Here is a 57,671-nt window from a genome sequence, read left to right as displayed (position 1 = left end):
TGGTAGATTAAGTTTTTGTAAGACTTTTTCAGCATGTAATGTGAGTAACTCTAGAGACTCATCACCTTTATCTGCAGTAGTAATATGTACTAATTCGACTTTTTCAAACTGATGCTGACGAATCATACCTTTAGTATCACGCCCATATGAGCCAGCTTCACTTCTAAAGCAAGGCGTATGCGCTGTATAGTATCTAGGTAAAGATTCTGTATCTAAAATTTCATCCTTTATTAGATTAGTGATTGGGACCTCTGCTGTAGGTATTAAGCTATATTCAAAATCTCCCTCAAGCTTAAAAAGATCAGCAGCAAATTTTGGTAACTGTCCAGTACCGTATAAACTATCATTATTAACTAGATATGGCACATATAATTCTTCATAACCATGTTTTTCCGTATGCATATCAAGCATAAACTGTGATAGAGCACGATGTAGTTTAGCGACCTTATTTTTCAGTACCATAAAGCGACTACCAGTAATTTTAGCTGCGGCTTTAAAATCAATCATCTTAAGGATTTCACCAATATCAGCATGATCTTTTGCTGGAGTTTCTGGGTGAAACTCACGCGGTGTTCCCCATCTTCTTATTTCTATATTATCATTCTTATCTTTGCCAACTGGTACATCATCAGCAGGAAGATTTGGCATTGATAGTAGCGTTTGATTTATAGAATCTTGTAGCTCTTTAAGCTCTTTTTCAATAATTTTGAGTTCTTCATTAATTTGATTAACTCTAGCAAAGATATCACTAGTATCTTTACCTTTAGCTTTTCTTTGACCTATTTCTTTTGAGATAGTATTGCGCTGTGATTGTAGATTTTGAGTTCTTTCTTGTAGATATTTTCTTTTTTGCTTTTGGGCTTCAAATTCAGCTATATCAAACTTATAACCTCTAGTTGCAAGCTTTTTGGCAACTTGTTGTAAATTATCCTTAATATATTTAGCATCAAGCATTTTACCTAAAATCCTTATTTTTCAAAGTTAAAAATAGTTCTGCCAGTCATTTCTTTAGGCTGGGCTATACCCATGATATTAAGTATAGTTGGAGCAATATCAGAGAGTTTACCATTTTCTAAAGCAACTTGAGCTTTTTTATGTCCAACATATACAAAAGGCACAAGGTTTGTAGTATGAGCTGTATGAGGTTTTTGTGTTTCTGGATTAACCATTATATCAGCATTACCATGATCTGCTATGATAAACATATTACCATCATGCTCAAGTATAGCATCTTTAAATCTAGCAAGACACTTATCAAGATACTCAATTGCTTGCATAGCAGCTTCGTAATTACCTGTATGACCAACCATATCCGAGTTAGCATAGTTACATACTATACAGTCATATTTACCACTGTTAATAGCAGCAACTAACTTATCAGTAACTTTTGGAGCTGACATTTCTGGCTGTAAATCATAAGTAGCCACCTTTGGTGATGGAATAAGTATTCTATCTTCCCCTTCGAATTGTTCTTCTCTACCACCATTAAAAAAGAATGTTACATGTGGATATTTTTCAGTTTCAGCTATTCTTAGTTGAGTCTTATGATTTTTCATTAATACTTCACCTAGAGTATTTACAGGTTGCTCAGGTGGAAATGCTATAGCACATTTAAGTTTAGAGTCATATTCTGTAAGTGTAGTGAAGTTTATATTAAAATGTTTTTTTCTTGGAAAATGATCAAAGTTTTCATCAATAAAAGCATGCGAAATTTCTCTGGCTCTATCTGCTCTAAAGTTCATAAAGATAACACTATCATTATCTCTAACTTTTACAAGGTATCCACCTTTTTTGATACAAGTAGGTATGACAAACTCATCAGATTGATCACGAGCATATGACTGCTCTAGTGCTTCTAATGCTGAGTCGTAGATGAACTCAGCATTAGCATTAACAATAGCATTATAAGCTTTCTCTACTCTATCCCAGCGATTATCTCTATCCATTGCATAATATCTACCACAAACACTAGCAATATACCCTAGGTTTAGATCTTGTAATAATTTATCTGCTTTTTTAATTGATTTTTCTGCAGAGCGTGGTGGAGTATCTCTACCATCTAAAAATGCGTGTAAATATACTCTTTTGATACCTTTTTGTTTGGCGATTTTTATCATCTCAAAAATATGCTCTTCATGCGAGTGAACACCACCTGGTGAGAGTAGTCCGATTAGGTGTAGGTTTGAGTCATTTTTGATGACATTGTCAATAGCTACACAGATGGCTTTATTATCACCAAAAGTTTTTTCTTCGATAGATTTATCAATTTTTGTTAACTCTTGATAGACTACTCTACCACAACCTATATTTACATGACCAACCTCAGAGTTGCCCATTTGACCTTTAGGTAAGCCTACTTCTAAACTAGAAGCATTAATAAGTGTTTTAGGAAATTCTTGCCAAATACTATCCCAAGTCGGAGTGTTTGCGTTTTTGATAGCGTTAAAATAGTCACTATCACTATAACCCCAGCCATCTAGAATTACTAAAAGAGTAGTTTTTTTCATAATTATCCTCAAAAACTTTTAACCTTTGAAATTGTTTTTTGATACGCAAGCATAATTATAGCTTTATATTTAGAGTTTGTCTGCTTTAATACAGGATTTTGCGGTGTTTTTGGGTTTATTGTATCTTAGTATTTACTAATCTTATTTATGTAAAGTTGTTTTTCTTATATAATTTATATAGCTTTTGTCCACTTTATTTATTAGGATATTTTTTTTCTATGAAAAAGAATAAGTTACCTGTACTTAATAAAACAAATACTCTAAATGCATTGATTAATACTTTTGCTGAAGAGCTAAGAAGTAAGGGTTTTGAGGGTGATATTCATTCTGACTATGCTTCAAGGATATCTTCTTCTATGGATAATAGTGTATATTTTGTCGTTCCCGATCTGGTTGTATTTCCCTATGGTAAAGATGATGTAAATAGAATTTTTGCTTTAGCAAGTAAGCAAGAATACCACGAAGTTAAATTCTCGCCTCGTGGTGGTGGAACAGGTACAGCAGGGCATTCATTATGTGCTGGGATAATTGTTGATACGAGCCGTTATATGAATAATATCCTCGAGATAGATTTTGAAAATGAGTTTGTTAAAGTTGAGCCTGGAGTTATTTTGGATCAGCTTAATAATAGTTTAGCTGATTCGGAATACTTTTTGCACCTAATCTTTCTCCAAGTAATCGAGCAACTTTAGGTGGTATGGTTAATACTGATGCTTGTGGTAAAGGTTCGAGAATTTATGGTCGTACCAGTGTGCATATCTTAGAGCTTGAATGTACTTTAGTAAATGGTCAGAAACTTACGACAAAAAAATTAGCTTAAAAGACATTAATGAAGATAGTCTAAGTAATGTTGAGAAAAATATTTATGCTACAGTTATTGAGCAGATAATTAATAAGTACGAACTAATACAACAAAAATTTCCTAAGTTAAGTCGCTATCTAACAGGATATAATTTAGCTAAAACATATGATAAGAATGATGAGACCGTTAATCTTAGTTATTTAGTTTCAGGTTCTGAAGTAACTCTTGCTTTTGTCACAGAACTAAAGCTAAAACTAACTAAAAAACCACAATACAAGGCGCTATTTGCAATCTCATACGGTATTTAATTTAGCATTACAGGCAGCGAGAGAATTACTATCTTTTGAACCTTCGGCTATTGAGACGATTGATAATAATATTGTTGAAATTGCTAAAGGTGATGAGGTTTATCATAAGATAAAATATATGTTTGAGAAGAATGGTTCAATCAATCTAGCAGCTATAAACTTTGTTGAATTTATTGCAGATACTCAGCATGATCTTGATAACAGAACATCGCGTTTAGAGAAGCAATTATTAGAGAAGCAAATAACCTTTCATCTTACAGAAAGTCAAGAAGATATGGATAATTTATGGGAATTACGTAAAAAAAGTTAGCATACTAGGTGCGATGAAAGGTGAGCGTAAGCCAATTCCTTTTATAGAGGATACAACTGTTGCTCCAGAGATACTTGCTGAATATATAAGAACTAACAGTGTTATTAGACTCCTATGATATCAAATATGGAATGTTTGGCCATGTAGATGTTGGTTGTTTACATGTTCGACCCGCGCTAGATATGAGCTCTCTAGAGGATTCACAAAAAGTCAAGCAAATAACCAAAAAAGTTAGTGAACTAGTCAAGAAGTATGGTGGTCTTCTTTGTGGTGAATATGGCCATGGCTATAGAAGTGAATATCTCAAAGATTTCTTTGGTGCTGAGCTATATGAATCTTTAGGACACATTAAAAAAGCTTTTGATCCATACAATCAATTAAATCCAGGTAAGATTACGGTTCCTAATGGTAGTAGTGATAAGCTTGTCAAAGTAGATGGACCATTTAGAGTCTATACTGATGAACAAGTTCCCAAGTCAATGCGTCAGCAATTCTCTGGAGCATACAATTGTAACGGTAATTCACAATGCTTAAACTATAATCTAGATACGGTCATATGCCCATCTGCTAAGTCCAGTAGGAACTGGTTATACTCACCAAAAGGAAGATCGGCGGTGTTACGTGAGTGGCTAAATCAGCTTTCTGCAATAGGGTACTTAACAGTTGATGAAGTTATTAATACAGGTTTTGATAAACCGGAGGACTTCCTAGATGATTTTTCTCATCAAGTTTATGACTCATTAGATAAATGTCTTGGCTGTAAGGCATGTATTACAGGTTGTCCTATAAAGGTTGATATTCCAACAATGAAATCGCAGTTTTTATATCACTATCATTCCAAGTATAAAAGACCAGGATTAGACTATTTTGTCAAATATAGTGAAGCTGTATTAAGAATTAATCTATACATGCCAAAAATCTTTAATGATATTTTTAATATTCAATTCGTCAGAGCTGGTTTAGCTAATACAGCAAGATTTGCAGATACCCCACTTATTAGCTCATTAAATTTAAGAGCACAGTTAAAACAAAGAGCTGCTCCTAAGTTTAATTTAGAAGAAATGAAAAAATTATCACCAGAGCAGAAGAAAAAACAGTTTGTATTGTTCAAGATATCTTTACATCGTTGTATGACACGCATATTGTTTTGACATTGTATGATTTCTTAACTGCTTTAGGCTTTAGAGTTTACTTTGCACCATTTAAAGTAAATGGTAAACCAGCACATGTTAAGGGATTTCTTAAATATTTTAAAAAACAAGCTTTAAAAGCCACAAAACTATATAACCAAATTGCTGCAACAAAAATAGAAATGATTGGTGTTGATCCAGCGATGACTTTAATTTATCGAGATGAGTACCAAAAAATTTGCGGAGCTCAAGTAAGATTCAAAGTTAAATTAATCCAAGAATGGCTAGTTACAAAATTAGATACTTTACCAATAATGCAAAGTATGCTTGATAAAGAGTTTAGTCTTTTATAATCATTGTACTGAAAATCGTTATCAGCTATTTCTATATTACAGTGGCAAAAGATTTTCAAACATTTTGGTGTCAAAACAAAAGTTGCAAAAGTTGGTTGCTGTGGAATGTCTGGAAGTTTTGGCCATGAAACTAAGCATATAGATATGTCAAAACATATATATAATTTAAGCTGGAAAGATAAAATTCAAGAGTGTGATATAAGGTCAGCTATTGCTACAGGTTTCTCATGTCGATGTCAAGTAAAAAGGATGGAAGGTCATACAATTAAACATCCTAAGAAATTTTAGAATTAAATCGAAAAAAACAACAAAAAGTGTTGACACTGAGATTAGGATAAGTATAATTACCAACATTCGTAGCGGGTTGTTAGCTCAGTGGTAGAGCAGCTGGCTTTTAACCAGTTGGCCACAGGTTCGAATCCTGTACAACCCACCACACTTATTTCTCATACCGTTTCATACAATATCACAAAACTAATAACAATGTTTTGAGATAGGTTCATTGTATCAAACAATATCATTTAGACTTATTAATCCTTGATAGTAGAGTACATTAAGAGTACGTACCTGTTTTCAATATACACTCATGGCTATATAGGTTTAAGCTTAATGGTAGGCCTGATAGTTTTACTATTGGTAAGTATCAAGACTTATCTATTATTGAAGCTAGAGAGTTAGCAATATTTCAGTAATATAATAACATTTCTCTCTACAAAAATAGATAAGCCCAGGATTGAAGTTTCTACATTTGCACTACTATAATTATATTACCATCTTTCATAAGTAATGCAACGCCAACTTTAAAGCCAGAAAATGGTGCGTATGCATTATTTTACATAAAAGCTTCTTTTACATGTTCAATTAGTTGCTGATCTTATTTTTGTGTCATTTTTAACTTTTTAGTAAGTTACAATCTTTTATATATCTTTTGTCTAAACAAAAAAACTATTTTCAATAGAATATTTGGTTATCATCATGATATTGCTCATACCCTCATCATATTTACTTTTATCGATATATTCAGAAGTAATTCTTTTTGCAGTACCGTGCACAGACAGCTTGCTTCTAGACCAAAAGTAGCACATACGGTAAATAATGCTGATGATTTCATTTCAAAATTAGTACATTTAGCTTACGCCATTCATCTAGAGAGTTTATGAAATGTCTTCTAATGTAGCCACTATAATTATCTTTTCTATCTTATCCAGGGTAGAAAGTGTCAGATGAGCTAGTTATGCCACAGTGGATTTTTTTATTAAGTGCCTGAGCTGAGCGATATAGAGAATTATTAAGCTTAAAGCTTGCAACTGCAAGTTATTCAAATGGAGCGTAATGATATGATGTTCCATATAATCTTACTGATGCTGTACTTAGGATTAAGTCACCAATTTTAATATTCTTTTGGATTGCCTACATTTTCCAATGTGGGTGAATTTTTTAACACTGATCATGGCAGCTCTTCTATACATGTTGCTACGAATGTCCCTACCCATACCTGTTGATATTACAATAATCATTTTGATTAGTAACTTTTGCTAGTTATGAGGTATATTCTTGGTTAGGTGCTAAGGAAATAACATCAGCATCCAACACTTTGCCAAGTATTCTTATCTTTTAGGATCTATAGATAATATAGCTATTTGAGCAATATTTATATTACCCATAGTTTTAAAAATAAAGATTATTGGTTGTTTATAAATAACTCTACTGTTAAATTTTAAATAGAATAATCCGAGTATTTTTTTATAATTACGGCAAAAAATAATTTATAAAGTATGATAAAACAACAATATGCAGATTTTGCAATTATCGAAAATTTTCTATTATGTGAAACTCCTAAGCAATGGATACAGAATGCTTTAGAGATATTGAGCTGATGCTCATAAATCATGCTCATTGTGAAATGAAAGCCGTATCTTCAGCAATGACATATATTTACAGACATACAGATAAGTATGATTTGATTACTAGGATGTCAAAAATAGCTAGAGAAGGAATTAGTCCATTTTGAACAGGTAATGCGTATTCTAAAAAAAGTGATATACAATATAGAGCTAACTGCTCCAATATATGCTAGCCAATTAATCAAAGCTACTAGAACACATAAAAAAGGACGTTTTATAGATGCTTTGATAATCTGAGCTTATATTGAGCGTATTCTTGTGAAGATTTGCAAAAATTGCACCATTTTTAGATGAGGAGTTGCAAAAGTTTTATAATGGTCTATTACAATCTGAAAAAAGACATTTTACAATATATTTTCACTTTGCCAAAAATATTCATCAGTAGATATTGGTAATCATATAGCAGGAATAGGAGAGATAAAAAAATCAGCTGATAATGAATTTCATTTTCATAGTGTGTTTGGAACTTTTAAATATTTTATTGGCTATGATTTATAGTATACATGCTGTATATTATTAGATAATCGGTAACTTCCACTTATAAATTATTGATATAATCCTTACTGTTAAACCAATTCCTATTATTAGTATCGCACTTATGTATAAATTTATATCTAAATATATAAAAATAATATTCATTGCACCAACTATTGCTGCGACAGATGCATATAATTCTGCTTTAAATGCAACAGGTATATCGTTACAGATCATATCACGCATTATCCCACCAGCAACTCCATTAAGGATAGCTATAACAATACCAACAATAATAACACTAAGGAACTGCATATGAAAAACTTGCGTGCAAATTTAATAAGCTATACTACTACCAATATATGCAAAAGCAATTAAACCAATTGAGTCAAGAATCAAAAATATCTTATAAAACTTATTAATATATTTTTGGGTAAAATAGCTATAGTTGAGAAAAATAGGCATATCACAATATAGTGCGGATGAAGTATAATAGTTACTGGTAGATTACCTAATAAAACATCTCTAACAACACCACCACCTAAAGCTGTTATAAGGGCAATTGCAACAACCCCAAAGGCATCCATATTTCTACGAGATGATGATATAACACCAGTCATACTCTCGGCAATTATGCCTAAGAGGAACATAACTGAAAAAATAAAAGGTCCTGTGATACCAATGTGATACATAGTTATTTCCAACAAGCAAAGTTGACTATATTTTAGAGATTATTTTTAGAATTTAAATGATTTTTTGATATTAATTTTGCTGAAATATTTGTAGTGTTTTTCTCTTTTAAAATATCAAATCCTTCAAGGCTACATTCCGCTGTTTTTTCAGTCTCAATATATATTAATGTTTGGTTCGGGATATGTGGATTTTCTAATACTGATTTTAGTGCTAGTGGAACAATATTTTTATTAAAAGGTGGGTCTAAAAAGATGATTAAGCGTGAATTTAGGGTATTTAGATTAGTGAGAGCTTTGATACTATCTGTTTTATATATCTCAAAATTTTCTATAGCGAGAGTTTTAAGATTTTCTTTAATTTGTAGTAGTGCTTTAAAATTAAGGTCATAAAATATTGCTTTAGTAGCACCACGCGAGATACTTTCTATTCCTAAACTTCCGCTACCAGCAAAAGCATCAATGCAAATACTATCATGGATAAATAGGCTTAACCAATTAAAGATCGTTTCTTTGAGTTGATCTGATGTTGGTCGTAAACCGTTAACATTTGGGAACTTTAACTTACGATTTTTATATTTACCAGAAATTACACGGATAGAATTTGTTTTCACTTATTCGACATCTCCGACCATTACTGTTATAACTTTATTGGTTTGGATTGCTAAGAAAGCTTGATTTATCTCTTCAGCCGTGACATTACTGATATTATCAACATAGCTGTCAAAGAAATCTAAAGGTAGATTCTTGTTTGCTATAGCTGAGAGCATATTCAGTTTAGAACTATTTTTGACACAGCTAAGTAAATGAGTGCCTTTGATATGTTTTTTAGAGTTTACTAAAGTTTTTTTATCTATAGTGGTGCTGATAAAGTCATTGTAAACATCTCTTATGGTTGTTAAAGCCAGAGAAGGATTACTAGTTTGTGCAGATATTACAAAGCTACCATAATCTGTATTAATGTTTGCCATACTAGAAATATTATAAACTAAACCAAGCTCTTCACGGACTTTATTAAAAAGTAAAGAGTTAAGATCACCACCACCAAGTATCTCATTACCAAGTTTTAATGGGAAATACAATGGATCTTCAATATCTATAAGTAGTTGATGTCCTATTAAAATTGCTGTTTGTTTACTTGAGAAACTTTTTTTTATGGTTAATGATTCATTTGTTTGTTGAGAAAATTTTTGGGTATTTTGTTGGCCTTTTACCAAAAAGTTTACTAGCTGCTTAGAGATACTTTCTGCTTGATTCTGATTTATCGCACCAACAAGACAAATATTTGCATTATTAGCACAAATATATCTATTAAAGAATTCTTCGATATTTTTAGTATGTATATTACTAATAGTTTCTTTATAACCAATAGTAGGATAACTATAGGGGTTATTGCTAAAGAGATTTTTTGAGAATTCTAACGATGCTAAGTAATTAGGTTGTTGGTTTAAATAATCAATATGTGTTAACGTTTGGATTCTTTCTCTTTCTAAAATATTAGAGTCAAAACTTGGTATTGTAAAAATCTCTTCTAATATCTTAAGAGTATTGTCAATAATGCTTCTCTCGTTAAGAAGACGTATTTTGATATTAAAAAATTCTTTAGTAGTTTCAGCGTGAATTGATATTCCGTTATCGGTAATTTTATTTATCAGCGCTTGCTCACTTGAATTTTGTGTCTTTGTTGCAAACATACCTACGACTAAATCAGCTAAACCATTTAGTCTACCATCAAAAGCTGATCCAGCTCTGAAATTAAGTTGAATATCTAACATTGGTAAGTTGTGCGATTCTTGAAAATATATGGGTGTATTATCAATATTAAATTTATCAATCATCGTTTTTTTAATCCCTTAGTAAATGTAGAGATGCAAGATTTTGTTTATCAAAATATTTATTAAGTACACGATTAACGTCACTAACTGTTACATCATAAAGTTTCTCAAGGTATTTATAGTAGTCAACATCAAGGTTGATACTAGCTAAAGAACCTATTAGGTGTGCTTGGGTTTCTAGAGAATCCATCGCAAATACTTTATCGGCTTTGATAGTTACTTTTGCTCGATTTAGCTGCTCTGTAGTAATACCTTTATTTCTAAGTTTAGTTATAATATTTTGTATTTTGTTTTGAATACTATCTAGCTCTTGACCGTGATTCGCTATAGCTGTAATTGTAAAAATTTCTTCGCCTTTTATAAAGGGTGAATACTCACTATCTAGATGACAGCATAAATTTTCTTCTCTTACTAGTTGTTGCTGCAATATTGATGCATCAGCATTACCAAGAATATTATTAAGAACTAGCAGAGCAAATGGATCATTAGCTTGATAATCTGTCGTTAAAGAGGGCGTAATATATCCTAATATTATTGCAGCAGTATCATTTGGTGATTTTTTTACTTTAAAGTGTCTATAACCAATATTAATTAAGCTAGACTCTTTTTTTGTGGCTACTAGTTGAGATTTTGGGATATTAGCAAAATAATCCTTAGCCATTGATAATGCAGAAGCTGTATTAATATCTCCAATTAAAACAATACTTGAGTTATTTGGAGCATAATTTTGTTGATACCATTTTTTGAGATTATCAAGATTATAGTTTTCAATATCCTCACGCCAGCCGATAACAGGAGCACAGCGCGAGTTTTTTTGATACGCAAGCTGCATAAATTGCTCAAAAGCATAACTAAAAGCTTTATCTTCTACGCGCAAGTTTCTTTCTTCTAAAACGACTTTTCTTTCAGGAATAAACTCATTCTCATCAAACAATAAATTAGTCATTCGCGATGATTCTATAGATAAGCTTAATTCGAGATTTTTCTTATGCCAAAATTGGTAGTATGCAGTGTAGTCAAAGCTTGTGAATGCGTTTTGAGTGCCACCATTATTTTCAACTATGCTATTTAAGTCATCTTTTGAATATTTATCGGTACCTTTAAACATCATATGCTCAAGCATGTGGGATATGCCAGTAAGTTTTTCAGGCTCATATGTTGAGCCGACTTTGTACCATATTTGTGCTAAAACTACAGGTGCTCGTATATCTTTTTTTATATAGATATCTAAATTATTATTTAGAGAATACTTTTCGATACTCATATTATTTTTATGTTTCTTTTGATTTTATAAACAAATATATTAACAATATTAGCGCTATAACAATTGGTCCTGCAGCGCCAAGTATTGGTGGTAAGTGTAAAATTAGTGCAATTGGACCAAATATTTGGTTTATGATAAAAAATGCAAAACCAAAAAATGCTCCAAGTAAAAGCTTAAGTATCAGCGTTGATGACCTTGTTGAACCAATACTAAGAGGTACTGCAAGTAGAATTAGTATCATCAAAGCTAATGGCTGAAAAACTTCTTGCCAAAACTTTAAAGATATAGAATCTTTTACTTGGCTATCTGAAAGCATATAGCTAGTAAGTTGAGAGAAGTTTAGATAATCATTATCGTTTATGGTGATAACTTTAACTACTGAAATAGGTATTGGGTTTGACCATACAGCATTAGTCATTGTCGTGACTATATCAATGTGTTTTTGACCATTTCTAGAAGGAAAGATGATTTTTCTTATATTAAAAACATTAGCTGAAGCATCATTAACATAAGTTGCACTTTCTGCATAACGAATTTCTCTAATTTTATTATCTTGTAAGATAAATTTTCTAATCCCACAAGCTTTACCTTTAGTAGGCTCTATATTGGAAATATTCATAAAACCATTAGGGGTTTTCAGCCATAGGTTATGAGTATTATATGTAACCATATTGGTATCTGCTTGTCGCTGTAAAATTGGAGCTATGTAACCACCAAAAACTATAGTTGTCACAGAGCCAATTATGCCAACTAAAACTACACCTTTAGCAATTTGAGCTGTAGAACGACCAAAGGATCTAAGTACAATTATCTCTGAATTATTTGCAAGCAGACTTAAACCCATAAGAGCACCAACCATCGCACATGCAGGTAGTAGCGTATATAATATTCCGGGAAGTTCGAATAGTGTGTTTATGATAAGCTCAAAATTACTAGCATTACCATTATTGTTACTTACTTGGGCTAAGTATGTAAAGATAAAAAATAAAATACAGAAAATTATAGTAACTACTAGAAAGCTACTAAATACAGTCTTAAAAATATAGCGATCGATGCGATTTAGTAACATTATTTTTCCTTCTTAGAAGATCCATTATCTTTTTTAATAGTTCTAATAGCAAAAATTGTAAAAAAGATGTGAGGTAGCCAAAAGCCTATCCACACGGGTATACTACCATTTGTCATAAGAGTATTAATAAACATATTTGCACATAAGTATATAGCCAATACAACTACTGCTGGTAGAAGTTTAGTATATTTATTTTGCCTTGGTCTTAATCGACAAAGAGCAAGTGCTAATAGCGAAGATACTATAACTGTTATTGAGTTATTAACACGCCCAAAAAATTCTGCCTTACATGCAGTACTGTTATCTTTATCATCAAAATTTTCTATAAGTGTGTGCATGTACAATCTATCTACTCGATCATGATTGTAATCACGATCAGAATTATCAAATATAGTATATATCGTTTTTTTAGCATTATCATAACTATATTCAGAATTTTTCGAGTTTTTAGTGTAAATATTTACATTTGTAAAATCTATGTAAGCAGCAGCTTCATCTGAGACAATTTTTGCTGTTGGCGAAGTCATAACTCTATATTCGCCATCTTGCGGAGTATCCTGATATAAAAAAACATTAGATAAGGTATTTCCTGATTTATTACCTATATAAATAACTTTCCCATCCGGAGTTTTAATTATTTTCTTATCAGTTATCGATGATAAAAGAGCTTTGGCAGATAGCGAAGCCTGATAGATATCTAGAGTTTGTTTTGAAAGCGGGTTTATATACATCACGGTTAGTAATGTTATCACGGTTAATGCAAATACGGGCTTTAGAGTAAATTTAACAATTTGCATCCATGTAATACCACCAGCAAGTGTCACAAACATTTCATTATTAGCAAAGTATTTACCAAAACAAATGACAATAGCTAAAAATATCGCAATAGGAGCAACCAAACTTACGTTTTCTGGAATTGTCAATATAATAAAACTTATTATCGACTCAATTCCTAATCCTTGCGAGTAGGCTTGTTGAAAAAGTCTAATTAGTAGATTTGCAGATACAATAGATATTATAAATAAAGTGATCGATGTAAAAGTGTTAACTATATCTTTATTGTAGTATTTTTCAAGAATCAAGGTATGCCACTATATATTTATAATAATTACGCTATTAGCAATTTTATATTTTTTATCGGTAAAAGTCAGTAGATAACATTGCTAGCTTCAAAATTTTAATGCGTTAAAATGTCTTTTTTGTTATTCTATTTAAGGAATCATTATTAATAGATCTAATGGAGCTTTAATGAAAATAGTTGTAAATAACCAATCGACATTAGCTGCTGAGCTAATGATAGTTGCTCAAGAAAACCTGCAAAAGCTAGTTGAGCAAACAAAGTGTCCAAATTCAAAAGCATTGCTTGGTAGAAATGTTTTTAAAGCAAAATCTGGTGAAGTTTTACCTTTATTGCATAGTAATAAAGTAGTTATTCTTTTAGGTTTAGGTTTAAGACACGATTTTATTGCTTCAGAGTATGATAAAATTTTTGCTAAAGCTGCAGAACAACTCAAAAAGCTATCTATTAAAGAAATTTCTGTAAATATTGATTATGTTTTTGAAAATCGAAATGCTAAGCAGTTTACTTTAGATACAGTTAGAGCTTTAATATCGGAGACTTATGTTTTTGATCAATTAAAATCTGAGAAAGAAAACTATTCGTTAGAACAAATTGAACTAGTTTACTCTGGGGATCAGGATATAGAAGACTCAGCAAAAATTGGTTCAGCTATTGCTTGTGGTCAAAACTACGCAAAAGATTTGCAAAATCTTCCAGCAAATATATGTACTACTGATTATATGCTAAATGAAGCAAGAGAGCTAACATCGAAGTATGCTACATTTAGTCTTGATTATCTAGATCAATATGCCATGGCAGAGTTAGGCATGGGATGTGCTTTAGCTGTTGGTCGCGGTTCTGATATGTCTAATTATACCGTGTGTATGGAGTATAATGGTAGTAATGAAGGAGATGCTCCAATAGTCTTGGTTGGTAAAGGCTTGGTTTTTGATAATGGTGGTATTTGTATCAAACCAGCAGCCGGTATGGACTCGATGAAAATGGATATGGGTGGTGCTGCAGCTGTTATGGGAACTATGAAAGCTCTAGCAATGCTAAATCTACCAATAAATGTTGTTGGAGTCATGGGGCTTGCTGAAAATGCGGTTGATGCGAGATCTTATCGACCTGGTGATGTGCTTAAGAGCATGAAAGGTATCACCGTGGAGGTTAGTAATACAGATGCTGAAGGTAGGCTGGTTTTATGTGATACTCTTACATATATTGGCAAATATAAGCCAAAGGCAGTGATTGATTTAGCAACATTAACCGGTGCTATGATTATCTCTTTAGGAGATGCTTTCTCTGGGATGTTTGCCAATAGTGATAAGTTAGCTAATAGTCTTGAGCAAGCAGCTAATGCTTCTAATGATTTAGTTTGGAGATTACCTTTACATAAACCTTATCTTAAAAAAATAGAAAGTAAAGTTGCTGATATAGATAATTGTGGTTGTGATAGATCTGCAGGTTCTATAGTTGCTGCGTTATTTTTATCAAAATTTACTGAAGGTTATGAATGGGCGCACCTTGATATTGCAGGTTCTGCAATGGGAGATTTTGCAAGCTGTAAAGCCTCGGGTAGACCAGTTCCATTATTAGTTCATTATCTGATATCTCAAGCAAAGTAATAAATTATTAATACTTTATTTCTAGCATATTTTTTCTTGTATGATAAAATGGTTCTGTAATTAAATTTATACTCTTTAGATTTTAATTACGGAGATCAAAAATGTTAAGAATTACTCAGCAGACAATTACTTTTGATGATGTATTGCTTTCACCTAGGTATTCAAATGTGCTTCCTCATCAAATAGATTTGAAGACAAATATAACTAGAGACATTCAGTTAAATATTCCTTTAGTATCTGCAGCTATGGATACTGTCACTGAGTCGCGCCTTGCTATTGCAATAGCTCAAGAGGGTGGTATTGGTATCATTCATAAGAATATGTCTATCCAAGCGCAGGCACAAGAAGTTAAGAAGGTAAAAAGATTTGAAAATGGAATGGTGATTGATCCAATTACCATTAAACAAGAAAGCTCAATTAAAAAGATTATGCGATTGGCTAAAGAACATAACTTCTCTGGTTTTCCTGTTGTTGATGATAATAATAAAATTGTAGGTATTGTAACAAGGCGTGATTTTAGATTTGCAAAAGATTTAGATGAACCTGTTAGCTCTATTATGACACCTAGAGAAAAACTTGTAACAGTGCCTGAAGATGCTTCTCAAGGAGCAATCAAGAAGAAACTCCATGAGCATAAAATTGAGAAGTTACTTGTGGTGAATGAGCAAGGTGAGTTAGTTGGTCTTATTACAACAAAAGATATTGAAAGATCACAAAATAAACCAAATGCTTGTAAGGATTCACTTGGTCGTTTGAGAGTTGGCGCTGCTGTAGGAACTGCTACTAATACTAAAGAGCGTGTTACAGCATTAGCGGCAGAAGGAGTCGATATTATAGTTGTAGATACAGCTCATGGACATTCACAAGGTGTACTTGATACAGTTAAGTGGGTCAAAGAGAATTATCCACATATTCAGGTTATCGGTGGTAATATTGCTACAGCAGAAGCAGCTAAAGATCTTGTCAAAGCTGGTGTTGATGCTGTTAAAGTTGGTATTGGTCCTGGTTCAATCTGTACTACAAGAATTGTTGCAGGTGTTGGTGTACCACAAATTACTGCTATAGCTAATGTTGCAGAGGGATTGAAAGGAACAGAAGTACCTGTGATAGCAGATGGTGGTATTAGATATTCCGGAGATATCGCAAAAGCTATAGTTGCTGGTGCATCTGTAGTTATGATTGGTGGACTTTTTGCGGGTACTGAAGAATCGCCAGGAGAAGTTGAGCTTTTCCAAAGTCGTTCTTATAAGTCATATCGTGGCATGGGTTCTCTTGGTGCTATGGAGAAAGGTTCCTCTGATAGATATTTTCAAAGTGAAACAGAGGCGAAAAAATTCGTTCCAGAAGGTGTTGAAGGTAGAGTACCGTACAAAGGCTTATTATCTGCAGTAATTCATCAGCTAATAGGTGGTTTAAAATCTAGCATGGGGTATACTGGTTCAAAAGATATCCAAACAATGCGAACAGAGCCAACATTTGTTCAAATTACAGGTGCTGGATTTAACGAATCGCATGTACATAATGTCACAATTACAAAAGAACCACCTAATTATCAATCTTAAAACATCTTAATTATTATTCATAATAAGTTATAATCTACTAAATTTTATTTTTGTTTAATAATTTAATGTCTGAAGCAATACTCTTTTTAAACGGTAAAGTAGATCTGTGTTTTTGTGAAAAATATATTCAAGATAATTTTGCAAAACTTGGTATATTTTGTGCTGATGGTGCTTATCAAAAAGTTAAAAGTTCATCTCAATTAAACTCAAAGATAAAAAAAGTAGTTGGAGATTTTGACTCATTTTCTATATTAGAAAGTGATTTGTTTTTAATTGATACTGATCAATATTCTACTGATTTTGAAAAATCTCTTAATTATCTAATCTCTCTTGGGTTTTCAAAAGTTTTTGTATTTGGGGCTTCTGAAGGGGAGATGGATCATTTTTTATGTAATATTAGTACCGCTAAAAAACACAAACAAAAGATAGATATTGAATTTATAGATATTTATTCAAAGTACTTCTTTATACCTAAAAATTTTGCTGTAAACGGTGTTAATGGTAAGATGTTTTCTGTTATGCCTTTTGGATATGCAGAAAATATATATTATAATGGTTTAAGGTATCCTTTAAGTGGTGAGAGCTTAAGTATAGATACTAGTACTGGTGCAAGAAATTATGCTACACAGGATATGGTTGAAATATCTTATTCAGCTGGAGATATTTTACTGTTTATATCACATGCAAAATATAAGGGTAGATTAAATGTTATTTTGTGATGGTTCTAAAAAACTTTTAAAAGAGCAAAATGTAAACTTGAAAAATGAATTTAGCAAAGATAATAAAAGAGTTGAAAAATTCTCTTTAAAGCATCAAAATATATACTTTGATTACTCAAAAAACCTTATTAATGATTATATTCTAAAATTGCTTTTAGAATATGCAGAAAAATCTAACCTTAAGAATAAAATTAAACAGATGTTTAGTGGTGCAAAGATTAATTCTACTGAGCATAGAGCTGTATTACATACAGCGTTGCGTGATTTATCTGCTACGCAATTGGTTGTTGATGGACAGGATATTCGTCAAGAAGTAACAAAAGAAAAACAGCGTATAAAAGAGCTTGTTGAAAAAGTAGTATCTGGTCAGTGGCGAGGTTTCTCTGGTAAAAAGATTACTGATGTTGTAAATATTGGTATTGGTGGTTCAGATCTTGGACCTAAAATGGTAGTTAGAGCATTACAACCTTATCATTGTACAGGTTTAAGAGTTCACTTTGTTTCAAATGTTGATGCTAATTCGTTATTACAAGCATTACATATTGTTGATCCCGAAACTACTTTGTTTATCATAGCTTCAAAATCATTCTCAACTGAAGAAACTTTGTTAAATTCTATTTCAGCTAGAGAGTGGTTGTTAGATCATTATGAGGATGAAAAAGTTGTAGCTAATCATTTTGTTGCAATATCTAGTAAGTTAGACAAGGTTGAAGAATTTGGTATAGATTTAGAGCATTGTTATAAAATGTGGAACTGGGTTGGCGGTCGCTATTCATTATGGTCATCAATCGGTATGTCGATAGCTTTTGCTATAGGCTATGATAATTTTGAGAAACTGCTAGCGGGAGCGTACTCTGTAGACAAACATTTTAAAGAAACCGAATTTGACAAAAATATTCCAGTGATTATGGCATTATTAGCAAGTTATTATAGTTGTGCTTATAATAGTCAGTCACAAGCCTTACTTCCTTATGATGAAAGACTTTGTTATTTTGTTGATTATCTCCAGCAAGCCGATATGGAAAGTAATGGTAAATATGTCAATCTTGCTGGAGAAACTATCAATTATCAAACCGGAGTTGTACTTTGGGGTGGTGTTGGTACTAATGGTCAGCATGCTTTTCACCAGCTTTTACATCAAGGGAATGTTTTTATACCAGTTGATTTTATTGCTGTTGCAACTAATCATCATAATTATGATAACCATCAGCAAGCTTTACTTGCTAACTGTTTTGCACAGTCACAAGCACTAATGTTTGGACAATCATATGATATGGTTTATAATGAGCTGTTAAAATCTGGTTTAAATGAAGTTCAAGCAAAAGAGCTTGCTGCTCATAAGGTTATTCCAGGTAACAGACCAAGTACAACAATTTTACTTGATGAGCTAAGTCCATATAGCCTTGGTGCATTGATTGCTTTATATGAGCATAAAATATTTGTTCAAGGTGTGTTGTGGTATATCAATAGCTATGATCAGTGGGGAGTTGAGCTTGGTAAGAAACTTGGTAAGAATGTATTAAAAGCTATGAATGATGATTCATCTGTTGAGTATCAAAATTTAGATGAATCAACTAGACAGCTAATAGCGAAGGTAACAAGTAAATAAATGATTATAAGTAAAAATAAAGGCTTCTCATTAGTTGAGACTATGGTTGTTATTGCTATCATGACTATCCTTATGATGGCTGCAATAAGCTCGTTTACTTTTTACTATAAGACATTTGCTGAAACACGCTTAACTAATTTACAAAAGTTAATAGAATATGGTGTCATTAAAGCTCGTACTGATAGAAAAACTGTTATTGTATGTGCAGCGACACCAGATAGTTTTGATGAAACTGGAAAATTAGATGAAAATAGTTTTGCATGTGCAAACTCAACTTCATGGGGTGATGATTCTATCGTAGTTTTTGAGAGTGCAGATGGGACTGATATTTATAATGCTGAAGATACAATAATAGCGAATATGCCACAAGGACATGGCGGACATATCTATATTAATCTGGCAGGAAATCCTAGTTCTATAAGGATTAATCCAAACGGATTTATGGCAACTGGTAATGGTAATATCACATATTGTGACAAATCAAACAAATATCAGGCGGCACTAGTTACAAATCTAGTTGGTAGGGTAGTATATACTGATAGCCCTACTAAAGATGGTGGTGGATTGTATACCTGCGAATAGTTTTATGTTTTGTTATAAAAGGAGAATATAATAATGGCAAATGATAGAATACCTATGACTCCAGCAGGAGAACAAGCTTTAAGAGTTGAGTTGGAAAAGCTAAAAAAAATAGAAAGGCCAGCAATTATTGAAGCCATAGCAGAAGCTCGTGATCATGGCGATCTAAAAGAAAATGCTGAATACCATGCTGCTAGAGAAAGGCAAGGTATCATCGAAGGTAGAATTAAAGATATAGAGTCAAAATTATCTAATGCTCAAGTAATTGATATTACAAAAATTCAAGCAAATGGCATGGTGATATTTGGAGCTAAAGTTACAATTATGAATGTCGATACTGAAGAAAAGACTACCTATCAAATAGTTGGTGAAGATGAAGCTGATATAGATAATCATAAAATATCTGTAGCTGCACCATTAGCTCGTGCTCTAATAAAAAAAGAAGAAGGTGATGAGATTACTTTAGATACGCCTAAAGGTAAAATTACATACGAAATCGTAGCTGTAGAATATAAGTAACCTAAAAATCTAATCGACATTTCTTTATAAGAATTTTTATGAAAAAAATTATCATCAAGGGTGCAAAAACTCATAACCTAAAAAATATTGATGTTGAGATACCACGAGATAAGCTAACTGTTATCACAGGATTAAGCGGTTCTGGTAAATCATCATTAGCTTTTGATACTCTATATGCTGAAGGGCAAAGAAGGTATGTTGAGTCATTGTCTTCATATGCAAGACAATTTTTGTCAATGATGGATAAGCCAGATGTTGAGCATATAGAGGGTCTTTCTCCAGCTATTTCAATAGATCAAAAGACAACGTCTCATAATCCAAGATCTACAGTTGGAACTGTAACAGAGATATATGATTATCTGCGTGTGTTTTTTGCACGAGCTGGTACGCCAAAATGTCCTATACATCAAATAGAGTTAAAGGCTCAAACTATCAGCCAAATGGTTGATAAAATTTTGGAGTTTGATGAAGATTCAAGATTGATGATACTAGCACCAATTATTTCAGAAAAAAAAGGTACACACCATACTTTACTTGATAAGATACTAGCACAAGGCTATATCCGGGTACAAATAAATAGTGAGTTTTATAACCTTGATGAAGATTATCCAGAATTAGATCGTTATAAAAAACATAATATTGATGTAGTAGTTGATAGATTTAAACCAAAAAAAGGTAACGAGCAACGCATTGCTGAATCAATTGAAACAGCTTTGGATCTTGGTAATGGTATTGTCAAATTAGCAGATATGGCTAATCAAACTGATAGTTATATCTTATTTTCATCAAAACATGCTTGTCTTTTATGTGATTTTGCACTTAAAGAATTATCACCAAGAATTTTCTCTTTTAACAGTCCGTTGGGTGCTTGTAGTAGTTGTGATGGGCTGGGAGTTAAAGAGTTTTTTGATGAGAAAAAGGTCATTATAGATCAATCAATCTCACTAAAGCATGGTGCTATAGTTAAGTGGAATAAAACTAATCAATATTATTTTTCTCAATTAGAGTCTTTAACAGCGCATTACAAGTTCTCTTTAGATGAACCATTTGAGAAGCTGCCTAAGAAAATTCAAGATATAATCTTATATGGCTCTGGTTATGAAGCTATCGTAATGACTGTTGATTCTATCAGGGGAGGTAGACAAACACGCATCAAACCTTTTGAAGGTGTTATACCTCATTTTGAACGCAGATACTATGAGTCTGATTCAGATATGGTCAAAAAAGATCTATATGAACTTATAAGTAATCTTGAATGTAAGTCTTGTAATGGCACAAGAATTAATGAATATGCGCGAAATATATTTATTGCTGATAAAAATATAGCTGATGTTTGTGCTTTGCCTATTGATGAGTTATTAAAGTGGTTAGATAGCTTAGAGTTTGTTGGTCAACAACAAGTTATTGCAGAGAATTTACTCAAAGAGATTAAACTAAGAGTAGAGTTCTTAGCAAATGTTGGGTTAGAGTATTTAAACTTAACAAGACAGGCTTATACTCTCTCTGGTGGTGAGGCTCAGCGTATTCGTTTAGCAAGCCAAATAGGCACTGGTCTTGTTGGTGTGATGTATATATTAGATGAGCCATCCATTGGTCTTCATCAAAGAGATAATCAGCGTTTACTTGATGCTTTGCATAATCTTAAAAATCTAGGTAATACGGTAATCGTTGTTGAGCATGATGAAGATGCAATTCGCCGAGCAGATTATATAATCGATATGGGACCAATGGCAGGTATACATGGTGGTGAAGTAGTTGCTGCTGGTAGCTATGAAACAATACTCAAGAGTAAAAAATCTTTAACCGCAGATTATTTAAGTGGTCGTAGGAAAATTGAAGTTCCTAAAACTAGACTAAAAGCTAGTAAGAATCGTTATCTAGAAATAAATGGTGCAGTTGGTAATAATCTTCAAGGAGATAACCTTAAAATCCCTCTTGGTGCATTGACATGTGTGACAGGTGTCTCAGGATCAGGTAAATCAACGCTGATAAATAGGACATTATATCCTTTGGCATCTTGTTTGTTAAATAGAAGTACTCTAATACCAATGCAATATAGCTCACATAAAGGATTCAATCACCTTGATAAGGTTATAGATATAGATCAATCACCAATTGGTAGAACTCCACGCTCAAATCCAGCAACTTATACAGGATTATTTACATCAATACGAGAACTATTTGCAGCAACATCAGAAGCTCGATCTAGAGGATACAGTGCAGGAAGATTTAGCTTTAATGTCCGTGGTGGAAGATGTGAAGCATGTCAGGGTGATGGTGTTATAGAGGTAGAAATGCATTTTTTAGCAGATGTGTATGTTGCTTGTGATGTTTGTCAAGGTAAACGCTATAATCGTGAGACTTTAGCAGTACAATACAAAGGCAAAAATATTTACGAAGTACTAGAAATGACTGTCGAAGAGGGGCTTGAATTTTATGATGCAGTACCAAGTATCAAAAGTAAGCTTGAAGCTTTGATGAATGTTGGTCTGTCATATATTAAGCTAGGTCAAAGTGCAACAACTCTTTCTGGTGGTGAAGCTCAAAGAGTTAAATTAGCAAAAGAACTATCAAAACGCTCAACTGGTAAAACCTTATACATATTAGATGAGCCAACTACTGGTTTACATTTTTATGATATTCATCAACTTCTAAAAGTAATTATGGATTTACGTGATAAAGGTAATACTGTAGTGATTATTGAGCATAATTTAGATGTGATAAAAATGGCAGATTGGCTTGTTGATCTAGGTCCAGAAGGTGGTAGTAAAGGAGGACGGATAATTTTTGAAGGAACTCCAGAAGATAACGTTAAGTGTAAAAAATCATATACTGGTAAGTATCTCAAAGATTTGCTCTAGCTAAACTAAGATATTGGTACACTATTTAAATTATTAGATTTATAAGATACTACATAGATTAAAATCACTAAAAGCCCGATAGAGTATATAAACTGAACTGTTGCAAAAGCTGATAATGATATTTTTGAAGTAAAATTAGTGTGATTAATTCCTGAAAAAGTAGCCAAAACTATTCCAGTCCAAGAAATCGCAAATGCGTTTGTAAGTTGTATTATCAAACTATTTATGACAGTTGCTGTGCTTATATAAGTATCATTTTGTATAGAATATATATTCCAGCATTATTAATCATGGCGAACATGCCAAAATAAAAACCAAGCATACTCAGTAATATCGCAAAAACTAATAAGTTAAAGTGGATAAAAATCCAACCAATACCTAAATATGTAGTAGCCATTAGACATAGACAAATAATGAAAAACTTATAAAAGTGTAGTCTAGCTAAAACTCTTTTTACAAACTTTTTAACAAACCAAGTAGGTATCAGAAAGAACATTAAAAATAACCCCGATTCAAAAGCACAAAAACCTTGCTTAGTTTGTAAATATAGTGGAAAAATAAATGACATTCCCATTACTAAAAGTCTTGAGGTTGAACTAATTATGGTGAAATACCTAAAACAGCGATTATTAAAAATAGTTAAGTTGATAACAGCATTATCTTTCAAACGCTGAGTATGGCGTATATATACACTAAAAAGGATAACTGCAAAGATCAGTAGCAACCATTTTGTGTCAACAAGGATTTGTGTATCTATCATCAAGTCTATAAAAAATATCATTATTGCAATAGAAGTACCAATAATAATAAAACCTTTCAAATCAAATTTTTGTAATGTCAAAGAGATAATATTAGGTAGATATAGATATATCAAAGTTACAGCTATTACACCAATTGGAATATTAATAAAAAAATCATTCTCTAGCCAATATGAGTAGTAATAACTCCTCCAAATAAAGGTCCAAGTATTGGTCCTAACGCAGCAATTACAGCAACTATTGACATTGCTGTAAGTACATCATTTTTGTAGATTCTAACTATCACTAAGCGGGCGACAGGTGTGGTAAAAGCCCCAAAAGCTCCTTGAATAACTCTAAAAATAACCAAACTAGTAAGATTAGTCGATAATCTACATGCTATAGATGAGAGCATGAAACCGGTGATTGAAAGTATTAGTAGATTTTTGCTACCAATTTTATCTGATATCCACCCAGATGCTGGTTAAATAATCCCAAAGCAAGCAAATATACGGTAATTGCTATTTTTAGAGTTATTACATTGACATGTAAGTCATTTGCTATTTGTGGCAGTGCAGTATTTAGCGCAGAACCATCTATTAGTTCAATAAGCATAACTAAACCTATTGTATAGGCGACTATTTTGTTTTTGTCCATTTTTTGATTTTTATCCAATATGATTTTTGTTGAGATAAATAAAATATAGTAGGTAATATAAAGAGTATTATCATTGATATTGGGCTATAATACATAAAAGTATTATACAATTATTTGGCAAAATGACTAGCTAATAGTGAATTTTTTTACTATAGTATATTAGTTAAAAATTTATTATTAAACTTCATAAGGAAGAAAGGATTATAATAAATATATGGCACAAAATAATGATAATAAAAATAATATGATTAAAAATATTATTTTTTGGATTTTAATCATTGGTGGGATGCTACTGCTTTTCAATGGTATTAATGATACAAATGGATCATCTAAAAATATAAATTATTCTACATTTATCTCCAAGCTAAAAGATAACCAGATTAGCGTTGTAGATGTTGATGGTAGAACTATCACAGGTAAGACTAATGAAGGGGAAACTTTTGTGACATATGCACCATTACTAGATGGTAGTTTAGTTAACAAATTAGAAGATAGTAAAGCTATAGTCAAAGCAAAAGCTCCAGAAAAGCCTAATATATTTTTGGCATTTTTGCTTAACTGGTTACCAATGCTGCTAATCTTTGGCTTTTTCATTTATATGATGATCAAGGCTGGAGGCGGTAGTAAAGGTGGGCCTTTTTCTGTTGGTAAGAGTAAAGCAAAACTACTTGGTGAAGATGAGATTAAAATAACTTTAGATGATGTTGCTGGTGTTGATGAAGCTAAGGAAGAGGTTGCTGAGATAGTTGATTTCTTACGTGAGCCAAAAAAATATGAAAAGATTGGTGGTAAGATTCCTAAAGGTGTTTTAATGATAGGGCCTCCAGGTACTGGTAAGACACTCCTGGCTAGAGCTATTGCAGGTGAGGCAAAAGTACCATTTTTCTCAATTTCAGGCTCTGATTTTGTTGAGATGTTTGTTGGTGTCGGTGCATCGCGTGTTCGTGATATGTTTGAACAAGCTAAAAAGAAAGCTCCTTGTTTAGTGTTTATTGATGAAATAGATGCAGTGGGTCGTCATCGCGGTTCGGGCATGGGCGGTGGTAATGATGAGAGAGAGCAAACTCTTAACCAGATGCTTGTTGAGATGGATGGTTTTGCTGATAACGAGGGTGTAATAGTAATAGCTGCTACTAATAGACCAGATGTTTTAGATAGAGCATTACTAAGACCAGGTAGATTCGATAGACAGGTTACAGTTGGTTTGCCAACAGTAAAAGGGCGTGAAGCGATACTAAAAGTTCATATGAAAAAAATTGCTTTAGGTGAAGATGTCCGTGCTGATTGGATAGCAAGAGGTACGCCAGGATTTTCTGGAGCAGAACTTGCAAACCTTGTTAATGAAGCTGCTTTATTTGCTGCAAGAGAGTCTAAAAATAAAGTATCAATGACTGATTTTGAAAAAGCTAAAGATAAAATCTTAATGGGCTCTGAAAGAAGAAGTATGGCAATGACTGAAAAAGAGAAAAAACTTACAGCTTACCATGAAGCAGGTCATGCTATTATTGGTCGTTTAATGCCAGAGCATGATCCAGTTTATAAAGTAAGTATAATACCTAGAGGTAGAACACTTGGTGTGACAATGTATATGCCAGAAGGTGATACTGTTAGCCAGAGTAGACTAGCATTACGTGGGCGATTATGTAGTATATTTGGTGGTAGAATCGCTGAAGAGCTTATTTTTGGTTATGATCATGTAACTACTGGGGCTTCTAATGATATTCAAGTAGCTACTGATATTGCGCGTAACTATGTTGCTCGTTGGGGATTATCTGATGCAATGGGAACTATCCTATATGACGTTGAAGATGATGGACCTTTTGGAGGTAGCGTTGGCAAGTCTGTTAAACTTTCAGACTCTACTATCCGAGAATTAGATACTGAGGTGCGTAAACTAATAGCGATAAGTTATGCTAAGGCTAAGCAATTGCTAGAAAAGAATATTGATGTCCTTCATGCTATGGCTGATGCACTAATGAAATATGAAACTATAAATGCACTACAAGTTGATGATCTAATGGCTAGACGTCCAGTGCGTGAGCCAGGTGAATATGGTGATAGCTATAAACCAAAATATACAGGTAAGATTATAGCTACAGTAGTAGCACCTGTTGAAGATGAGTCAGAAGCAGCTGATGATTATAACCCTAAAGAAGATTTTTAATGATTAGCGCTTAAAAATTTTTATCTAACTATCGTGCTTAAATAAGTATGTTTGAGCGCATCACTTTTTATTCTAGATTAATTTTATTTTATTGTTATTCTAATAAAAAAACTATTTAGCTAGTTTTTGTGTTTTAAATAAAGTTTTTTATATTAAGATTAGTTAATGCTATAAAAGGTTATAAAGCTAAGATTTTTGTTTAAATTATGCTAATCTAATCTCAAAGAACTTAATAATAAAGGGAAAAGATATGTCGTTACCTACTCCTCATATAGAAATATTAAGAAAAGAAGAATTTGCAAAAACAGTGATTATGTCTGGAGATCCATTAAGAGCTAAATATATCGCTGATAACTACCTAGAAAATGTAGTCAGAGTTAATGCTGTCAGAAATATGTTTGGCTATACAGGCACCTACAAGGGTAAAAAAGTTAGTGTTATGGGATCTGGAATGGGTATGCCAAGTATGGGTATCTATGCTTATGAACTTTTTAAATATTATGATGTCAATAGTATTATTAGAGTTGGCTCAGCTGGATCATACAAAGCCGAGTTTAAAGTTTATGATGTTGTTCTTATCGAAGAAAGCTATTGTGAATCTAATTTTGTTGAAATCGTTACAGGAAGTAAAGCTCATGATGTAAGGTCTTCAGAAGAGCTTAATAAAGAGCTTATAGAATCTGCCGAAAGACAGAATATAGAGCTTAAGAAGGCAAAAGCACATTGTACTGATGTTTTTTATAGAAAAAATTCTGAAGATTACAAAAAAATAGTCAAAAAGTATAACTGTGATTTGGTTGAGATGGAGACAGCAGCTTTATTTGCTATAGCAAGTGAGTTAGGTAAAAAGGCTTCTGCAGTTGTAACTATTTCTGATAGCTTTATAACTGCTGAATCTACTACAGCTCAACAAAGAGAGCAATGTTTTACAAATATGATGGAAGTTGCTTTAGGTACAATCAAAGAAAACTAATAAAATTTCTCGGTTTTAATCTCTACAAAGCTGTTTCTTAATTTTATCTAGTGCTTGCTTACCAATTTCATTGGTTACAGGGAGTTTTGTTGATTTATTGTTCTGTATGTAATTTATAATTATATCTATTTTCTCAAGCTTAGAAAATAGCATATTTTGTTTTAGTTGTGTGACAAACTGGTCATGAAGTTCTTTAAGCTTTGATTTCAGAATTTCTTTATTACTATAGATGATTATTTTACTAGGAGAATAAAAAACTACTTGTGTATCTCTTAAATAAGGTAAGTTAAGCTTGTGTAACTCTTTGTTGGCAACCTCAATAGTTGTTTTAAGTTGGGCTGCTTTAGATATAAGTTGTTTGCTAGCATAAGTTGTATTAGTTATTTTCTTTCTCGTTGTATGTGAGTCGATACTAGCAACTTTTTCTGGGAAGATTTTTATAGTCATTTTTAATATATACTTTCTGCATTATTAAGTTGAGAATAGAATATTTCCACAGCTTTGTCTATAGTAACTACTCTCCCTTGCTTTGAGGATGCTTTGATAATATATTCTTTGAGTGCTAATTTATTAGCTGAGTTGAAGCTCAACTTTTGTTTCAAGATAATACTCATCATCATTAAATTGATTATCATAATCGCTAAGTTTTAGCATTATATCTATATTAGCTAAATCTTTTTTATTACTTGCAAAAATTTTTCAAGTGAATTATAAAAAAGCCACTATTTTGTTTATCAACATATATTTGTAAACTTCTTTTGAGATTCAAGGCTGATTATCAATTTGGCTTAGTGCGTCAATTTAGCTATTAATATTGCTATTAGGGGCCAAAATTACTAATGTTCTTATTAGTTGTATGTTTTTATTAACTTGCTGAGCTATAGCAAATCTGTAGAGTAACTTTTGTATTATTAGTAATATTTGTAAAATTAGTTGTTGTCGATATTGTAACTTGAAGCCTTTGAACCATATCAGCAAAAGCATTTTGAGTTGCTTGTTTGAGGGTTTTCGCTGCATCAAAGTCTTACAAAAAATCATCTGTGTTTGACTGATTTGAACTAAACCATGTTGGTATAACATTGTTTTGTGTATTTTTTTGTACGCTATTAGAGCAGCTAGATATTACTAGACCAAGTATTGTCGTAGTTAGTAAGTTTAAGTAGAAATATCTCATTTTGATGAGTTAGATTATAATTCTTATAATTAATACCTCTATCTTAATTTAAATTTCTTATAAACTCTATATAATGTATCATCAGAGTATTATATTTATATAAATTATATAAAAGAGTCGGTTAATTAGGGATGTTAGGTTTAGTACAGAAAATAATAGGTAGTCGTAACGAAAGATTTATAAAAAAAGTTTTTAAAACAGTTCAAAAAATCAATTCTTTAGAACCTGGGTTTGAGAAACTTAGTGATGAGCAATTAAAAGCAAAAACTCTTGAATATCGTGAAAGAATTGCAAATGGTGAAATATTAGATAACCTTTTGCCAGAAGTTTTTGCAACCGTTAGAGAAGCTGCAAGACGTACCAAAAATATGCGTCACTATGATGTTCAGCTGATAGGAGGTATAGTTCTTCATCAAGGTAAGGTTGCTGAGATGAGAACAGGTGAGGGTAAAACTCTAGTTGCTACATTACCAGCTTATTTAAATGCTTTGACTAGTAATGGTGTACATGTAATTACTGTCAACGATTATCTAGCAAAACGTGATGCTGAGCTGATGAGTGATATTTATAAGTTTTTAGGTATGTCTGTCGGTGTCATAGTTGCTGATTTAAATCATGAGCAACGCAAGCAGGCGTATGCTTGTGATATTACCTATGGTACAAACAATGAGTTTGGTTTTGATTATCTAAGAGATAATATGGCTTATAACAAAGAGCAGCAAGTCCAAAGAAGTCGTAACTATGTAATTATAGATGAAGTTGATTCGATTTTGATTGATGAGGCGAGAACACCACTTATCATATCAGGCGCATCAGATGATAGTTCTGAGATGTATAATCTTTTCAATAGATTAGTTCCTTACTTAGAGAAGCAAGAAAAAGAAGAAGTTGAAAATGAGCAAGAGCAAAAAGATTTTTATGTAGATGAGAAATCAAAAAATGCTTATTTAACTGAAAAAGGTTATACAAAAATCGAAAATATGCTCAAAAAAGAAGGCATTCTTGAAGAGGATGATAACCTTTATAGTCCTCATAATATTACAAAAATGCATTACTTAAACGCATGCCTAAGAGCACACTCATTGTATCAGCTTAATGTTGATTATATCGTGCGTGATCAAGAGGTTGTAATTATTGATGAAAGTACTGGTAGGGCAATGCCTGGACGCAGATGGTCAGACGGTTTACATCAGTCAATAGAGGCTAAAGAAGGTGTCAAAATCAATGCTGAGAATCAAACAATGGCATCTATTACTTTCCAAAATTTCTTTAAATTATATAACAAAATTGCTGGTATGACTGGTACTGCTGATACTGAGGCGTTTGAGCTTCATTCTATCTATGGGTTAGAGGTAATCATTATTCCAACTAACAAACCAATGATTAGAAAAGATCATCATGATGAGATATATGGTAGTGTTAGAGAAAAATTTGATGCTATTGTTGTTGATATTAAAGAGAGAATTTCAAAAAGTCAGCCGGTATTAGTTGGTACGGCGTCGATCGAAGCATCTGAAGTATTATCAATGCTGTTGAAGAAAAAGAAAATTAAGCATAATGTCTTAAATGCTAAGCAGCATGAGAAAGAAGCTGCTATTATTGCTATGGCAGGCTATCCAGGAGCTGTTACGATTGCAACAAATATGGCAGGGCGTGGTACAGATATTATTCTTGGTGGTAATTTAGAAGTTGAAATTGCTCAGCTAGAAGATCCTACACAAGAAGATATCGCTCAAATAAAAGCAGAATGGGCAAAGCGTAATGAGGCTGTTAAGAAAGCTGGAGGCTTGTGTATCATAGGTTCAGAAAGACATGACTCACGCAGAATTGATAACCAGTTAAGAGGTCGCGCTGCGCGTCAGGGTGATCCAGGTGAGAGTAAATTCTATCTATCTATGGATGATAATCTGTTACGAATTTTTGCTTCTCAAAGCATGGCTGAGAAAGTTAAGAAAGGTTTAAAAGGCGGTGAGTCTCTTGCTTTTGGTTTTATGTCAAAAGTAATATCTAAAGCGCAAAGTAAGGTTGAAAGTTATTATTTTTATATTCGTAAGAATTTATTAGAATACGATAATGTTGTTAATACACAGCGTAAAGTTATCTATGAGCAAAGACAAGCATTCTTAGATGCTGATGATGTAAGTGATATTTTAGCTGATATCCGTATTGATGTCGCGGAACAGTTGTTCCACGATTATGTACCAGCTGGTTCTATGTATGAGTTATGGGATCTCGAAGGTTTAGAAAAAGCTCTTAAATCTGATTTTATGATTGATGTTGATCTACAAAAGCTTTATGAAGAAGATGATAGACTAGGAGAGGAAGAGCTTAAAAAGCTTGTTCGAGGAGCAACAGAAATCGAGTTTACAAAAAAAACTAAAAATTTAGATTCAGGTGCTGTGAGACAATTTGAGAAATTCTCATTATTACAATCTCTTGATAGTCATTGGCGTGAGCATCTAAACTCTATCGATCATCTACGTAATAGTATTAACTTACGCGGTTATGCCCAGAAAGATCCTAAAAATGAATATAAGAAAGAAGCATTTGGACTTTTCTCAACTATGCTGGATAATTTTAAATATGAAGTTATATCTTCACTTACTAAGATTAGGATTGCTACAGAAGAAGAAACGCAAAGAGCTCAACAAGAATGGCAAGAGTCTATGAGTGATATTAAAGCTGAGCATGAAAGTGTCATTGATAACAATCAAATAAATGATGAAGGAAAGCAAGAAGAAGCTCCAAAAGTCCAGCAAGTTAGAAGGAAAGCTCCAAAAGTTAGAAGAAACGATCCTTGTCCTTGTGGTTCTGGGGAGAAGTATAAACAGTGTCATGGTAAGGTTGAGTAAATATTATTTTTTGATTATATCTACTAACTACTGAGAATTGATACAAATTCACCATTTTATGTAATATTTTTATTTAAAGTATCTAAATAAATCTTGTTTTTAAAGCTATTTATGGATTATAGAAATCGTTGTTTTGGAAACAAGCCAAATCAAGAGCTTTATGCTAATTACCATGATAATGAATGGGATATTCCAAAGTATGATTATAGAGAGCTTTTTGAGCTCCTTCTAATATTAGAAGGAGCTCAAGCTGGTTAAAATTGGGAAACTATTCTAAACAAAAAAGACAAGTTTATTATCACGATGCTTTTTATGATATAATTAAAGTAGCTAGTTAGGTAGGACTCAGAGCTTGAAACTCTACTAATTAATCACAGCATATAACCCTTAATAAAAAAATTTATTCAACTAGAAATAATGCTTAAGTACTCTTAGAAATTCAAAAAAGAGTTTGGTAACTTTAGTAATTATTTATGGGGTTTTGTAAACCATAAGCCTATAATAAACACATGGAAATTTCATCAGGAAGTTCCTGTTTCTACAGATATTAGTGAGAAAGTCTCTAAAGACCTTAAAAAAAGAGGAATGAGCTTTGTTGGCCCAATTATCATCTATGCTTATATGCAAGCAGTAGGACTAGTAAATGATTATTTAGTTGATTGTTGGTGTTACTCAGATTAAAAGCTTAACAATGTTTGTAGCAGTTTACTCGATATTTGTTGAAGCATTTTCAAGAATAGATTCTAAACCTGTATAGAATGGTATACATGAGAACATAGCATCTATAACTGAAGTATTTATATCATTCTCATCAAGTTCATAACTACCTACATGGCAATTACTTTTTTCACATTGTACTTTTTGCTCTTTTAGCTACAGTAATAGGAATTTTTCCATATAAACTTTGTTGATCTATTTTGCCTTCACCAACAATTCATTTTGCAATTTTTGAGATAGTTATCAAAATTGATTGTGTCTAGGATTAATTCAGCGCCGGAGACTGATTGAGAATTTATAAATGTTGCAAGAGCAAAACCAACACCTCCAGCAGCTCCAGTACTTAATAAATTATCTAAGTTTTTATTTGTAATTTTTTGGCTAAGTTTAGCAACACTGCGTATTTTATCATCTATATCTTTTAGCTGTTTATCAGCTACTCCTTTTTGTTTACCAAAAGTAAGAATCGCACCATTTATACCATAGAGTGAATTATTAACATTACAAGCAACTTTAAAACTAGCGTGTTTAAAGCGCTATTAAGTGAACTTAAATCAATAGTGGCTATTTGACTTATATTTTTAAGATAAACAGTTATTGATATGGTTTAACTTATTATCTAAAAATTTCACTCCTAAAGCTTAAAGTAAGCCAATGCCTACATCATTAGTGCCACTACCTCCAAGAGTTAAAACAAACTTTTATATATCACGATTTAAAGTATCAATTATAATTTGCCCGAAGCCATAAGTATTTGCACTTAGAGGATCTCTTAGTTGACGAGGATATAAGTTTGAGCCACAGCTTTGGGCTAATTCTATAATTGATGTATCACTATTAATCAAGTATCTAGCTTGAATAATATTGTCTAATGGGACATTTATTTGTGTAACAATTCTCTTTGTTAGAAGTAAATTTTTAGCAATAACTTCTAAAGATCCTTTTCTCCATCAGCAACAGGAATTTTGATATATTTAGCTTTAAGAAATACTTTTTTAAAACCATTTTCTATAGAGTTGTATACTTCTATAGCCGATAGAGATTCCTTAAAAGAGTCTGGCACGATTAGAATTTTCATCAGAAAATGGCCTTTAGTTACATTATTGTAGTAAAGTAATTGTATTTTATTTTAAATAATATTTCATCGTTGATTTTATATTAGTTACTAGTAGCACTTTTGTCCAAATATAAGTCTAATCTTAAGACTAATGTTTGAGATTTTAATTATTTTTGTTATAATACGTTGTCTAGTTTTATAGCTAGGTCATTGGTGATAATAACAAAAAGTCAGAAGTTTATTAATTTAGGCAGTTCTGAGGATTTAAATCTAATAAATGGAGTTTAATAAATGTACGCGATAATTAAAAATGGTGGTAAGCAATACAAGGTAAAAGAAGGTGAAGTAGTTAAGCTTGAGAAGTTTGACCTTGGTATTGGTGAGAAAGTTGAATTTAATACAGTTTTAATGGGACAAACTGTAGCAGGAGAGGTTAAAATTGGCGCTCCAACTGTTACTGGTGCTAAAGTTGTTGGTGCAGTTGTTGAGCAAGGTCGTCATAAGAAAGTTAAAATTATGAAGTTCCGTCGTCGTAAGCACAGCATGAAGCAGCAAGGCCATCGTCAGTATTTTACAGCGGTTAAAGTTTCATCTATTAGTTTATAATTTTTTAAAGAATAATTTAAGGAGTATACAATGGCTCACAAGAAAGCTGGTGGTAGTATTAGAAACGGAAGAGATTCAAATCCTAAGTATTTAGGTGTTAAAAGATATGGTGGTGAGTTTGTTAAGGCAGGTACAATCATCATACGTCAGAGAGGTACTAAAACTCATCCTGGTTTAAATGTTGGTTGTGGTAAAGACCATACATTATTTGCACTTAAAGATGGTACAGTTAAGTTTCATACGGGTGGTGCTCTAAACCGTAAGTTTGTTTCAATCGAAGAATAATAAATTAGTTTTTATAATATTTTTCTTAATAAATCGCCTATAATCTTCTAAAGCTATAAATGACTTAATGATAGTTAAATGTGCGAAGATTTACATTCAAATTATACATACTTTTAAATAAAATATACTGTTGATTTAATCAATAAAAGCTTTATGAACAAATAGGTTGGATGGGCTTGTAGGAATCTTTATTTGCCTAGTTCTTAGAGTGGATTTCGACAAGTGGTTAGTGAGCTTATCGAAGTACTTCATGCTCTTACACCATTAAATCAACTGTCTTAATAATTTTATTGACTAGTTTGTTTAATTTATAGACAACTGATAATGAAATAAATGATGCAGTCTAATGTTTACATGCAGATTAATTTTGACAAAAATAGTTTTTACAAGTATTTAAATTTATAGTCTTAACTGTTTTTTTGGAATTTAGTAGAAATAAACATACCTAGTAGGACACCAACGGTGATAATTCCAATCATGATTGTGGCTAAGGCATTTATCTCAGGTGTAGGACCATTTTTTACAGTTGAGTAAATATACATTGGTAAAGTAGGATTATCACTACCAGCTACAAATTCTGTGACGACTAAATCATCAATAGATAATGTAAATGTAAGTAACGCAGAAGTAATTAGTGCTGGTATTAGTTGTGGTAGAGTTATTTTAAAGAATGTCTCTATAGGACCAGCTCCTAAATCTAGAGCAGCTTCTTCTAGAGATATATCTACACTAGTTATGCGTGATTGCATTACTATCGTTACGTAAGCAGTACACATAGTTACATGAGCTATCACAACAGTAGTTGTACCACGCTCATGTGGCCAGCCGATTAAATGTTGTAAGGTTGAAAACATTAATAGTAAAGCAACCCCTAGAATAATGTCAGGCAATACAAGAGGTGTAGCTACAAGACCATATAAAAAATTTCTAGATTTAAAAAATTTAAATCTAGTCATGGCATAAGCAACTATTGTACCTAGTATTGTCGCTATTGCAGAGGTGATTGTAGCTATTTTAAGGCTAGTAAAAGTAGCATTAATAATGTCTTCATCATGAATAACCTCATGATACCAGTCAAAAGTAAAACCACCCCATAAGTTAATAATTTCAGAATTACTAAACGAGAAAACCACCAAAATTATTAGCGGAATATATAAAAATATCAAACCTAATATAAGCATTATCTTATTAAATAAAAATCTCTTCATCGCTTATATCCTCCTAGACAAAAGTTCTCTTTGCTTGAATGTTTTGCATCCATAGGATAGGTAAAACTAGTACAACTATTAATACTATAGATATCGCAGCAGCCATACCCCAGTTATTAGAAGTAAAAAACTCTTCCCAAATAACATTACCAATCATTAACGAATCCATACCACCCATAATTTGTGGCACAACTACTTCCCCAATACCAGGGATAAATATTAGTAAGCTGCCAGCAATTAGCCCAGGCATTGATAATGGTAATGTTATCTTAAAGAAAGAATTAATAGGCTTAGAGCCTAAATCTTCAGCTGCATCGTAGATACTAGGATCAATTTTAATTAGAATACTATATAGTGGTAATACTAAAAATGGTAAGTAGCAATAAACCATACCTAGATACATCGAAAAATCATTATATAGTAAAGCCATGCTTGGCAAACCTAAATCCATTAGAAATTGATTTAGAGTGTGGTTACCTAGTAATGTTACCCAAGCATAAGTTCTAAGCAGGAAAGAAGTCCAATATGGAATAATAATCAGAACTAAAAAGAAAATTTGCGTGTTTTTTTTGGCTTTTGATAAAGCTAATGCCACCGGATAACCGATTAAAATACACAATACTGTAGTTATAAAAGCAACTTTAAAAGATTTAAGTAGTGAAATGAATATTAAATTATAATGAATCAGCTCAATATAATTACTTAAATATAATGTAAAGTGTAGCGTTGCTTGTTTATAAGTCATTAATGAGGTAACCGGAGGAGTACCATCAGCAGGCAAAGTAAAACTAATACCTACGATAAATAAAAATGGTATAAGTAGAAAAACAACAAACCATATAAAAGGAATTAGATAAACTAAAGTATGTCTAAAGCTTTTTTCTAAGTTTTGCATTACGAGTAAAGCACCATAATATTTTGTGACTCCCAAGTAAGATATACTTCATCATCCCAAGAAGGATGGTCAGCATTTCTCTCAATATTAAAGTCAGTTGATTTGACTATACTACCATTCTGCGTCCTTACATGATAAGTAGATAATCCACCCATATAAGCAATATCCTCAACAATTCCTTTAATACAGTTTACAGGACAGTTAGGATTATATCCTTCTGGTTTTTCTTTGCTAATAACTATTTTTTCAGGGCGTAAACCTATCCATATCTCTTGATCTTCAATGGCTTCGATATTTCTTCTTAGGACAAAATTTGTGCCTGCCTGTTCAGAAGTTATCACACTACGAGTTCTACTAACTTCTTCGACACGACCTTCAAAAATTGTACTTTTACCAATAAAGTTAGCAACAAACCTACTCTTAGGGAACTCATAAATTTCTGAAGGAGTACTTACTTGCTCTAACCAACCATCTGTCATAATACCAATTCTTGTAGACATTGTCATAGCTTCTTCTTGATCATGAGTTACCATTATAAATGTACTGCCAGTTTGCTCTTGGATATCAACAAGCTCAAACTGCATTTGGTCGCGGAGATTTTTGTCTAATGCAGATAATGGTTCATCCAATAGGATTAGTTTAGGTCTTTTTGCTAAGCATCTTGCCAAAGCTACACGCTGACGCTGACCACCAGATAGTTGATAAGGTTTTCTTTTAGCAAGATGATCCATTTTAATAATTTTTAAAGCGGCATCTGTATCTTTTTCAATTTCTTCTTTTTTAAGAGACTTCTCTTGCTTTAAACCAAACATGATATTCTGTTTTACATTCATATGCGGAAATAATGCATAAGACTGAAACATCATGTTTACAGGTCTTTTGTATGGTGGAGTATTTGACATATCTACACCATCGATAATTATCTTACCATCAGTTGGTCTTTCAAATCCTGCTAGCATTCTAAGTAATGTACTTTTACCACTTCCAGATCCGCCTAGTAAAGAAAAAAATTCTTTTGGATAGACATCAAGGTTTACAGAGTCAACTGCTAAGTGACCATGATCAAACTGTTTAGATAGGTTCTTTATAGAAACCAAAGGTTTTTTTGAAAATTTTTGCATCTTTAGGTTCTATATAAGTTGGTTAAGATGTGTAATAATAAGCAATTTTTTGATAGAAAAAAAGTAAATTATTAGTATTCTTTGATATTATTAAATACTTTATTAATTTTTTTTGAAATCAAGAAGAAAATGATGGTTAGAATAGTAGTAATAATTGTTAGGCAAACAAAGATGTTTGAGTACATTTGATTTATGCCTAAAGCAGTAATATCCTCAGCTTTTAGTTTATTATCAATGGCATAATTAGAAACAGGACCTGAGATTACAATACCAATAGCAACATTTACAAACATATAGCCAGTAAAAATTCCCTGATGAACAGGTTTAATTAAATCACCAACTAAAGCATAGCTAGTAGCATTTACATGGATTTTACCTGCTGCTGCAATTAACAGTAATAGTATCGGAAAGATAACATTAACAGTACCAGTATTTTTATTAGCTAATAAGATTCCTATAGGTATCATCATAAAAGCTACTATATAGAAACCAATACCTCTAGTGATTAAGCTATCTGGAGAAAGTGTAGTAGCATTTTTTGTCTTCGCTTTGACAATATTATTAACAAGAAACCAAAAATAATTACTCCTAAACTTTCAAAAGTATTGACATTTGCTGTGGCTGCATAGTTATACTAAATAAAGACTTGTTAGTATTAAACTTAACAAAATTTTCTAATGCTGAGCTTTACATATCTTGAACAAATGCAAAAATCATACATGCCGACTTCAATAGATAGCATAAAGGCAATTATGTGTTCTCTATACTCCGGTTCTTGTTTTAAGGCGATAAAAGCTAAATATATAAATACTGAAATAAATACACATATAACAAGGTTACTACCAAATTCTACATGTCTAATTAGAAATATTGAGAAGAAAAAGCATACTAAGATTATTCCAGGGGCTACTAGATAATGTGCTTTAGACTTTGAAAATTGGTTATAGAACAATGTATCTTTATCCTCGACATTTTTAAATTTAGCAGATGTAAAATCACTGTTAGTGCTAAGCATGCAGCAGCTGTATAAAATACGATAGTATAAGTGTCATAACTCTGTATAACTCCAGCTAAGATAAAACTATCAACAAAACCTTTATTCATACAGCCATAGTATTGAAAATGCAATTCTACGGTTGTGATCTTCTGGTTTAAAGAGTTGAGTTAATATCGTATTAGACAACTGACATTAAGTCCAGCACCAGTAATAAATAGTGCCATGTCATAGATTATCAGTTATAGTTTTGGAGATGGTCATTTTGTTCCTGGACCAATATTTATTGCAAAGCCACAAGCTCAAAGCGAAGATGATGGTTTGATTTTTGTGAATGTAATCGATACGGATAAGATACTTAGTTTATATTGTCTATTTAAATGCAAAAGATTTAAGGCTAGTATATAAAGCATATTTACCAATTTTGATTCCACCTACGTTGCATGGAATTTACATAAAGTAGTAATTTTATGAAAAATATAATTTTTGATTTTGATTCGACGTTAATTAAAAAAGAGTCTTTAGAGCTAATCTTAGAGCCAATATTACAAAAATCTCCAACAAAACTAAAAGAGATAGAGTATATAACTAACGTAGGTATGCAAGGAGATATCAATTTTAGAGACTCTCTAGAAAAAAGATTAGCAATTGCTAGCCCAGCTAGACAAAGTATAAAAGAGTTTAGTGATAAATATTGCCCTAACTTACTAACAGATGGTATTAAAGAACTAGTTCAAAATCTCAAAAATAAAGGCTTTGAAATATGGGTTTTTAGTGGTGGGTTAACCGAAATTATTCAGCCATTTGCAGACTATTTAAATATACCTCGACAAAATATTTTTGCTGTTGAAATTATTTGGAATAGAGACAGTAGTTTCAAAGCGTTTGATAACTTTAATGGAGCTTGTGATTCTAAGTTAAGTGCTTTTGACAAAGCTAAAGGTTTGATTAATGGTGAGGTTATAGCAATTGGTGATGGCTATACTGATTATCAGTTATATGAAAAAGGCTATGCAGCTAAGTTTATTGCTTATATCGAGCATGTTGAGAGACAAAAAGTGACAAATTTATCTAAATATGTTGCTAGAAATGTTGCTGAGTTAGCAAGTTTAATTATATAATTTTTTACGGGACACTATAGAATGAATAAACGCCACACTCAGTACTAGTATACCAATCGAACCATTAAACCATTCAGGAAGATGCATAAATATTTTTAATAATAATGCCATTGCGAGAAAACCAATAGCATAATGAGCACCGTGCCCTAGATAGATATATTTTGCTAGAGTTTTCTTTTCAACAAATAGTATAGTCAAAGATCGCACAAACATCGCCCCAATACCTAAACCAATCATAATAATAATGATATTCGCAGTGATAGCAAATGCACCAATAACACCATCAAAACTAAAAGAAACATCTATTATTTCTAAGTAAATAAAACCGATTAAACCATTGTGAGCGACATCTATAGTACTAACCTTAGTGGTGGCAAATAATGAGTTAAGCAGACCAATGCTGTTATGAACTATTATTCCCAAGAGAAAAGCAATAGCTAAACTACCTTGATAGTTAGAGTCAGCATAGTAGATTGTGATAACTCCAATGATAATCGCAAAAAGAATGTAACCACCATCATAATTACGAATTTTTTTTGTAATTATGTTATTTTCAATAAGTGGTATCCAATAGTGTCCTTTATTTTCACTTAGAAAGAAGTTTAAGAAAACCATGAGTAAGAAACTACCACCAAAGCTACAAATATAAGGCATCGAATGCTCTAATATTTTTTGGTATTGTTGTGGGTTATCTAAAGCAAGCATAGCTACACTGGCAAAATTAATACCACTAGTCACACTTACTAGTAAGATTGGAAATATTAGACGCATCCCAAAGACAGCGATAGGTAGACCTAAATAAATAAAAATCTTTTGCCATTTTTGTGGCATTTGGCCGAGAATTTTTGCATTGATTACAGCATTATCAAAACTAAGCGATATTTCAAGTATTGCTAGGATTAATATCGAGTATATTGTCTCTAGTGACGCAGTTGGATAAATAAATACAGCGATAGCAACACCAATTAGTGTTACAAACGAAGATCCATAAAAGTATTTTAAAATTTTCAAAGTAACTTTTTTAACAGATAGATTAACATATAATAAATCTTTTAATAGAGATTTTAAGGTGATAGTATGTCAATAGCTTTGTACACACTGATTTTTCTAGCAGGATGTTTTTTACATGACGCAACTTTATGAAAAATAAAGAGTGCGCTATAAGCATAGCAGAGCGCACAGCACTTAAGTACAATTTGGATTTACTCGATGATGCTGTTTATTTGCGTAAGATAAATTTGCAATTTGAGAATAAAAGACTGGTTTTTTATCGAGTATATTCATTTGACTATAATACACAAAATTCAGATGACAGATATAGAGGTTATATAGTTATTAGAAATGGCAGGCTTGATGATGTTGTTTTAGAGTTTGAAAAAGTTGATATTGTCAAAGAAAGTACTATATCTGAGCAAGCTACTAATATTTCACCGCATCAGTCAGAAAATAATATTATAAATTTTGATGGGTAAGGAAAATTATAATGATTCATCTACACCAGTTATCAAATTTAAAAGGCAAAAATTATAGTTATAGTCCTTTTTGCTTAAAACTTGAATTATACTTAAAAGCTACAGATTTAAATTATCAAAATCATTTTAGTCTTGAGTTTAACAAGTCGCCAACAGGAAAAATGCCTTATATAAAAACTATGGGTAAAAAAATTTGCTGATAGTAATCTTATAATTGCGATGTTAGAAAAACAACATCAACTTAATTTAGATCATCATCTAAGCGCTGAGCAAAAGGCTATAGCTTGTGCTTTTATAAGGCTATGTGAAGATAGTTTATACTGGGCTGGACTATATAGTCGTTGGGTTGATAATGATAATTATTCATGGAAAAAAGAGTTTATTGAGTCAACTAAATTACCAAAGGCTATGGTAAGTATCGTATATCCTGTTGCTAAAAGAAATATTCTACGTCAGTTTAAAGCTAGTGGGATTACAAATTTAACTAATAATGAAATCTACTCAAAAGCAGAACGTGATTTAAAGGCTATTGCTGATTATTTAGGCTCTAAGGAATATTTTTTTAATGATAGAATTTCATTAGTAGATATTATGGTATTTAGTTTTATTATAAATATGGTTAGATAGCAATTGTGGCAAAAGATTAGCAAATTTTTTGGTCAGCCTTAAGCTTGATAATTTCATCAAAAATATGCAAGATTCTTTTAATATTAATTTCTAGTATTATTATTCTAGTTTTTACTGGAAATAATAAGCTTATAATATTCTTGTTAGCTGTAAAATATTTTAATAGTTTGTGTGATCAGTTTTTCTAAGCTGATTTAGTAATAGCAGTTTTTTATAAAAAGAAAGATACATAATTTAAGGGATAAAACATGAATGTTTTGGAGATTAACGCACAAACTCTGAGAAATAATATTAAGACAATAAAAGATTATATTGGTAATGTCAAGATTTGTTTTCCTGTTAAGGCAAACGCTTATGGGCATGGTTTAGAATTGGTCATTAAACATAGTCATGATCTGGTTGATTTTTTTGCTGTGGCTAATGTTTTAGAGGCTTTTAGGGTCTTAGATGTCGTTGAAAAACCAGTTATGATTTTTGGAGTAATCCAGTACAACTATATTGATAGAATTTTAAATAAAAATATCCGAGTTAGTATCCAAGATTATAATGATATTGAGAAGTTAGAAAAATTTGCTAAGTACTACAATAAAAAGCCTTTTGTTCATGTTAATTTCAATACGGGGATGAACCGTATGGGAGTAGACTATAATGATGCTTGTAGAACAATACAGAGAGCTTATGAATCGGATTGGTTAATTTTAGAAGGGGTCTATAGTCATTTAGCATGTGCTGATAATAGAGATCACCCAACAAATATTAAACAAAGAAATAGATTTGACAATATTGTTGAATTTACCAAAGGATTATCTCAAGATATTATTTGTCACTTGTCTAATTCTTATGGCTTTTTAGGTCAAAAAGTAATCTGTTATGATCTGGTAAGACCAGGGATTTTAAGCTATGGTTTTTTACCAAAGTTTTATGTTGATAGAGCTATAAGAGAAATAAAACCTATCGCAAGATTACTTTCAGAAGTGGTTAAGATAATTACACTGCAACAGGGAGAGGGTGTTGGTTACTCATTGATTTATCGAGGTTTTGAGGGTGAGCAGCTAGCTGTGATTCCTATTGGTTATGGCGATGGTTTTCCTCGTGAATTAGGTAATAGAGGTTTTGTTAATATAAATAATGTCATGTATCCTATGGCTGGTAAAATGAGTATGGATGGTCTGACAGTATCTTTAGGAATAAATGAGCATGATGTCAAAGTAGGTGATACAGTCGAGCTGATATCAGATACTCCACTCAATCGAAATAGTGTATTTTCAATAGCAAAACAAACAAATACAATCGAATATGATATCATGAGTACACTAAATGATCGTGTAATAAGAAAGATCATATAATAATCTAAAGTGTTTACTTAATGAATTAATCACAGTAAACTCATTATTAAAATTTGTTAATTTATTAAGATAAAGGGTTATAATGGAAAAAAAGAGTCTTTCTACTTTTAGTCTTGTGGCTATGGGTGTTGGTGCTATTATGGGTTCCGGTTGGATGTTTGCTGCGCAGTATACATCACAAGAGGCTGGTCCAGGCTCTGTCATTTCATGGATAATAGGCGCAGTTTTAATGGTTTTTATAGCTTTGGTATTTGCTGAGGTTTGCACAATTGTCCCTGTTGAAGGTTCTACATCACGAATTCCACATATTACGCATGGAACGATGACAAGCTATATGTTTGCATGGATTACATGGATATCATATCTAGTTTTAGCACCAATTGAAGTTCAAGCAGTTATTCAGTATTTGGCTGTTTTTTATCCATCATTAATTGATACAAGTAGAGATGGTGCATTATCAATGGTAGGCTTGCCTTTGGCAATCTTTTTCCTTTTAGGCTTTTGTGTGATTAATTTCTATTCGCTTAAGTGGTTAGCCAAAATAAACAATATCGTAACTTTATTTAAGGTCGCTATACCGATATTTATCTCGATTGTCTTTATGGTTTTTTGTTTTACATTGCCAGCATTAAAGGATATAAAAACTGAAGAGCTCTCATTAATGCCATTTGGTTTTAATGGTGTTTTAGCAGCTGTTTCTGTTGGTGGTATTGCCTATGCTTTTACTGGATTTAAAACTATCGTTGAGTTGGCTGGAAGTACAAAAAATCCTAAAAAATCTATACCTGTAGCAACTGTGAGCGCAGTACTGATTTGTCTAATAATATTTTTGTTCTTACAGTTTGCTTATTTGCTAGTAATGTCAAAGTTTATCCATAATAATAATTGGCATAGTGTAGTTATGCCAGGTGCAAGCTCATCTAGTTTTGGACCTTTTGCCATAATGGCTCAAAGCTTTGGAGTTAAATGGGTGATTTACCCACTTTATTTTGGAGCAATCATTTTCCCTTTAATGGCAGGATTAATCTATTTTAGTATTGCATTAAAGTCTCTTGGAGCTATGATTTATAATGGTTATTTACCACGTGTTTTAAGTAAATTAAGTCCAATTATGAAAAACCCTATCTATGCTATTGGCTTAAATTTTCTTATAGCATTAATTATGTTTGCGCCATTTCCTGGTTGGAAAGAGATGGCAACTTTCCTAACATCGTTGATAGCTCTTACTTATATCACCGGTCCTACATCAACGATGGCGCTTAGACATCATTTACCAGAGCTTCATAGACCATTTAGGCTTAGAGGAGCTTATCTATTATCAACTTTAGGGATATTTGCTGCTACTTTAGTATTTTTATGGAGTGGCTGGACAATAGTCTCAAAAGCAGGTATAGCGTTGATTATCGCTTTAGCAATGCTCGGTATATATAGGACTTTTAGAAAAGATAGATCTGAAGAAATACACTGGAATTTTAGAGAGTCAATATGGTTTTGGGTGTATATTGTCTTAGTGACAATAGTTTCATATTTTAGCTCATTTGGCGGTAGAGGTGATTTAGATTTATATTGGAGCTCTGCAATAATATTAGTAATTAGTTTTATTGTTGTTACAATCGCAAAAAATCTGTGTTTACCAGCAGCTGATATGCAAGATGGTATCCGAAAAGCTATTAGTGATGATAATTATATCTAAATAAATATTTCTATTTTTATCTTATATTTCATATTTATTATACTCATTAGTTTAATCAATTTTAAATATACTATGATTAAAGTATCTTTTGATGGCAAGCATGGTGCTTACTCTGAGCAAGCGATAACTAGTTTATTAGATCAGCAGAATATAAAAGATTTTCAAATAGTTTCGTGCTGGTCTTTTTCTGATGCCATCGCACGTAAATCAAATTTTGTAATGATTCCAGTAGAAAACTCATATGCTAGTTCTGTTGTACCAGCATATGATGAGTTGATTAAGAGTAATCTAAAGATCAAAACTGAGATAATTTTAAAAATAAAACATTTCTTGATGGGACTAGATGGTGTCAAGATCTCAGAAGTTGAAAGTGTTATATCTTATCCCCAAGCATTATCACAATGTGCTAATAGTCTAAAAAAATTAAAGCTTACTCCTGAGGCGTTTGTTGATACAGCAGGGGCTGCTGAGTATATCTTTGAGAAAAATAAAAGAAATCACTTAGCTATTACTGGAGAGTTAGCAGCTGAAACTTATGGGTTAAAGATTTTTCAACATGAATTTGAAGATGAGCGATTTAATTATACCCACTTTTTATTAATGGGTTACGATGATATCAAAGTTAGCTCAGCTGATAACAAGTACAAAACAACTATAATATTTTCAGTTGAAGATAAGTCTAATACTTTCGTAAATACATTAAGTGTTTTCGGTAAAAATAATATTAACCTGATCAAGATAGAATCTTGACCATCAAAAAATAGGGCGTGGAACTATTTATTTTTTATCGATTTTGAGGTCTGTGATGATGATCTTAATGTACAGCAGGCATTACTAGAGGTTCTCAAAAAAGCACATTTCTTAAGGTTTTAGGTTCTTATAAGAGTTATCATTTTAGTTAGAAAGATTTTATAAGTAGAACTAAATAATGAGTTATAAAGTTAATATTATTTATAGAGATGTTAGTAACTTAAAGATTTCTTTAAATAAAGATGGTTTAGTAACGGTAATATCACCGAAAAGTCTAACTCAAAAAGAAATTTTCAAAATTGTTGAGTCTAAAAAAGCATGGCTTGATAAACATGCTAAAAGATTATCAATTAACCAAAAATATGATTACCAAAATTATACTTTGAATGATGGTGATAGTATTTATTTTCTTGGATGCGAATATCCAATTAAACTTGTTGAGTCAAAGCATAATATTGTAAATTATCATGATGATCATATAGAGTTTTTATTAAATTCAAGTGTTGTTGCAGATAGAGAATTTAAGTTACAGCTATTAGAGGAATTTTATAAAGATCAAGCAGATATTATTCTTAATAATCTAGTAGCTAAATATCTCAAGATTACTAATCAAGAGATCAATAAGGTTACAATAAAAAAACAAAGACTCGGTGGGGCTCATGTAATTATGTCAAAAAAACTATCAACCTTAATTTTAATCTTATTTTACGGGATATCCGAGCAATTGAGTATGTGGTTCTACATGAGATAGCTCATTTGACTCATCCAAATCATTCAAAAGAATTTTATGCCTATATGGCTAGCTATATGCCTGATTGGAAAGTTAGAGAAAAAAGGCTAAAATAGAGTATAATTAGTTAGTTGCCATAAATTTTTTAAATTTTCTGGAGGCATGTTATGGAAAGTACATTTGAGCTTTTTTCTATAGGAGTTGGCCCATCTTCATCTCATACTATAGGTCCGATGAGAGCGGGTTGTGATTTTATAAATTTGTATAAAGATAAATTACCTCAAACTACTGGTGTTAAGATTGATTTATTTGGTTCTCTTGCTTTAACTGGTAAAGGTCATAAAACAGACTATGCTGTTGTTTTAGGGGTGATGGGTTTTTTACCAGAGTCAGTAGATATTGAATTAGCAAAAAAACTCTATGAGGACTGCTTAAGAGATAAAAAACTCAATTTGGGTCAAAAGTTTGAAATTGATTTTGATTATAATAAAGATTTGATATTTCATTATAACGAGTTTTTACCAGAGCATGCTAATGGTATGCGTTTTTCACTTTTTAATAGTAGCGAGCTACTTTGTGAAAAAGAGTATTTTTCAATTGGTGGTGGTTTTATTGTAGATAAAAAACAAATTAAAAAAGATACTGTTCCTACAGAAGTTCTATGTGACAAACCTTATAAGTTTTCAACTATGGCTGAATTAAGAGAGCTTTGCCAGCAAGATGGCAAAACGATTGATGAGATAATGTTTGAAAATGAAAAGACAGCTTATGGTGAGCAGGAATCATTAGATAAGCTAGCTGAGATCTGGCATGTCATGGAAATATCAATCGAAAAAGGTTTAACTTGTGCTGAAGCAACACTGCCAGGAGGTCTCAAAGTCAGAAAAAGAGCTCCAAGTATGATTAGAAAGCTCAAGGAGCAAAATGTTGTCAATACTGATTTTAATTATCTAAATGCTTTTGCAATAGCTGTAAATGAGCAAAATGCGTGTGGTGAAAGAGTAGTTACAGCACCTACTAATGGTGCTGCAGGTATTATTCCAGCTGTACTTAAGTATTATTTACAAACTCATGAGATTGTAAATCAACAAGAGCTTAAAGAGATAGTTAATAAATACCTGCTTGTATGTGCAGCTATTGGTATTTTGTATAAATCAGGTGCATCAATTTCAGCAGCTGAAGTAGGTTGTCAAGGAGAGGTTGGTGTTGCCTGCTCAATGGCAGCTGCTGGATATTGTGCTTTACTTGGAGGAGATATTGATTCTATTGAGTCAGCAGCAGAAATTGGTATGGAGCATAATTTAGGACTTACTTGTGATCCTATTGGCGGTTTGGTACAGATTCCATGTATAGAGCGTAATGCTATGGGAGCTGTACAAGCTATAAATGCAGCTAAACTTGCATATCTTGATACAGGTGAGAAGCGCTTTGTCGGTTTAGATTATGTAATTAAGGTTATGTATGAAACTGGTTTAGATATGTCTAGTAAATATAAAGAAACTTCTTTAGGTGGTTTAGCTACTAATGTCCCGGTATGTTAGTTAATTTAATAGTAGTGAAACATCTAAGTTTTAAGTTAATTTGGCAAAATTATACTAGTTTAGTATAATTTAAGCTGTAAAAGTTCTATAAAAATTTTTGATATGTATGATGTAAATAAAATTAGACAAGATTTTCCTTTTTTAGCACAAAAAATAAATAACAAGTCAGTACTTTTTTTTGACACAGGTGCCTCAGCACAAAAACCTCAAGCTGTTATAGAATCTATAGCTGAAGCATATGAATATAATTATGCTAATGTACACAGAGGAGTATATTCTCTTAGCCAAAAGGCTAGTGAGAAGTATGAAAATGTCCGTCAAATTGTGCAAAAGTTCTTAAATTCTAAATCAGCAGATGAAATAGTTATAACAAAAGGAACTACAGAGGCTATTAACCTAGTTGCTAGAGGTATTGGTAAAAGTATTATTAAACCTAATGATGAGATAATTGTCACAGAAATGGAGCATCATGCTAATTTTGTACCATGGCAGATGCTTTGTGAAGACAAAAATCTAGCTTTTAAAGTAGCTATGGTTAAAGATAATGGTGAGCTAGATGTCGAGAATTTATTAGCTTTAGTTACGGCTAAAACTAAAATCTTAGCTATTACCTTATGTTCTAATGTTTTAGGGACAATTAATCCTGTAAAAGATATTATCAAACAAGTTAGAGAAATTAATCCAGATATAGTCGTATTGGTAGATGGTGCTCAAGCAGTTATTCATACCAAGGTTGATGTTCAAGATTTAGATTGTGACTTTTTTGTTTTTTCTGGACATAAGCTGTATGGTCCAACTGGAGTAGGTATTCTGCATGGTAAATATGAACTGCTAAAACAACTTCCGCCTTATAATTATGGTGGTGATATGGTTGAAGAAGTAACTAAAGCCAAAACCACATTTGTATTCCCACCATACAGGTTTGAAGCAGGAACACCAAATATTGTTGGGGCTATTGGACTTGGTAGTGCTATTGAGTATGTTGATTCAATTGATATGAGTAATATTGAAAAACATGAGCAAAAATTGTTAGAGTACGCGACAAGTGAGTTTAATAAAATTGATGGTCTAACTATAATTGGACAGGCAAAACATAAAGCAGGAGTGATAACTTTTAATGTTGAAGGTTGTAACGCTAGTGATATTGGTGAGCTACTAGCAATCAAGGGGATATGTGTTAGAACTGGTAAGCATTGTGCTCATCCTTTGATGTATCGAATGGGAGTTACCTCAACAGTACGTATGTCTTTTGGGATGTATAATACTTTTGAGGAAATAGATTTGTTCATAATAGCATTGAAAAAAGTAATATCTCAATTAAAATAATTTAGCAAAAAGAGGCAAGTATGGTAGAAGTTTTTGATCCAAATGCTAGTAGTGTTTTAGAAGTTACAGATGCTGCGGCTAAACATTTCAAGAAACATCTAGAAAAGCGTGATGGTTGTATAGGTATTTATGTGGGAACTAAAGTTATGGGTTGTTCTGGTTTAACTTATGATCTTGATTTTGTTAAACAGCAACCTGAAGATACACAAAAAGTACAGCAGCACGGTATTAGTTTTTTTGTATCTAACAAATCTATAGATTTTCTTAATGGTCTAAGAATTGATTATGTTCAACATGATTTTGGATTATATAAGTTAGAATATACAAATCCAAACGAGTTAGCACGTTGTGGTTGTGGTGAAAGTTTTACGGTTTAGGAATATATAGGAATGAAAGTAACAGATGTAGCAATAGTAAGAAGGCAAGTGAAAGTAACCGCTGTGCCATTTGGTAATGAGGTCGAGCTAATGCCTGGTCAAGAAGTTCTAGTAACTCAAGATAAGGGAGGAAGCTTTACTCTAAATGTAAATGGTAGTTTACTTCATTTAGATGGCAAAGATGCTGATGCTATAGGTAAACAAATTGTTAAATATCCTGTAGAAGAATATAATATCAAGCCGGGTGATCCTATTAATATGAATGCTATTTGGGATCAAATGAGAACGGTTTATGATCCAGAAATTCCTGTTAATATTGTTGATCTTGGTTTAATTTATAATATTGTCGCTAGAAAGCTAGAGAATAGTAATTTTCATGTAATTATTGAGATGACATTAACAGCGCCTGGATGCGGTATGGGACCAGTGCTTATGACAGATGTTGAAAAAAGAGTAGCAATGCTTCCTAATGTAGATAAGGTTGATGTAGTGATGGTTTTTGATCCACCATGGAATTCAGAAATGATGACTGAAGTTGCTAAGTTAGAGTTAGGATTATTTTAGCAATTTAGCTTATGAATAAGATAGCAATTTATCCAGGTACATTTGATCCGATTACGAATGGACATGTTGACTTAGTTGATCGTGCTCTAAATATCTTTGATCAAATAGTTGTTGCAGTATCTACAGCTTATGGTAAAAATACTCTTTTTGATCTTTGTATTAGAGAGCAAATAATAAAAGAAGTTTTCAAAGATAATCAAAGAGTCAAAGTTGTAAGCTTTCAAGGTCTACTTGTTGATACAGCAGTAAAACATAATGCTTGTGCAATAGTTAGAGGTCTCAGAGCGGTATCTGATTTTGATTATGAATTTCAGATGTCAAGTATGAATAATAAACTTAATAGCGATATTCAAACTATATTCTTAACTCCAAGTGAGAAGTTTTCTTGTATTTCTTCAACATTGATTAGAGCGGTAGCAATACATAACTATAAGCGTGTGGATGAGTTTGTGCCTGAGTGTGTCTTCCGTGAGATAAAGCTTAAATATTCTAAGGACTAAAAATTATGGCATTACTAATTACTGATGAATGTATTAATTGTGATATTTGTGAACCTGAATGTCCTAATGAGGCGATATCACAAGGTGAAGAATATTACGAGATTGATCCAAAAAAATGTACCGAATGCTTTGGGCACTTTGATGAGTCTCAATGTACCAAAGTTTGTCCAATTAGATGTATAATTATAGATCCAAATAATATAGAAACACAACAACAGCTTTTAAATAAGTATAAAAAACTAGTATCATAAAGCTATAAAAAATTCTTGGAAAATATTTTTTATTAATGTAAACTAACTCAGTCTTATGTTTTAGTATGTGAATAAAAAGTATTTAAAGGAGTTTTTGATGAGATTAAAAAATATTGTTATTACTACATCTGTGTTACTAGGTACAGCTACGGTATCAATAGCGGCAGATTCTGATAATGTAGATATGTCAGCAAACACAAATTCAGCTACTACTCAAAGTAGTGGTTTTACTTCTGATACTTTCATTGCTCCTTTTGCAAATACTTATAGCTCTTTAACAAATAAGGATAATACTTGGGGCTCTCAAGATAGAACTGGACAGTGGTACTTGGGTGTTCAGGCTAATGGCCTTGCAGGAACTCCTAGTTCACCATCAGGTGCAGGAGTTAACTTTATCTTAGGTTACAATATCAACAAATATTTTGCGGTTCAATATAACCAGTTAGTTGGTAGAGATTTTGCTGGTTTAGGCGAAGGTGTTATAAACTTTAGTAATAGTACTATGTTTACTCCATATGCTGCAGGTGGTGCTGGTTGGGCAAACTTAGCAGGTCAAGCAACTGGTGCTTGGGATGTTGGTGGTGGTCTTAAGTTTGAACTTTCTAGAAATGTTCAAGCAAGTGTTGACTACAGATATATTCAAACAATGGCGCCTAGCAATATTTCTGTTACCAATGGTAGAGCAGGTACTAATATGATTGGTGCTGGATTAACGTGGTTCTTTGGTGGCAAAGACAACACTAATAATGATACTAGTAAAATCCAAGATAATGGTGCAACTACAGCTGCACAAACTGTTGCTATGCCTACTATTGATGAGTCTAAGTATGTTTTACCTGCAGGTATTAAGCAGTGTGAAGGTAACTTTAATCTAACTAAAGATGGTGTTGCATGCTATACAGTTAACGGTAATGACGTAACGGTTTACTTAGATACTAAATTTGCTTATGATAGAGCTACTTTAAATTCTAAAGGTAAAAAAGCGATTACATTTTTTGTTAAGTTTATCAAAGATAGTAATATTGCTTCTGTGACAGTTAAAGGTTATGCTTCTCAAGGCCGAACTGGTAATGAATTTGATATGTATAACCAAAAACTTTCTGAAAAAAGAGCAGAAGCTGTTGCTGATTACATGAAGCAACTAGGCTTAGATAGTGAGAAGATAATCACTAAAGGTTTTGGGTACGATAATACCTTAGGAGGTATTCCTAAATCTGACCCACGTAACCAGCGTGTAGAAGCTAGTGTATCAGCTCCTCTTAAAGAAGATAAATAATTCTTAAATTTAAGTTTTCTTATCACATACTTCTCATTCAATTAATTAGAATCTTATAGCTATTTAACTCTATTAGGTTTTCTTTGTAGTATTTGTTTATTAATTACATTACTTTATTCGAGATTTTGTTATTTAATTCTGCAGTTAAATTAGGTGAATGGATATAATTTCTAGCTAGTTAAAAAAACTATTGATTTAATTATTATTTTTAATAGAAATAAGTGGGCTAATAAGCGTAAGCCAAAGTCCTATTTTCTTAGATTGAAAAAGATATTTCTATAGATGGTTGATGAGTTTGTTGAACTACTCAATAAGTTTTTGTTAGATTTATTCAAATGTGATAAAAATAAAAACTATAAGTTTTCAAAACAAGCTAACAAGCTTTAAGTGGTTAAATAGAAATTAACATAATAGGTATTTTTAAATTAGTCTTCTTGTACTTTCAAAGGTTTAATGTAAATATAAGACTATAGTCAAACTAAAGTTCTTTCTTATGAAGTAGTTATTTTAATACAGCTAGAAGTAATGTTCTTTCTATATTGTCGGGATTAATCAAATTTGATACTGATGTTGATTTATCTTCTGTATAATCTAATATTTCAGCTCTTGATACTAGAATAACTGTAGCAGAATTTGATATGGTTATACTAGTTAAACTATCAATAATTTAACTGTTCAACCTTCTTTTTTCTGTGGAAAACTTCTGATCTGGACACTTATAGGGACACAAAAAAGGATTTATTCTTATAAAAACCTTTAAAATAAAAGTTTTTAGTATATTATATCACATCACCAATTTGGAACATTGGCATATACATACTAACTACTAGGAAACCAACAACACCACCTAAAACAATCATAATCAAAGGTTCAAACATTGAGCTTAAACTTCCTACTAATGTATCTACTTCTTCTTGATATACTCTGTTTAGGTTACCTAACATCGTTTCTAGGGCACCTGATTCCTCACCTACGGCAATCATTTGTTCAACCAGAAATGGAAAGCTTCCTGTCTCAATAATAGCTTCTTTAAATGGATGTACCTTTATTAATACTTTTTTTAATATCTAAAGCAGCTTGATCGTACTTTGCATTTCCTGTCGCAAGAGACACCATATCTAGGGCGCGTGTCAAACTCATGCTAGATTGAACAGTTATTTCTAAAGTACTGGCAAATCTTACTAGTGATGATTTAAATATAACTTCACCAATTATAGGTACCTTTAACATAAAATGATCTTGGGCAATTTGGATTTTAGGAAATCTAAATTTTAATGATTTATAGACTGTTATTGTGATAAATATTACTAGAATAATTTTCCACCATGAATTCTGCATAAAGTTAGAGGCATCAACAGTCAATTGTGTAATTGCAGGTAATGGCTTACCAGAATTTATAAACATTGCTGAGAACGCTGGAACAGCAAATGTTAATAATATACCAGTCACACCAGCAGAGATAATACATACTATAATTGGATAAGATAACGCTTTTTTACTTTCTTTTTGATACTCTGTAATGCTTCACGCTGATCAGCAATTTTGTTAAGCATCAGGTCAAGATTTCCTGATTCTTCACTAGCAGTAATAAGACCAACATATAATTTATCAAATATTTTAGGAAAGTTACTGAGAGCTTTTGAAAATGAATCACCACCTTCGATTGCTTGTTTTATTTCAATAGCTAATATTTTAAGGCGTGGATGCTTACGAATCCCCATAATAAATACCTCAAATGATTTAATTATAGGAATACCAGCTTTAGTTATTGTCGCTAGCTGGCGCGTCATCTCTGTAATATCTTGATAAGATATTTTCTTAGGTAGTAGATCTTTAGGTTGTTTTTTGACTTTGATATCAAAGTAGCCTTTTTGTCTTAATTGAATTTCTGCCTTCTCTTTAGTATCAGTATCAATACTACCTTTAGTTTTTTTACCACTTTTTAACTTAGCTTTATAATTCCATGATACAATGGTTATTTTATTTTTATCTTTTTTGCCAAATAGCATATATATTATTTTATTCCTTTTAACTTACGCGGTATGCTTCTTCCATTGATGTCAGACCTTCAGCAACTCTAACTAGAGCTGATTGTCGTACAGTAGCAACTCCTTCTTTTTGAGCCTGTACTGCAATTTCTATAGTGTTCTTATCTTCTAATATCATTCTTGATATTTGCCTAGATACAGGCATAACTTCATACAAACCAATTCTTCCTTTATAACCTTTGAAACACCTTGGGCAGCCTTTAGGATTAGCTTTGTAAATCTTTGCATTTTTTACTTTATCTAGGGTTACACCAAATGTTTGTGATAATATTTCGTCATTAAGACCACTATCTTCGACAAGAAGTGAAAATTCTGTATTGGTATCTGGTAACTTGCACTTAGGACATAGTTTACGAGTTAGACGTTGAGCGATAATTAATGTTATAGATGTCGCAATATTATACCTAGGTAAGCCCATATCCACGAGTCTGTTTAATGTCTCTGGAACACTGTTGGTATATAGTGTTGACATAACTAAGTGACCTGTTTGAGAGGCTTTGATTGCGATCGAACCTGTTTCAATATCTCTAATCTCACCGACCATGATTATATCTGGATCTTGACGTAAGAAAGACTTAAGTGCCGCTGCGAAGGTAAGTCCTTGTTTATTATTAACACTTACTTGGTTAATACCTTTTACAATAAGCTCGACTGGGTCTTTGGCAGTTAAGATATTTTTTCTGGTTCATTAAGAATATTTATACCAGTGTATAAAGTAACAGTTTTACCAGAGCCTGTTGGCCCTGTTACTAATACCATGCCTTGAGGTTGTTGAATATACTTAAGATAGGTTTCTTTTTGTGATTCTGAGAAACCTAATTGTTCTATTGGTATTTGTGTTGAGCTTGAATCTATAATACGCAACTTTTCACCAAAACTAATTGGACATGTACTTACACGAAAGTCGATAGCTTTTCACGTGAGAGAGATATCTTAAATTTACCATCTTGAGGAATTCTCTTTTCAGCAATATCTAACTTGACATGATCTTAAGTCTAGAAATAACCTTTGGAGCTAAATTCTTCTTAGTATTTAAAGTTTCAATTAGAAGACCATCTATCCTATAGCGAATACGGAAGTTTTTTTCATATGGTTCAAAATGTATATCCGAAGCACCTTTTTGGATAGCATCAACTATAGTATTATTAATAAAGCGAATTATTGGAGCTTCTTCATCTTCACCGCTGCCTATTATCGCATCACCTTCGTGTTCTCCCTCTTCAACGAAGTCTATATCAAGCTCAGATCCTGCATCAATTCTTTCATTAAGCTTTGAGTCATCTTCTCTTTGTCCCTCATCTTTAATATACTGTTCATATTCTTCAATTTTTTCTTTAAGATGATTCAGCTCAACAACTACTGGAATGAATGCACAATCATATTTACTACGGAGTTTTTTTAGAATTTGTTGACTTTCAATAGGGTTAGCAATTGCGACATGAGTAGTCTTTTTACGTGTAAAAAGTGCTAAGCATTGATTTTCACGACAAAAATCAATGTCAAAGTATTCTTGAGGTAAAAATTTTACATTTATAGCTGTTAAGTCGATATATTGTAAACGCAGTAATGTTGCTGACTCTATCATGAAAGATTTACTATCAATAATCTCATTTTCAATCAAATATTCTAAAAATCCTTGTTTTGCTAAAGACTTATCGTGACTTATTTCTTCAAGCTGTTGCTTTGTGATAAGCTTACGGTGAAGTAAAAGCGAAGCAAGTTTTTTGCAAATATGTGGATTTTCAATCATCTATTATAAAGTAAACCTCAAATAGTAGTAAAATTATAACATAATTAAGGTAATTATTAAAAAACAAAATATTTAAGTTAAATTGATTAAAATAGCGTATATAATTATAGTTTTTGATGTATAACCAGCGATGTAATTTAATAATGTGAAAATATATGCATGTAGATAAATTTATCTCTCATAGAGGTGCTAATAGTTATTTCATTGAGAATACACTCGAAGCTTTTCAAATTGCTAATAATGCGGGTTTTAATTGGTTTGAAACAGATGTTCAAATGAGTAGCGATGGTGAGTTGTTTCTTTTTCACGATAAAACACCAAAGAGATTTGCTGATTGTAATAAAAATGTCATAGAAATGTAACTAAATGAACTCAAACAAATACAGCTTATTCACCCAATTTTAAAAGTAAAAGCTAAGATTCTAACTATTAGAGAATATCTTGATTGGGCTAGTGAAAATGATGTTTTTTCAAATCTTGAGCTTAAGATAACTACTTAAGACAAAAATTACCAGCAAAAGCTAGTAGAAAAGGTTTTTAAAATACTTCAAGAGTATCCTAAGCTAAAAACAAAGATATTAATATCAAGTTTTTCAAATTTTGTAATGAAAGCTTTAAGAAAATATAAAAACTATCCTCAAGGGAAACTTTTTTATACAATAAATTGGCCTAGGCACTTTGATTATATTGACAAAAAATTACATAAAAATTATAAACGAAATGCTTATCTAGCGATTGTTATTAACTACAGTTGTTTAAACCAGCAAAGAGTCAATTATTTAAAGCGCAAATTTAACAAAATATTTGTGTATTCTGTTTATACTGATTCTGAAGTTAAACAATCACTCACATGGAGTATAGATGCGATATTTGTTGATAAAAAAGAGCAGCTAAATTTAGGTTTATAAATGATCTTTGAGAATTTCTTCTACAGTTATAGTTATCTTTTGATTATAAGGACAACCTTCAGGATAGAAATATTTTAGTTCTATAAAGCCATCCGTGATTCAATATTTGAATGTAATAATAAGAATAAACATCTTTGATTACTTATAATTTTTCTGTTAACAAGCTTTCACCAATATTTATAAATATTCCACTTTTTACGGATAATTTTTATATTTTGTTGCGTATTTGCTAGTTTTAATCCTTCAAGCATAGTGATACATTCTTTAGAAGGACCAAGAAAAACGTAGATATTTCTAAAACATATATTTCTTATGGTGAGCTTAAGGGTGTTAAATATTTGTTTGAAAAGCTAGAAAGTAACGATATGGCAATTTTCTGCTGTCAAGCTGAACTTGAAGAAGTAGCAAATTATCTTGAAGAGTGTGAAAAAACTATTTATCTGTACAACAAACAAACTACGTGGGTTGCAATACCTTCTTCTCTACCAATAAATCCTAATCTTTCAGTTGTAGTCGCCTTGATATTTATTTGGCTGATTTGTATTTCAAGAATATTTGCTAAGCATGCTCTCATTTTTTCAATATGTGGTAGCATCTTAAGTGTTTGAGCAATTATAGTACAATCAATGTTACTTATGGAGTATTGTTTTTCAGAAAGCATTTTTTTTATTTTAGCTAAGAAAAATTTACTATCGGCATTTTTGAATTGATTATCTGTATCAGAGAAATGTTTGCCGATATCACCTAACCCTAAAGCACCAAGAATCGC

At 32.0% G+C, this 57,671-nt stretch carries 44 protein-coding genes, 1 tRNA gene and 16 pseudogenes (2 of these 61 running past the window's edge); 36 read left to right on the top strand and 25 right to left on the bottom strand.

Going from position 1 to position 57,671, the window contains the following annotated elements:
* Both serS and gpmI read right to left on the bottom strand, forming a co-directional pair.
* Positions 1-954: the 5' portion of a serine--tRNA ligase gene (serS, locus tag C9379_RS05375; RefSeq protein WP_143384578.1), read on the bottom strand. It extends 327 nt beyond the left edge of the window; only the first 954 of its 1,281 coding nucleotides appear in the window; it begins with the start codon at positions 952-954; its stop codon lies beyond the left edge, outside the window.
* 14 nt (positions 955-968) lie between these two features.
* Positions 969-2,507, bottom strand: a complete 1,539-nt coding sequence (gene gpmI, locus C9379_RS05370; protein ID WP_143384579.1) for a 2,3-bisphosphoglycerate-independent phosphoglycerate mutase — start codon at positions 2,505-2,507, stop codon at positions 969-971.
* A gap of 218 nt (positions 2,508-2,725) precedes the next feature.
* Between gpmI and C9379_RS08865 the strand changes: the two are divergent.
* The 7 genes and pseudogenes from C9379_RS08865 to C9379_RS05360 all read left to right on the top strand — a co-directional run bounded on the left by C9379_RS08865 (position 2,726) and on the right by C9379_RS05360 (position 5,846).
* Positions 2,726-3,327 (top strand): annotated as a pseudogene (locus C9379_RS08865) (FAD-binding oxidoreductase).
* Positions 3,279-3,617: a hypothetical protein gene (locus C9379_RS08860; RefSeq protein ID WP_425536929.1), complete on the top strand. Its 339-nt coding sequence runs from the start codon at positions 3,279-3,281 to the stop codon at positions 3,615-3,617. Before C9379_RS08865 ends, C9379_RS08860 begins: the two are co-directional and overlap by 49 nt.
* Positions 3,595-3,927 (top strand): FAD-linked oxidase C-terminal domain-containing protein, encoded by a 333-nt coding sequence (locus C9379_RS08855; RefSeq protein ID WP_425536928.1) that lies wholly within the window; start codon positions 3,595-3,597, stop codon positions 3,925-3,927. Before C9379_RS08860 ends, C9379_RS08855 begins: the two co-directional genes overlap by 23 nt.
* Positions 3,928-4,025: 98 nt before the next feature.
* Positions 4,026-5,078, top strand: coding sequence for an FAD-binding and (Fe-S)-binding domain-containing protein (locus C9379_RS08850; RefSeq protein ID WP_425536927.1), 1,053 nt, complete (start codon positions 4,026-4,028; stop codon positions 5,076-5,078).
* Complete coding sequence (locus tag C9379_RS08845) at positions 5,075-5,410, top strand: (Fe-S)-binding protein (protein WP_425536926.1); 336 nt, start codon at positions 5,075-5,077, stop codon at positions 5,408-5,410. Before C9379_RS08850 ends, C9379_RS08845 begins: the two co-directional genes overlap by 4 nt.
* Positions 5,411-5,515: 105 nt before the next feature.
* Positions 5,516-5,698 (top strand): hypothetical protein, encoded by a 183-nt coding sequence (locus C9379_RS08840; RefSeq protein WP_425536925.1) that lies wholly within the window; start codon positions 5,516-5,518, stop codon positions 5,696-5,698.
* A 73-nt stretch (positions 5,699-5,771) separates the two neighbouring features.
* A tRNA-Lys gene (locus C9379_RS05360) sits at positions 5,772-5,846 on the top strand.
* 259 nt (positions 5,847-6,105) lie between these two features.
* Here the strand turns inward: C9379_RS05360 and C9379_RS05355 are convergent.
* A pseudogene (locus tag C9379_RS05355) lies at positions 6,106-6,248 on the bottom strand (cytidine deaminase); the annotation flags it as partial.
* 94 nt (positions 6,249-6,342) lie between these two features.
* A pseudogene (locus tag C9379_RS05350) lies at positions 6,343-7,074 on the bottom strand (phosphorylase family protein).
* A gap of 111 nt (positions 7,075-7,185) precedes the next feature.
* Here C9379_RS05350 and miaE point away from each other — a divergent pair.
* Positions 7,186-7,812 (top strand): annotated as a pseudogene (gene miaE, locus C9379_RS05345) (tRNA isopentenyl-2-thiomethyl-A-37 hydroxylase MiaE).
* A gap of 18 nt (positions 7,813-7,830) precedes the next feature.
* Here miaE and C9379_RS05340 read toward each other — a convergent pair.
* The 6 genes and pseudogenes from C9379_RS05340 to lptF all read right to left on the bottom strand — a co-directional run bounded on the left by C9379_RS05340 (position 7,831) and on the right by lptF (position 13,727).
* Positions 7,831-8,480: pseudogene (locus C9379_RS05340) on the bottom strand (trimeric intracellular cation channel family protein).
* A gap of 32 nt (positions 8,481-8,512) precedes the next feature.
* Positions 8,513-9,091, bottom strand: coding sequence for a 16S rRNA (guanine(966)-N(2))-methyltransferase RsmD (gene rsmD / locus C9379_RS05335; protein ID WP_143384580.1), 579 nt, complete (start codon positions 9,089-9,091; stop codon positions 8,513-8,515).
* Positions 9,092-10,315 carry a M16 family metallopeptidase gene (locus tag C9379_RS05330; RefSeq protein WP_343377540.1) on the bottom strand — a complete coding sequence of 408 codons (1,224 nt, stop codon included), beginning with the start codon at positions 10,313-10,315 and terminating at the stop codon, positions 9,092-9,094.
* A 7-nt stretch (positions 10,316-10,322) separates the two neighbouring features.
* Positions 10,323-11,576: a M16 family metallopeptidase gene (locus tag C9379_RS05325; RefSeq protein ID WP_143384582.1), complete on the bottom strand. Its 1,254-nt coding sequence runs from the start codon at positions 11,574-11,576 to the stop codon at positions 10,323-10,325.
* A 7-nt stretch (positions 11,577-11,583) separates the two neighbouring features.
* On the bottom strand, positions 11,584-12,645 hold the full coding sequence (gene lptG / locus C9379_RS05320; RefSeq protein WP_143384583.1) for an LPS export ABC transporter permease LptG: 1,062 nt from the start codon (positions 12,643-12,645) through the stop codon (positions 11,584-11,586).
* On the bottom strand, positions 12,645-13,727 hold the full coding sequence (gene lptF / locus C9379_RS05315; protein WP_143384584.1) for an LPS export ABC transporter permease LptF: 1,083 nt from the start codon (positions 13,725-13,727) through the stop codon (positions 12,645-12,647). Before lptF ends, lptG begins: the two co-directional genes overlap by 1 nt.
* Positions 13,728-13,893: 166 nt before the next feature.
* On the opposite strand from lptF, the gene C9379_RS05310 reads away from it, so the two are divergent.
* The 7 genes from C9379_RS05310 to uvrA all read left to right on the top strand — a co-directional run bounded on the left by C9379_RS05310 (position 13,894) and on the right by uvrA (position 23,182).
* On the top strand, positions 13,894-15,333 hold the full coding sequence (locus tag C9379_RS05310; protein ID WP_143384585.1) for a leucyl aminopeptidase: 1,440 nt from the start codon (positions 13,894-13,896) through the stop codon (positions 15,331-15,333).
* 101 nt (positions 15,334-15,434) lie between these two features.
* A complete protein-coding gene (guaB, locus tag C9379_RS05305) occupies positions 15,435-16,895 on the top strand; it encodes an IMP dehydrogenase (RefSeq protein ID WP_143384586.1) in 1,461 nt (486 codons plus the stop codon).
* A gap of 65 nt (positions 16,896-16,960) precedes the next feature.
* Entirely contained in the window at positions 16,961-17,614 is a 654-nt protein-coding gene (locus tag C9379_RS05300) for a thiamine diphosphokinase (RefSeq protein ID WP_143384587.1), read from the top strand.
* Positions 17,601-19,223, top strand: a complete 1,623-nt coding sequence (gene pgi / locus C9379_RS05295) for a glucose-6-phosphate isomerase (protein WP_143384588.1) — start codon at positions 17,601-17,603, stop codon at positions 19,221-19,223. Before C9379_RS05300 ends, pgi begins: the two co-directional genes overlap by 14 nt.
* Positions 19,224-19,805, top strand: coding sequence for a pilus assembly FimT family protein (locus C9379_RS05290; RefSeq protein WP_143384589.1), 582 nt, complete (start codon positions 19,224-19,226; stop codon positions 19,803-19,805).
* A gap of 33 nt (positions 19,806-19,838) precedes the next feature.
* Complete coding sequence (gene greA, locus C9379_RS05285) at positions 19,839-20,321, top strand: transcription elongation factor GreA (protein ID WP_143384590.1); 483 nt, start codon at positions 19,839-19,841, stop codon at positions 20,319-20,321.
* A gap of 38 nt (positions 20,322-20,359) precedes the next feature.
* On the top strand, positions 20,360-23,182 hold the full coding sequence (gene uvrA, locus C9379_RS05280; protein WP_143384591.1) for an excinuclease ABC subunit UvrA: 2,823 nt from the start codon (positions 20,360-20,362) through the stop codon (positions 23,180-23,182).
* Between the two features lie 5 nt (positions 23,183-23,187).
* Here the strand turns inward: uvrA and C9379_RS05275 are convergent.
* Positions 23,188-24,576 (bottom strand): annotated as a pseudogene (locus C9379_RS05275) (MFS transporter).
* A gap of 214 nt (positions 24,577-24,790) precedes the next feature.
* Between C9379_RS05275 and ftsH the strand changes: the two are divergent.
* Together ftsH and deoD are read left to right on the top strand one after the other, a co-directional pair.
* Positions 24,791-26,740, top strand: coding sequence for an ATP-dependent zinc metalloprotease FtsH (gene ftsH, locus C9379_RS05270; RefSeq protein WP_318263231.1), 1,950 nt, complete (start codon positions 24,791-24,793; stop codon positions 26,738-26,740).
* 250 nt (positions 26,741-26,990) lie between these two features.
* On the top strand, positions 26,991-27,713 hold the full coding sequence (gene deoD, locus C9379_RS05265; RefSeq protein ID WP_143384592.1) for a purine-nucleoside phosphorylase: 723 nt from the start codon (positions 26,991-26,993) through the stop codon (positions 27,711-27,713).
* A gap of 15 nt (positions 27,714-27,728) precedes the next feature.
* Here the strand turns inward: deoD and C9379_RS05260 are convergent, their stop codons facing one another.
* Positions 27,729-28,160, bottom strand: a complete 432-nt coding sequence (locus tag C9379_RS05260; RefSeq protein ID WP_143384593.1) for a hypothetical protein — start codon at positions 28,158-28,160, stop codon at positions 27,729-27,731.
* 858 nt (positions 28,161-29,018) lie between these two features.
* Between C9379_RS05260 and secA the strand changes: the two genes are divergently transcribed.
* Both secA and C9379_RS05250 read left to right on the top strand, forming a co-directional pair.
* The gene (gene secA / locus C9379_RS05255) at positions 29,019-31,739 is read left to right on the top strand and encodes a preprotein translocase subunit SecA (RefSeq protein ID WP_143384594.1); all 2,721 of its coding nucleotides are present in this window, start codon (positions 29,019-29,021) and stop codon (positions 31,737-31,739) included.
* Positions 31,740-31,850: 111 nt separating this feature from the next.
* Positions 31,851-32,420 (top strand): annotated as a pseudogene (locus C9379_RS05250) (DNA-3-methyladenine glycosylase I).
* Between the two features lie 166 nt (positions 32,421-32,586).
* On the opposite strand, the gene C9379_RS05245 reads toward C9379_RS05250, so the two are convergent.
* The 4 genes from C9379_RS05245 to C9379_RS05230 all read right to left on the bottom strand — a co-directional run bounded on the left by C9379_RS05245 (position 32,587) and on the right by C9379_RS05230 (position 33,534).
* A complete protein-coding gene (locus C9379_RS05245) occupies positions 32,587-32,655 on the bottom strand; it encodes a hypothetical protein (protein WP_343377547.1) in 69 nt (22 codons plus the stop codon).
* Positions 32,656-32,662: 7 nt separating this feature from the next.
* Positions 32,663-32,935, bottom strand: coding sequence for a glycerate kinase (locus C9379_RS05240; RefSeq protein WP_318263279.1), 273 nt, complete (start codon positions 32,933-32,935; stop codon positions 32,663-32,665).
* Between the two features lie 222 nt (positions 32,936-33,157).
* Positions 33,158-33,340, bottom strand: a complete 183-nt coding sequence (locus tag C9379_RS05235; protein ID WP_343377546.1) for a glycerate kinase — start codon at positions 33,338-33,340, stop codon at positions 33,158-33,160.
* A gap of 47 nt (positions 33,341-33,387) precedes the next feature.
* The gene (locus C9379_RS05230; protein ID WP_318263233.1) at positions 33,388-33,534 is read right to left on the bottom strand and encodes a glycerate kinase; all 147 of its coding nucleotides are present in this window, start codon (positions 33,532-33,534) and stop codon (positions 33,388-33,390) included.
* A 270-nt stretch (positions 33,535-33,804) separates the two neighbouring features.
* On the opposite strand from C9379_RS05230, the gene rplU reads away from it, so the two are divergent.
* Together rplU and rpmA are read left to right on the top strand one after the other, a co-directional pair.
* The gene (gene rplU, locus C9379_RS05225; RefSeq protein WP_143384595.1) at positions 33,805-34,119 is read left to right on the top strand and encodes a 50S ribosomal protein L21; all 315 of its coding nucleotides are present in this window, start codon (positions 33,805-33,807) and stop codon (positions 34,117-34,119) included.
* A gap of 30 nt (positions 34,120-34,149) precedes the next feature.
* Complete coding sequence (gene rpmA / locus C9379_RS05220) at positions 34,150-34,404, top strand: 50S ribosomal protein L27 (RefSeq protein WP_070083881.1); 255 nt, start codon at positions 34,150-34,152, stop codon at positions 34,402-34,404.
* A 407-nt stretch (positions 34,405-34,811) separates the two neighbouring features.
* Here the strand turns inward: rpmA and C9379_RS05215 are convergent, their stop codons facing one another.
* The 4 genes and pseudogenes from C9379_RS05215 to C9379_RS05200 form a co-directional block, all read right to left on the bottom strand.
* On the bottom strand, positions 34,812-35,612 hold the full coding sequence (locus tag C9379_RS05215) for an ABC transporter permease (protein WP_143384596.1): 801 nt from the start codon (positions 35,610-35,612) through the stop codon (positions 34,812-34,814).
* Positions 35,613-35,625: 13 nt separating this feature from the next.
* Positions 35,626-36,507 carry an ABC transporter permease gene (locus tag C9379_RS05210; protein WP_318263234.1) on the bottom strand — a complete coding sequence of 294 codons (882 nt, stop codon included), beginning with the start codon at positions 36,505-36,507 and terminating at the stop codon, positions 35,626-35,628.
* A complete protein-coding gene (locus C9379_RS05205; protein ID WP_343377539.1) occupies positions 36,507-37,628 on the bottom strand; it encodes an ABC transporter ATP-binding protein in 1,122 nt (373 codons plus the stop codon). The genes C9379_RS05210 and C9379_RS05205 overlap by 1 nt, the downstream gene beginning before the upstream one ends.
* 71 nt (positions 37,629-37,699) lie before the next feature.
* A pseudogene (locus C9379_RS05200) lies at positions 37,700-38,864 on the bottom strand (MFS transporter); the annotation flags it as partial.
* Positions 38,865-39,092: 228 nt separating this feature from the next.
* Between C9379_RS05200 and C9379_RS05195 the strand changes: the two are divergent.
* A complete protein-coding gene (locus C9379_RS05195) occupies positions 39,093-39,743 on the top strand; it encodes an HAD-IB family phosphatase (protein ID WP_143384599.1) in 651 nt (216 codons plus the stop codon).
* On the opposite strand, the gene C9379_RS05190 is transcribed toward C9379_RS05195, so the two are convergent.
* Entirely contained in the window at positions 39,732-40,754 is a 1,023-nt protein-coding gene (locus tag C9379_RS05190; protein WP_143384600.1) for a DUF475 domain-containing protein, read from the bottom strand. The genes C9379_RS05195 and C9379_RS05190 overlap by 12 nt on opposite strands.
* Positions 40,755-40,820: 66 nt before the next feature.
* Here C9379_RS05190 and C9379_RS05185 point away from each other — a divergent pair.
* The 13 genes and pseudogenes from C9379_RS05185 to C9379_RS05125 all read left to right on the top strand — a co-directional run bounded on the left by C9379_RS05185 (position 40,821) and on the right by C9379_RS05125 (position 52,196).
* Positions 40,821-41,215 (top strand): annotated as a pseudogene (locus C9379_RS05185) (DUF3301 domain-containing protein).
* A gap of 11 nt (positions 41,216-41,226) precedes the next feature.
* A pseudogene (locus C9379_RS05180) lies at positions 41,227-41,936 on the top strand (glutathione S-transferase family protein).
* Positions 41,937-42,090: 154 nt separating this feature from the next.
* Positions 42,091-43,188 (top strand): alanine racemase, encoded by a 1,098-nt coding sequence (alr, locus tag C9379_RS05175; protein ID WP_143384601.1) that lies wholly within the window; start codon positions 42,091-42,093, stop codon positions 43,186-43,188.
* 82 nt (positions 43,189-43,270) lie between these two features.
* Positions 43,271-44,881, top strand: coding sequence for an APC family permease (locus C9379_RS05170; RefSeq protein ID WP_143384602.1), 1,611 nt, complete (start codon positions 43,271-43,273; stop codon positions 44,879-44,881).
* Between the two features lie 72 nt (positions 44,882-44,953).
* Positions 44,954-45,783, top strand: a pseudogene (locus C9379_RS05165) (prephenate dehydratase).
* Between the two features lie 26 nt (positions 45,784-45,809).
* Positions 45,810-46,477: pseudogene (locus C9379_RS05160) on the top strand (M48 family metallopeptidase).
* Positions 46,478-46,528: 51 nt separating this feature from the next.
* Positions 46,529-47,902: an L-serine ammonia-lyase gene (locus C9379_RS05155; protein ID WP_143384603.1), complete on the top strand. Its 1,374-nt coding sequence runs from the start codon at positions 46,529-46,531 to the stop codon at positions 47,900-47,902.
* A 102-nt stretch (positions 47,903-48,004) separates the two neighbouring features.
* On the top strand, positions 48,005-49,228 hold the full coding sequence (locus C9379_RS05150; RefSeq protein ID WP_143384604.1) for an aminotransferase class V-fold PLP-dependent enzyme: 1,224 nt from the start codon (positions 48,005-48,007) through the stop codon (positions 49,226-49,228).
* Between the two features lie 20 nt (positions 49,229-49,248).
* Positions 49,249-49,605, top strand: a complete 357-nt coding sequence (locus C9379_RS05145; protein WP_143384605.1) for a HesB/IscA family protein — start codon at positions 49,249-49,251, stop codon at positions 49,603-49,605.
* A 12-nt stretch (positions 49,606-49,617) separates the two neighbouring features.
* On the top strand, positions 49,618-50,169 hold the full coding sequence (sufT, locus tag C9379_RS05140) for a putative Fe-S cluster assembly protein SufT (protein WP_143384606.1): 552 nt from the start codon (positions 49,618-49,620) through the stop codon (positions 50,167-50,169).
* An 11-nt stretch (positions 50,170-50,180) separates the two neighbouring features.
* On the top strand, positions 50,181-50,669 hold the full coding sequence (coaD, locus tag C9379_RS05135) for a pantetheine-phosphate adenylyltransferase (RefSeq protein ID WP_143384607.1): 489 nt from the start codon (positions 50,181-50,183) through the stop codon (positions 50,667-50,669).
* 5 nt (positions 50,670-50,674) lie between these two features.
* A complete protein-coding gene (locus C9379_RS05130; protein ID WP_143384608.1) occupies positions 50,675-50,920 on the top strand; it encodes a YfhL family 4Fe-4S dicluster ferredoxin in 246 nt (81 codons plus the stop codon).
* Positions 50,921-51,017: 97 nt separating this feature from the next.
* Positions 51,018-52,196 carry an OmpA family protein gene (locus C9379_RS05125; protein ID WP_318263235.1) on the top strand — a complete coding sequence of 393 codons (1,179 nt, stop codon included), beginning with the start codon at positions 51,018-51,020 and terminating at the stop codon, positions 52,194-52,196.
* Between the two features lie 779 nt (positions 52,197-52,975).
* Here C9379_RS05125 and C9379_RS05120 read toward each other — a convergent pair.
* Positions 52,976-54,205: pseudogene (locus C9379_RS05120) on the bottom strand (type II secretion system F family protein).
* Positions 54,206-54,224: 19 nt separating this feature from the next.
* A pseudogene (locus C9379_RS05115) lies at positions 54,225-55,994 on the bottom strand (ATPase, T2SS/T4P/T4SS family).
* A gap of 155 nt (positions 55,995-56,149) precedes the next feature.
* On the opposite strand from C9379_RS05115, the pseudogene C9379_RS05110 reads away from it, so the two are divergent.
* Positions 56,150-56,902 (top strand): annotated as a pseudogene (locus C9379_RS05110) (glycerophosphodiester phosphodiesterase family protein).
* Here C9379_RS05110 and C9379_RS05105 read toward each other — a convergent pair.
* Positions 56,897-57,198, bottom strand: a pseudogene (locus C9379_RS05105) (competence/damage-inducible protein A); the annotation flags it as partial. The pseudogenes C9379_RS05110 and C9379_RS05105 sit on opposite strands and share 6 nt — an antisense overlap.
* A gap of 140 nt (positions 57,199-57,338) precedes the next feature.
* Positions 57,339-57,671: the 3' portion of a 2-C-methyl-D-erythritol 2,4-cyclodiphosphate synthase gene (gene ispF / locus C9379_RS05100; protein ID WP_143384610.1), read on the bottom strand. It continues 147 nt past the right edge of the window; the window shows 333 of its 480 coding nt (coding positions 148-480); its start codon lies beyond the right edge, outside the window; it ends in the stop codon at positions 57,339-57,341.

Origin of the sequence: Francisella-like endosymbiont (assembly GCF_003069505.1) — a bacterium.
Lineage (GTDB): Bacteria > Pseudomonadota > Gammaproteobacteria > Francisellales > Francisellaceae > Francisella.
Note: the sequence above shows the minus strand (reverse complement) of the source record. Positions and strands in the feature narration are given on the sequence as shown.

Coding starts and splice junctions, on each gene's coding strand:
- gpmI (WP_143384579.1), bottom strand. CDS start 2,507: ATGAAAAAAACTACTCTTTTAGTAATTCTAGATGGCTGGGGTTATAGT.
- C9379_RS08860 (WP_425536929.1), top strand. CDS start 3,279: ATGTACTTTAGTAAATGGTCAGAAACTTACGACAAAAAAATTAGCTTA.
- C9379_RS08840 (WP_425536925.1), top strand. CDS start 5,516: ATGTCTGGAAGTTTTGGCCATGAAACTAAGCATATAGATATGTCAAAA.
- C9379_RS05330 (WP_343377540.1), bottom strand. CDS start 10,315: ATGATTGATAAATTTAATATTGATAATACACCCATATATTTTCAAGAA.
- C9379_RS05325 (WP_143384582.1), bottom strand. CDS start 11,576: ATGAGTATCGAAAAGTATTCTCTAAATAATAATTTAGATATCTATATA.
- lptG (WP_143384583.1), bottom strand. CDS start 12,645: ATGTTACTAAATCGCATCGATCGCTATATTTTTAAGACTGTATTTAGT.
- C9379_RS05310 (WP_143384585.1), top strand. CDS start 13,894: ATGAAAATAGTTGTAAATAACCAATCGACATTAGCTGCTGAGCTAATG.
- guaB (WP_143384586.1), top strand. CDS start 15,435: ATGTTAAGAATTACTCAGCAGACAATTACTTTTGATGATGTATTGCTT.
- C9379_RS05300 (WP_143384587.1), top strand. CDS start 16,961: ATGTCTGAAGCAATACTCTTTTTAAACGGTAAAGTAGATCTGTGTTTT.
- pgi (WP_143384588.1), top strand. CDS start 17,601: ATGTTATTTTGTGATGGTTCTAAAAAACTTTTAAAAGAGCAAAATGTA.
- C9379_RS05290 (WP_143384589.1), top strand. CDS start 19,224: ATGATTATAAGTAAAAATAAAGGCTTCTCATTAGTTGAGACTATGGTT.
- greA (WP_143384590.1), top strand. CDS start 19,839: ATGGCAAATGATAGAATACCTATGACTCCAGCAGGAGAACAAGCTTTA.
- uvrA (WP_143384591.1), top strand. CDS start 20,360: ATGAAAAAAATTATCATCAAGGGTGCAAAAACTCATAACCTAAAAAAT.
- ftsH (WP_318263231.1), top strand. CDS start 24,791: ATGGCACAAAATAATGATAATAAAAATAATATGATTAAAAATATTATT.
- deoD (WP_143384592.1), top strand. CDS start 26,991: ATGTCGTTACCTACTCCTCATATAGAAATATTAAGAAAAGAAGAATTT.
- C9379_RS05260 (WP_143384593.1), bottom strand. CDS start 28,160: ATGACTATAAAAATCTTCCCAGAAAAAGTTGCTAGTATCGACTCACAT.
- secA (WP_143384594.1), top strand. CDS start 29,019: ATGTTAGGTTTAGTACAGAAAATAATAGGTAGTCGTAACGAAAGATTT.
- C9379_RS05230 (WP_318263233.1), bottom strand. CDS start 33,534: ATGAAAATTCTAATCGTGCCAGACTCTTTTAAGGAATCTCTATCGGCT.
- rplU (WP_143384595.1), top strand. CDS start 33,805: ATGTACGCGATAATTAAAAATGGTGGTAAGCAATACAAGGTAAAAGAA.
- rpmA (WP_070083881.1), top strand. CDS start 34,150: ATGGCTCACAAGAAAGCTGGTGGTAGTATTAGAAACGGAAGAGATTCA.
- C9379_RS05215 (WP_143384596.1), bottom strand. CDS start 35,612: ATGAAGAGATTTTTATTTAATAAGATAATGCTTATATTAGGTTTGATA.
- C9379_RS05210 (WP_318263234.1), bottom strand. CDS start 36,507: ATGCAAAACTTAGAAAAAAGCTTTAGACATACTTTAGTTTATCTAATT.
- C9379_RS05205 (WP_343377539.1), bottom strand. CDS start 37,628: ATGCAAAAATTTTCAAAAAAACCTTTGGTTTCTATAAAGAACCTATCT.
- C9379_RS05195 (WP_143384599.1), top strand. CDS start 39,093: ATGAAAAATATAATTTTTGATTTTGATTCGACGTTAATTAAAAAAGAG.
- alr (WP_143384601.1), top strand. CDS start 42,091: ATGAATGTTTTGGAGATTAACGCACAAACTCTGAGAAATAATATTAAG.
- C9379_RS05170 (WP_143384602.1), top strand. CDS start 43,271: ATGGAAAAAAAGAGTCTTTCTACTTTTAGTCTTGTGGCTATGGGTGTT.
- C9379_RS05155 (WP_143384603.1), top strand. CDS start 46,529: ATGGAAAGTACATTTGAGCTTTTTTCTATAGGAGTTGGCCCATCTTCA.
- C9379_RS05150 (WP_143384604.1), top strand. CDS start 48,005: ATGTATGATGTAAATAAAATTAGACAAGATTTTCCTTTTTTAGCACAA.
- C9379_RS05145 (WP_143384605.1), top strand. CDS start 49,249: ATGGTAGAAGTTTTTGATCCAAATGCTAGTAGTGTTTTAGAAGTTACA.
- sufT (WP_143384606.1), top strand. CDS start 49,618: ATGAAAGTAACAGATGTAGCAATAGTAAGAAGGCAAGTGAAAGTAACC.
- coaD (WP_143384607.1), top strand. CDS start 50,181: ATGAATAAGATAGCAATTTATCCAGGTACATTTGATCCGATTACGAAT.
- C9379_RS05130 (WP_143384608.1), top strand. CDS start 50,675: ATGGCATTACTAATTACTGATGAATGTATTAATTGTGATATTTGTGAA.
- C9379_RS05125 (WP_318263235.1), top strand. CDS start 51,018: ATGAGATTAAAAAATATTGTTATTACTACATCTGTGTTACTAGGTACA.